General features: G+C 63.9%; 37 protein-coding genes and 1 pseudogene. 18 read left to right on the forward strand and 20 right to left on the reverse strand.

What is annotated here, in order from left to right:
* Window positions 1-279, forward strand: a 279-nt coding sequence (locus AC0L3P_RS33530; RefSeq protein WP_473308573.1) for an MFS transporter, incomplete at its 5' end; no start/stop codon positions are given.
* Window positions 280-476: 197 nt separating this feature from the next.
* Here AC0L3P_RS33530 and AC0L3P_RS33535 read toward each other — a convergent pair.
* Window positions 477-1,811 carry an MFS transporter gene (locus AC0L3P_RS33535; protein WP_354063830.1) on the reverse strand — a complete coding sequence of 445 codons (1,335 nt, stop codon included), beginning with the start codon at window positions 1,809-1,811 and terminating at the stop codon, window positions 477-479.
* Window positions 1,812-1,956: 145 nt separating this feature from the next.
* Between AC0L3P_RS33535 and AC0L3P_RS33540 the strand changes: the two genes are divergently transcribed.
* Genes AC0L3P_RS33540 through AC0L3P_RS33555 form a run of 4 tightly spaced genes read left to right on the forward strand, consistent with a single transcriptional unit; the run spans window position 1,957 to window position 6,555 of the window.
* Window positions 1,957-2,610, forward strand: a complete 654-nt coding sequence (locus AC0L3P_RS33540) for an ABC transporter ATP-binding protein (protein ID WP_354063828.1) — start codon at window positions 1,957-1,959, stop codon at window positions 2,608-2,610.
* Window positions 2,607-5,069 carry an FtsX-like permease family protein gene (locus AC0L3P_RS33545; RefSeq protein WP_473308574.1) on the forward strand — a complete coding sequence of 821 codons (2,463 nt, stop codon included), beginning with the start codon at window positions 2,607-2,609 and terminating at the stop codon, window positions 5,067-5,069. The genes AC0L3P_RS33540 and AC0L3P_RS33545 overlap by 4 nt, the downstream gene beginning before the upstream one ends.
* Window positions 5,059-6,141 carry a lipocalin-like domain-containing protein gene (locus AC0L3P_RS33550; protein ID WP_275168524.1) on the forward strand — a complete coding sequence of 361 codons (1,083 nt, stop codon included), beginning with the start codon at window positions 5,059-5,061 and terminating at the stop codon, window positions 6,139-6,141. The genes AC0L3P_RS33545 and AC0L3P_RS33550 overlap by 11 nt, the downstream gene beginning before the upstream one ends.
* A gap of 27 nt (window positions 6,142-6,168) precedes the next feature.
* Window positions 6,169-6,555, forward strand: a complete 387-nt coding sequence (locus AC0L3P_RS33555) for an MAPEG family protein (protein WP_473308575.1) — start codon at window positions 6,169-6,171, stop codon at window positions 6,553-6,555.
* Window positions 6,556-6,732: 177 nt separating this feature from the next.
* Here AC0L3P_RS33555 and AC0L3P_RS33560 read toward each other — a convergent pair whose 3' ends face one another.
* From AC0L3P_RS33560 to AC0L3P_RS33570, 3 genes are all read right to left on the reverse strand, one after another.
* Window positions 6,733-7,926: an ABC transporter substrate-binding protein gene (locus tag AC0L3P_RS33560; protein ID WP_275168526.1), complete on the reverse strand. Its 1,194-nt coding sequence runs from the start codon at window positions 7,924-7,926 to the stop codon at window positions 6,733-6,735.
* 304 nt (window positions 7,927-8,230) lie between these two features.
* Window positions 8,231-11,398, reverse strand: a complete 3,168-nt coding sequence (locus AC0L3P_RS33565) for an efflux RND transporter permease subunit (protein WP_275168527.1) — start codon at window positions 11,396-11,398, stop codon at window positions 8,231-8,233.
* Window positions 11,395-12,612 (reverse strand): efflux RND transporter periplasmic adaptor subunit, encoded by a 1,218-nt coding sequence (locus tag AC0L3P_RS33570; protein WP_275168528.1) that lies wholly within the window; start codon window positions 12,610-12,612, stop codon window positions 11,395-11,397. The genes AC0L3P_RS33565 and AC0L3P_RS33570 overlap by 4 nt, the downstream gene beginning before the upstream one ends.
* Window positions 12,613-12,894: 282 nt before the next feature.
* Here AC0L3P_RS33570 and AC0L3P_RS33575 point away from each other — a divergent pair, with 282 nt between their 5' ends.
* From AC0L3P_RS33575 to AC0L3P_RS33605, 7 genes are all read left to right on the forward strand, one after another.
* On the forward strand, window positions 12,895-14,049 hold the full coding sequence (locus tag AC0L3P_RS33575; protein WP_473308576.1) for an iron-containing alcohol dehydrogenase: 1,155 nt from the start codon (window positions 12,895-12,897) through the stop codon (window positions 14,047-14,049).
* An 18-nt stretch (window positions 14,050-14,067) separates the two neighbouring features.
* A complete protein-coding gene (locus AC0L3P_RS33580) occupies window positions 14,068-15,618 on the forward strand; it encodes an AMP-binding protein (RefSeq protein WP_473308577.1) in 1,551 nt (516 codons plus the stop codon).
* A 296-nt stretch (window positions 15,619-15,914) separates the two neighbouring features.
* Entirely contained in the window at window positions 15,915-17,513 is a 1,599-nt protein-coding gene (locus AC0L3P_RS33585; RefSeq protein WP_473308578.1) for an ABC transporter substrate-binding protein, read from the forward strand.
* A 35-nt stretch (window positions 17,514-17,548) separates the two neighbouring features.
* Window positions 17,549-18,496, forward strand: coding sequence for an ABC transporter permease (locus tag AC0L3P_RS33590; RefSeq protein ID WP_275168531.1), 948 nt, complete (start codon window positions 17,549-17,551; stop codon window positions 18,494-18,496).
* Window positions 18,497-18,505: 9 nt separating this feature from the next.
* On the forward strand, window positions 18,506-19,399 hold the full coding sequence (locus AC0L3P_RS33595; protein ID WP_018455966.1) for an ABC transporter permease: 894 nt from the start codon (window positions 18,506-18,508) through the stop codon (window positions 19,397-19,399).
* Complete coding sequence (locus AC0L3P_RS33600; protein ID WP_473308579.1) at window positions 19,399-20,406, forward strand: ABC transporter ATP-binding protein; 1,008 nt, start codon at window positions 19,399-19,401, stop codon at window positions 20,404-20,406. The genes AC0L3P_RS33595 and AC0L3P_RS33600 overlap by 1 nt, the downstream gene beginning before the upstream one ends.
* On the forward strand, window positions 20,403-21,398 hold the full coding sequence (locus AC0L3P_RS33605; RefSeq protein ID WP_473308580.1) for an ABC transporter ATP-binding protein: 996 nt from the start codon (window positions 20,403-20,405) through the stop codon (window positions 21,396-21,398). Before AC0L3P_RS33600 ends, AC0L3P_RS33605 begins: the two co-directional genes overlap by 4 nt.
* A 105-nt stretch (window positions 21,399-21,503) precedes the next feature.
* Here the strand turns inward: AC0L3P_RS33605 and AC0L3P_RS33610 are convergent, their stop codons facing one another.
* The 7 genes from AC0L3P_RS33610 to AC0L3P_RS33640 form a co-directional block, all read right to left on the reverse strand.
* The gene (locus tag AC0L3P_RS33610; protein ID WP_473308581.1) at window positions 21,504-23,480 is read right to left on the reverse strand and encodes an acetyl-CoA carboxylase biotin carboxylase subunit; all 1,977 of its coding nucleotides are present in this window, start codon (window positions 23,478-23,480) and stop codon (window positions 21,504-21,506) included.
* Window positions 23,477-25,093: an acyl-CoA carboxylase subunit beta gene (locus AC0L3P_RS33615; protein WP_473308582.1), complete on the reverse strand. Its 1,617-nt coding sequence runs from the start codon at window positions 25,091-25,093 to the stop codon at window positions 23,477-23,479. The genes AC0L3P_RS33610 and AC0L3P_RS33615 overlap by 4 nt, the downstream gene beginning before the upstream one ends.
* A 113-nt stretch (window positions 25,094-25,206) precedes the next feature.
* A complete protein-coding gene (locus AC0L3P_RS33620; protein ID WP_027514515.1) occupies window positions 25,207-26,073 on the reverse strand; it encodes a beta-keto acid cleavage family enzyme in 867 nt (288 codons plus the stop codon).
* Window positions 26,074-26,267: 194 nt separating this feature from the next.
* A complete protein-coding gene (locus AC0L3P_RS33625; protein ID WP_473308583.1) occupies window positions 26,268-27,068 on the reverse strand; it encodes a helix-turn-helix domain-containing protein in 801 nt (266 codons plus the stop codon).
* A 204-nt stretch (window positions 27,069-27,272) separates the two neighbouring features.
* Window positions 27,273-27,929: a glutathione S-transferase family protein gene (locus AC0L3P_RS33630; RefSeq protein WP_354063797.1), complete on the reverse strand. Its 657-nt coding sequence runs from the start codon at window positions 27,927-27,929 to the stop codon at window positions 27,273-27,275.
* On the reverse strand, window positions 27,929-29,092 hold the full coding sequence (locus tag AC0L3P_RS33635; protein WP_473308584.1) for an acyl-CoA dehydrogenase family protein: 1,164 nt from the start codon (window positions 29,090-29,092) through the stop codon (window positions 27,929-27,931). The genes AC0L3P_RS33630 and AC0L3P_RS33635 overlap by 1 nt, the downstream gene beginning before the upstream one ends.
* A 115-nt stretch (window positions 29,093-29,207) precedes the next feature.
* A complete protein-coding gene (locus AC0L3P_RS33640; RefSeq protein WP_354063793.1) occupies window positions 29,208-30,344 on the reverse strand; it encodes an acyl-CoA dehydrogenase family protein in 1,137 nt (378 codons plus the stop codon).
* Between the two features lie 264 nt (window positions 30,345-30,608).
* Here AC0L3P_RS33640 and AC0L3P_RS33645 point away from each other — a divergent pair, with 264 nt between their 5' ends.
* Window positions 30,609-32,159, forward strand: a complete 1,551-nt coding sequence (locus AC0L3P_RS33645; RefSeq protein WP_354063789.1) for an acyl-CoA synthetase — start codon at window positions 30,609-30,611, stop codon at window positions 32,157-32,159.
* Between the two features lie 85 nt (window positions 32,160-32,244).
* The gene (locus AC0L3P_RS33650) at window positions 32,245-33,465 is read left to right on the forward strand and encodes an ABC transporter substrate-binding protein (RefSeq protein WP_275168541.1); all 1,221 of its coding nucleotides are present in this window, start codon (window positions 32,245-32,247) and stop codon (window positions 33,463-33,465) included.
* Between the two features lie 63 nt (window positions 33,466-33,528).
* On the opposite strand, the gene AC0L3P_RS33655 is transcribed toward AC0L3P_RS33650, so the two are convergent.
* Window positions 33,529-34,299, reverse strand: coding sequence for a helix-turn-helix transcriptional regulator (locus AC0L3P_RS33655; protein WP_354063787.1), 771 nt, complete (start codon window positions 34,297-34,299; stop codon window positions 33,529-33,531).
* Window positions 34,300-34,482: 183 nt separating this feature from the next.
* Between AC0L3P_RS33655 and AC0L3P_RS33660 the strand changes: the two genes are divergently transcribed.
* From AC0L3P_RS33660 to AC0L3P_RS33675, 4 genes are all read left to right on the forward strand, one after another.
* Window positions 34,483-36,744 (forward strand): marine proteobacterial sortase target protein, encoded by a 2,262-nt coding sequence (locus AC0L3P_RS33660; protein WP_473308585.1) that lies wholly within the window; start codon window positions 34,483-34,485, stop codon window positions 36,742-36,744.
* A 169-nt stretch (window positions 36,745-36,913) separates the two neighbouring features.
* Window positions 36,914-37,483, forward strand: coding sequence for a class GN sortase (locus tag AC0L3P_RS33665; RefSeq protein ID WP_473308586.1), 570 nt, complete (start codon window positions 36,914-36,916; stop codon window positions 37,481-37,483).
* A gap of 220 nt (window positions 37,484-37,703) precedes the next feature.
* Window positions 37,704-39,923 carry an acetate--CoA ligase family protein gene (locus tag AC0L3P_RS33670; protein WP_473308587.1) on the forward strand — a complete coding sequence of 740 codons (2,220 nt, stop codon included), beginning with the start codon at window positions 37,704-37,706 and terminating at the stop codon, window positions 39,921-39,923.
* 157 nt (window positions 39,924-40,080) lie between these two features.
* Entirely contained in the window at window positions 40,081-40,911 is an 831-nt protein-coding gene (locus AC0L3P_RS33675; RefSeq protein ID WP_473308588.1) for an MlaD family protein, read from the forward strand.
* 4 nt (window positions 40,912-40,915) lie between these two features.
* On the opposite strand, the pseudogene AC0L3P_RS33680 reads toward AC0L3P_RS33675, so the two are convergent.
* The 8 genes and pseudogenes from AC0L3P_RS33680 to urtB all read right to left on the reverse strand — a co-directional run bounded on the left by AC0L3P_RS33680 (window position 40,916) and on the right by urtB (window position 50,813).
* Window positions 40,916-44,046 (reverse strand): annotated as a pseudogene (locus AC0L3P_RS33680) (autotransporter outer membrane beta-barrel domain-containing protein).
* A gap of 303 nt (window positions 44,047-44,349) precedes the next feature.
* On the reverse strand, window positions 44,350-45,390 hold the full coding sequence (locus tag AC0L3P_RS33685; protein WP_473308589.1) for an aliphatic amidase: 1,041 nt from the start codon (window positions 45,388-45,390) through the stop codon (window positions 44,350-44,352).
* A gap of 39 nt (window positions 45,391-45,429) precedes the next feature.
* Window positions 45,430-45,804 (reverse strand): FmdB family zinc ribbon protein, encoded by a 375-nt coding sequence (locus AC0L3P_RS33690; RefSeq protein ID WP_473308590.1) that lies wholly within the window; start codon window positions 45,802-45,804, stop codon window positions 45,430-45,432.
* A 93-nt stretch (window positions 45,805-45,897) separates the two neighbouring features.
* Window positions 45,898-47,127: a formamidase gene (gene fmdA / locus AC0L3P_RS33695; RefSeq protein ID WP_007598072.1), complete on the reverse strand. Its 1,230-nt coding sequence runs from the start codon at window positions 47,125-47,127 to the stop codon at window positions 45,898-45,900.
* A 27-nt stretch (window positions 47,128-47,154) separates the two neighbouring features.
* Window positions 47,155-47,844 (reverse strand): urea ABC transporter ATP-binding subunit UrtE, encoded by a 690-nt coding sequence (gene urtE, locus AC0L3P_RS33700; protein ID WP_007598073.1) that lies wholly within the window; start codon window positions 47,842-47,844, stop codon window positions 47,155-47,157.
* A gap of 11 nt (window positions 47,845-47,855) precedes the next feature.
* Window positions 47,856-48,611, reverse strand: a complete 756-nt coding sequence (gene urtD / locus AC0L3P_RS33705) for an urea ABC transporter ATP-binding protein UrtD (RefSeq protein ID WP_275168550.1) — start codon at window positions 48,609-48,611, stop codon at window positions 47,856-47,858.
* Window positions 48,612-48,729: 118 nt separating this feature from the next.
* Window positions 48,730-49,869, reverse strand: coding sequence for an urea ABC transporter permease subunit UrtC (urtC, locus tag AC0L3P_RS33710; protein WP_275168551.1), 1,140 nt, complete (start codon window positions 49,867-49,869; stop codon window positions 48,730-48,732).
* A 17-nt stretch (window positions 49,870-49,886) separates the two neighbouring features.
* Window positions 49,887-50,813, reverse strand: a complete 927-nt coding sequence (urtB, locus tag AC0L3P_RS33715) for an urea ABC transporter permease subunit UrtB (RefSeq protein WP_211395282.1) — start codon at window positions 50,811-50,813, stop codon at window positions 49,887-49,889.
* Window positions 50,814-50,917 lie beyond the last annotated feature (104 nt).

Here is a 50,917-nt window from a genome sequence, read left to right on the forward strand (position 1 = left end):
CGCACCCCATCTGGGCCCGGGGGTTCCCCCCCCCGGGGGGGCCCCCCCCCCCCGCCCCCCTGGGGGCCCCCCCCCCCCCCCCCGGGGGGCGGGGCCGGCCGCGCCTTCGGCATCGTCTCCACCGGCTTCAATCTCGGCGGCATCGTCAGCCCGCTGCTGTTCGGCTGGATCATGGACCAGAGCGCGCCCCACTGGGTGTTCGGGGCCTCCGTGATCTTCATGGTCGCGACGGTGGTGCTGTCGCCGTTCACGGAGCGGAAGGCGAAAGCCGGTTCTTAAGTCACCAGCGCCACTACAAACTTAACCGTCGTCCCGGCCTAGTGCGCAATTGCGCACGGGGGCCGGGACCCATAGCCACCGAAAGGTGTTGCGGCGCGGGCTGGTCAATACCAGTCTTCGTCCAACTAAAAATCGTGGTTATGGATCCCGGCCTTCGCCGGGATGACAGTTGTGATTGGGTTGGCTGAAGCCGCCCCTTACGTCGGCGACACCGCGCTCTTCAGCGGCGCTGCCTGCGGCGTAGCACCACCGGTCAGCCTGGCCTTTTCCGTGTTCGGCCAGAGCAGGAGCAGCCCGAGCAGGCCGGAGCCGACCATGATTGCGGCGTTGATGGTGAAGCCGGTCATGTAGCCGTCGAGCATGCTGCCGGCGCGCTGGATCACGCTGCCCATCACGAGCGGCGCGATGATGCCCGAAAGGGTATAGAGCGCTCCGTAGATCGCGAGAACCGCGCCGCGCTGCGACGTCGGCGTGAACTCGCCGAGCATGGGCGGGCAGACGACGTAGATCGCGCCGCACAGGCCGGAGCCGACCACGAGCAGGGCGATCTGAAGGCCGGCGCCTTGGACGTGCGGCATCATCGCGAGGATCAGGCCGCCGACGATCAGCGGCACCGAGCCGAGCACGCCGCGGGAGATCCGCGACGTGTAGCCGCGTGCCAGCATCACCTGCGAGATCCAGCCCGTGAGAATGACGATGGTCGCCCCGAACACCCAGGGCAAGATCGAGACGAAGCCCGCCTGAGACTGCGAGAAGCCGAGGCCCTTGACGATGAAGGGCGTGAACCAGGTGAGCCCGAGCGACAGCGCCCAATAGGCGCCGAAGGTCGCGGTCACACAGCCGATGAAGGTGCGCGATGTCAGGAGCTGGAGATAGGGTATTTTCGGTTCGATCACGGCCGATGCGTGGGTGTCCAGCGGGCCTTCCTTGCCGAGTGCGAGCCAGGCGGCGACCCAGATGAGGCCGACGATTCCGAGCGCGCCGAACGCATAGTGCCAGGAATGGTTGACGATGATCCAGTTCAGCGCCGGGACCGCCAGGATCACGCCAAAGGCCGAACCCTGCGACAGGATCGCGGTCGGCATCGTGCGCTTCTCGTCTGGGAACCATTTGTAGACCGCGTGCATCGCCACCGAGGCCGCCGGGCCTTCGCCGGCGCCGAGCACGATGCGGCAGATCAGGAGCGTGGTGAAAGAGACGGTGCCGACCATCGGAAACTGCGTCAGTGCCCAGATCACCGCGAGCGTCAGCAGCACCCAGCGGGTCGGCACTTTGTTCACGATGAAGCCGACCACGATGGCCGAGATCGAGAACAGGAAGAAGAATGAGGAGCCGAGCAGGCCGAACTGCTCGGGCTCAAGCTTCAGCTCCGTCATGATCGGAACGCCCGCAAGACCGACGACGATCTTGTCGGCGAAGTTCACCAGCATGAAAAGAAACAGGAGAAATGTAACGGTCCAGGCACCCTTCGGCGTTTCCTTGGACGTCCCTGTCATTTTGCCCGCCGCGGGCTGCGTTGCCTGAGCGCTCATCATTCTCCCCGTCGTCCCTGTTTGGCACTTTTTTGACTTGGTCCTCTTAGGAGCTAACAACGGCTTCAATACCAACGCAACCCGGCATTTCCGCAGCAAGTGTGCTACGCAGCAATTCCGCTAATTCCGTCCGGCGCCATTCATCGTGCTGAGCATCCGAAACCTCTCCAAGACGTTCTCTTCGGCCGGTGAGCCGGTCCATGTCCTGCGCGGCGTCGATCTCGACCTCAAGGCCGGCGAACGCGTCGCACTGACCGGCGAGTCCGGCAGCGGCAAGAGCACGCTGTTGCACCTGATCGCCGGGCTCGATGCCGCCGATGGCGGCACGATCCGACTGGAAGACACTGAGGTCACCAAACTGTCGGATGCGGGACGCGCCGGCCTGCGGCGCGACCGGATCGGCCTGGTGTTTCAACAGTACAATCTGATCCCGAGTCTGTCGGTCGGGGACAATCTGGCGTTTCAGGCGCGGATCGCCGGCCGGTACGACACAGCTTGGTACGAGGAGCTGATCGAGCGTCTCGGGCTCGGCGGCCTGCTCAAGCGGTATCCAGAACAATTATCAGGCGGACAGCAGCAACGGGTCGCGATCGGCCGGGCGCTGGCGACGAAGCCGTCGTTGCTGCTGGCGGACGAGCCGACCGGCAATCTCGACGAGGCCACCGCCGAGGACGTGCTTGCCCTGACGCGCGACCTCGTCACGCGCACCGGCTGCGGGTTTCTGATGGTGACGCACAGCCTGCATCTGGCCGCGACACTCGATCGCCACGTCAACCTGCATGCCGGGCGGATCGCATGAGGCGCGCGCTCTGGGTCCTCGCCGTCCTGCTCAGTCATTGGCGGCGCCACAAGATGCAATTCGCGACGCTTCTGATCGGGCTGATCGCGGCGACCGCGCTATGGAGCGGCGTGCAGGCGATCAACCAGCAGGCCCGCAACGCCTATGATCGCGCCGCGGCAACCTTCGGCGGCGCGCGCGCGCCGATGCTGGTCGCGCCCGATGCCGCCACCTTTCCGCAGGAGCTGTTCGTCAAGCTCCGCCGCGCCGGCTGGCCGGTCTCGCCGATGCTGGAAGGACGAGTCCAGGTCAACGGACGCTCGGTCCGGCTGCTCGGCATCGAGCCCGTGACGCTGCCGGTCGATGTCGGCAATGCACCGCGCCTCGGCGCTTCGGATCTCAGCAGCTTCGTCGCGCCGCCCGGCCAGACGCTGGTGGCACGGGAGACGCTGAACGATTTGCAGGAGCAGGAGGGCGCGGCACCCGCGATCAGCAGCGGCGCAAAACTGCCGCCGCTGCGCGTGCTGCCGCAGCTCGTGCCCGATGTGCTGGTGGTCGATATCGGCGTGGCACAGCCGCTGCTGAACAAGCCCGACCAGATCTCGCGACTGCTGATCGGCAAACCGAAGGGCAAGCCTGCGCCATTGGCGAACGTCGTCGGCCATCGCTTGCAGCGGGTCGAGCCGGATGCGGAGACCGAGCTGGAGCGTCTCACCGACAGCTTTCATCTGAACCTCACCGCGTTCGGCCTGCTGTCGTTCTTCGTCGGTCTTTTCATCGTCAATTCAGCCGTCGGCCTCGCCTTCGAGCAGCGGCTGCCGATGCTACGCACACTGCGGGCCTGCGGTGCCTCGGCGCGACTGGTCAACACCGTGCTGGTGGTCGAGCTCGTGGCGCTGTCGCTGGTCGCAGGCCTGATCGGGCTTGCCTGCGGCTATTTCATTGCGGCCGCGCTCTTGCCCGACGTCGCGGCGTCTCTGCGTGGACTCTATGGCGCGCAAATCCCGGGGCAGCTCAGCTTGCGACCTGAATGGTGGCTCGCCGGAATCGGCATCAGCATTGCGGGCGCGCTGGTGGCCGCGGCGACCAGCCTGATCAAGGCTGTCAGGATGCCGGTGCTGGCGACCGCGCAGCCGCGCGCCTGGCAACAGAGGCAGCGCCGCTGGCTGATCCTGCAAAGCGGAGCAGCCTGCGCCGTGTTCGCGGTCGCGCTATTGCTGCTCCAGTACGGGCAATCGCTGATCGCCGGCTTTGGCGTGCTGGCAGCGCTGATGTTCGGCGCCGCGTTGATCCTGCCCGCGTTCCTCGAACTCATCCTGCTGGCCGGGCAGCGTTTGGCGCGGAGGCCGCTCGCCCTGTGGTTCTGGGCGGACAGCCGGCAGCAGCTCTCGGGTTTGTCGCTGGCACTGATGGCGCTGCTGCTCGCGCTCGCCGTCAATGTCGGGGTGTCCACCATGGTGGAAACGTTCAGCCGCACTTTTGTTGGCTGGCTCAACGGACGGCTCGCAGCCGATGTCTACATCAGCGCCTCCGACAATGCCAAAGGCGTCGCGATCCGCGACTGGCTGAAGGAGCGCAGCGATGTCCAGGCGATCCTGTCGGGCGGACGTGCCGAGACGCAGGTACAGGGCCAGCCGGTGGAGCTGCTCGGCCTGCCCGATCATGCGCTCTATCGCGAGCGCTGGCCGCTGCTGGAAACCGCGCCCCGTGCCTGGACACAACTCATACCCGGCAATGCCGCGTTCATCAGCGAGCAGCTGAGCCGCCGCCTCAACGTCCGCGTCGGCGATGTCGTTGACGTCCCGGCGCCGGGCGGGACCTGGCAGCTCGACATCGTCGGCATCTATGCCGACTACGGCAACCCCAAGGGACAGCTTGCGGTGAATGTCGCGGCGCTGATCCGGCAATTTCCGCAGACGCCGCAGACGCGCATCGGCCTGATTGTCGCGAAGGAGAATATCCCCGGCCTGATCGCGGCGCTGCAGAAGCAGTTTGCGCTCGACGACCGCAGCGTCGCCGACCAGGCGACAGTGAAGGCGGAGTCGATCCGGATCTTCAACCGCACCTTCGCGGTGACTTCGGCGCTGAACGCGTTCACGCTCGGCGTCGCCGGGATCGCGCTTCTGACCAGCCTTCTCACGTTGGCGAATTCCCGCCTGCCGCAGCTTGCGCCACTCTGGGCGATCGGCATCACGCGGCCGCGCCTTGCCGCGATCGAACTGACCAAGACGCTGTCGGTCGCGCTGTTCACCTCGCTCCTGGCCGTGCCGCTCGGGCTGCTGGTGGCGTGGTGCCTGATCGCGATCGTCAACGTGAAGGCGTTCGGCTGGCGGCTGCCGTTCCATGTGTTTCCCTTGCAATTGGTCGAACTGGTCGCAGTCGCGCTGTTCGCCTCGTTGCTTGCCGCCCTGCTGCCGATGATCCGATTGGCCCGGATGCAACCGGCGAGCCTCGTCAAGGTGTTTGCCAATGAGCGCTGACAGGATCTCCCGGCGCGCCTTCGCCGGCGGCATCGCCGCGCTCGCGGCAGTCCGCCGCGCGGGCGCGCAAGGCTATGCCGGGCTCGGCGCGACGGCCGATGGCTTTGCGAAGGTCACACCGGGAAAGACGTTCGCCTTTCCGGGCGATCACGGGCCGCATCCGGAGTTTCGCATCGAGTGGTGGTATCTCACGGCGAATCTTGTCGATAGCAGCGGTGCGGCTTGCGGCCTGCAATGGACGCTGTTTCGCCAAGCGACCCAGCCGGGGCCGCAGGGCGAGGGCTGGGCCAACCAGCAGGTGTGGATGGCGCATGCGGCGGTGACGCGTGCCGACACCCACCGCTTCAGCGAGCTGTTTTCACGCGGCGGCGTTGGACAGGCTGGCGTCACCGCAAAGCCGTTCTCAGCCTGGATCGACGATTGGGAGATGAACGGATCCGAGCACACCGGCGATCGAACCCTGGCGCCGCTGACGTTAAAGGCCTCGGGCGCCGACTTCAGTTACGCGCTGACATTGGAGGCCGATCGTCCCGTGGTGTTGCAGGGCGACGGCGGCTACAGCCGCAAGTCGGAGCGCGGGCAGGCCTCCTACTATTACAGCCAGCCGTTCTATCGCGCCCGCGGCACGCTCACCATCGACGACAGGCCGGTCGATGTTTCCGGTCAGGCCTGGATGGACCGGGAATGGAGCAGCCAGCCGCTCGACGCCGACCAGACCGGCTGGGACTGGTTGTCGCTGCATCTGGCGTCCGGCGACAAGCTGATGCTGTACCGGCTGCGCCAGAAGGACGGACAAAATCATCCATTCGGCAACTGGATCTCCGCCGCCGGCGACACGCACATGATTGCGGGCGACGACGTCCAGATGAGTCCGAAGGCGACCGCCGAGGTCGCGGGACACAAGCTGCCGGTGGAATGGCAGATCGCGATCCCGTCGCGGTCGTTCTCGGTCCAGTGCAAGCCGCTCAATCCAAAGGCGTGGATGGGGACCGGCTTTTCCTATTGGGAAGGGCCGATCAGCTTTGCCGGCACGCATGACGGCGTTGGCTATCTCGAGCTGACCGGGTATTGAACCGGGACCTCGTCGAAGGGACTAGCGATGTATCACTTCACCGCCCTCGTCACGCTGCTGGCGATCCTGTTCTACTTCTTCATCACCATCAACGTGTCGCGCTCGCGCACCAAAACCGGCGTCAAAGTGCCGGCAATGTCGGGCCATCCGGATTTTGAGCGCGCGTTCCGAATCCAGATGAACACGCTGGAATGGATGCGGATCTTCCTGCCGTCGCTCTGGCTGTTTGCGATTTACATCAGCGATGCCGGCGCAGCGGCGATCGGTGCGATCTGGATCATCGGCCGCATCGTTTACTTCATCGGCTACTCGAAGGCCGCTGCAAAACGCGGCCCGGGATTCTTTATTCAGGGCATCGCGGCCATTGCATTGTGGGCGGGGTCGCTGGGAGCGTTGGTGCTGCGGCTGGTGTGAGGGGCGGGCAAACGCCACACACTCAGTGTCGTCCCGGCGAAGGCCGGGACCCATAACCACGGGATGTGGTTTGACGAAGATTCGGAGTTACCAGTTCGGGCCCACAACTTCTTCCTGGGATTATGGGTCCCGGCTTTCGCCGGGACGACATGGGAGTTATTGGCGCGGTCCTGACCTTCACTTCGTCAGCGGACAGCCGCTCTCCTTGGCGGTGAAGAACGCCTTCTCGCCGGGAACGACCGCGAGCTGCTTGTAATAGTCCCAGGGCTTCTTCGATTCCGAGGGCTTCTTGACCTCGAACAGATACATGTCGTGGACCATGCGGCCGTTCTCGAGCACCTTGCCGCCTTGCGCGAAGTCGTCGTCGACCGGCAGCTCCTTCAGCTTCTTGGCGACCGCATCCGGATCCTTGGTGCCGGCGGCCTTGACCGCCTTGAGATAGCTCAGCGTCGCCGAATAGGTGCCGGCCTGGATCATGTTCGGCATCCGGCCGGTGCGCTTGAGAAAGCGTTCACCGAGATGGCGCGTGCGGTCGTTGATATCCCAGTAATAGCCCTCGGTCAGCACCAGGCCTTGCGCAGCCTGCAAGCCAAGGCCGTTCACTTCGGCGAGCGTCATCAAGAGGCCCGCGAGCTTCTGGCCACCGGAGACGATGCCGAACTCGGACGCCTGCTTGATCGAGTTGGTGGTGTCGAGGCCGGCATTGGCGAGGCCGACGATCTTCGCCTTCGAGCTCTGCGCCTGGAGCAGGAAGGAGGAGAAGTCCGAGGAGTTGAGCGGCACGCGCACCGAACCGAGCACCTTGCCGCCATTGGCCGCGACGATCTCGCTGGTGTCCTTTTCCAGCGCGTAGCCGAAGGCGTAGTCCGCGGTGAGGAAGAACCAGCTGTCGCCGCCGGCCTTGGTCAGCGAGCCGCCGGTGCCGACACCGAGCGCGCGGGTGTCATAGGCCCAGTGGAAACCATAGGGCTGGCAGGCATCGCCGGTGAGGCGCGAGGTCGCAGCGCCGACGACGATGTCGATTTTCTTCTTTTCCTTGGACAGCTCGTGGATCGCGAGCGCGACCGACGAGGTCGTCAGCTCCGTGATCATGTCGACGTTCTCGACATCGTACCAGCGGCGCGCGATCGAGGTCGCGAGATCCGGCTTGTTCTGGTGGTCGGCGGTGACGAGTTCCACCTTCTGGCCCAGCACCTCGCCGCCGAAATCCTCGATCGCCATCCTGGCGGCCTCGACCGACCATTTGCCGCCGTAATCGGCGTAGACGCCGGACTGGTCGTTGAGGATGCCGATCTTGACGCCTTGCGCAGAGGCCGGCGCGGCCAGCAGCAGGGTGGAGGTTGCGACAGCGGCCAAAAGTGCTGATTTCATTCGTTAGCTCCCAGCAGTTTTCTGTTTTGAAATCGCGCGGATACTAGTGAAGAACCCCGCGCCTGCCCATCCATTGCATGTTGGTCGTTAGTATGAAGGGCGTGCCAAGCAAACGGCGTCATCCCGGACAAGCGCAGCGCAGATCCGGGACCCATAACCACAGGGCGTCGTTTTGCGAGGACTCGTGGTTGCGCGCTTCGCATCAAACTTCGCCCTGGGGTTATGGGTCCCGGCCCCCGTGCGCAATTGCGCACTAGGCCGGGACGACACCGGGTTGGTTGATATGCCAGTGATCATCCCCGCGCTAAGGAGCCACCACCCTCGGCTTCCCCTCGTTCTTCCCCTCGGCCAGGTTCCTCACCACCACGTAGAAGATCGGCGTGAACAACAGTCCGAACAGGGTGACGCCGATCATGCCGAAGAACACGGCGACGCCGACAGCTTGCCGCATCTCCGAGCCCGAGCCGGACGATATCACCAGCGGCAGCACGCCGAGAATAAAGGCGAAGGACGTCATCAGGATCGGCCGCAGGCGCAAGCGACAGGCGTCGATCACGGCCTCCAGCCGCGGCTTGCCTTCTTTCTCGATGTCGCGCGCGAACTCGACGATCAGGATCGCGTTCTTCGCCGCCAATCCCACCAGCACGACAAAGCCAATCTGGGTGAGGATGTTGACGTCCTGCCCCATGATGCGCACGCCGATCGTGGCGGCCAACAGGCACATCGGCACGATCAGGATCACCGCGAACGGCAAGGTCCAGCTGCCATATTGCGCGGCGAGCACGAGATAGACGAACAGCACGCAGATCGGGAACACGTAGAGACCCGCATTGCCGCCAGTGATCTGCTGGTAGGACAGGTCCGTCCATTCGAAAGTGAAGCCGCTCGGCAGGGTGTCGTCCGCGAGCTTCTTGATGGCGTTGAGCGCGGTGGTCGAGCTGGTGCCCGGCGCCGGCTCGCCCTGCAACTCGGACGCCGCATAGAGATTGTAGCGCGCGACACGGTCGGGGCCCGAGACGTCCTTGAACTCGACTACGCTGCCGAGCATCACCATGTCGCCGGAAGCATTGCGCGTGCGCAGGCGCGAGAGATCGCTGGGCTCCTTGCGGAACGGGAAATCCGCCTGCGCGGTGACGTGGTAGGTCCGGCCGAACAGGTTGAAGTCGTTGACATAGGTCGATCCGAAATAGGTCTGGATCGTGTCGTTGATGTTGGCGATGGGAACGCCGAGCTTCTGCGCCTTGGTGCGGTCGATGTCGACGAACAGCTGCGGCGTGTTGGCTGAGAACGGGGAGAACACTGAGGGAGCGAGCAGCGAGGGCGATTTGCGCGATGCTGCGACGAGCTCGTCGGTAGCCGCGGCGAGCATCTCAGGCCCACGGCCCTGGCGGTCCTGAATGCGAATGGTGAAGCCGCCGCCGGTGCCGATGCCGGGTACGGCCGGCGGCGGAATCACGATGATGAAAGCCCCCTGAATCGCGGCCAGGCGCTTGCGCAGCTCGACCGTGATGGCGTTCGCGGACAATCCCTTCTTCATCCGCGCCTCGGGCTCGTCGAACACCGGAAATAGCGCGGCCGCGTTGCCGGCCTGCGTGCGCGTGGCGCCGGAGAAGCCGGCGAAGGCGGCGACACGGATGATACCCGGCGTATCCAGCGCGATCCGCTCGATCTCGCGCACGACCTCGGTGGTGCGTGCCAGCGAGGCCGCGCCCGGCAATTGCACGGAGATGATGACGTAGCCGCGATCCTGCGCCGGAATGAAGCCCTGCGAGGTAGTCGCGATCAGCCAGCCGGCGCTGCCGATCAGCACGACGTAGATCAGGATCATCACCGCCGAATGCCGGATCACGAAATTGGCTAGGCCCGCATAGCCATGGGCGAGACGGTCGAACACTCGGTTGAAGACGCCGGTGAAAGCGTTCCAGCCGCGTGCGACAAGATTCCAGCGCGCCGGCGGCCGTTTCTCCTCGTGGGGGACGAGGAGAAGCGAGGCCAGCGCCGGCGACAGCGTCAACGAGCAGAAGCAGGAGATCGCGGTCGCGACCGCAATGGTGACGGCGAATTGCTGAAAGAACTGCCCCGAGATACCGCCCAGAAACGCAGTCGGGACGAACACCGCGCACAGCACCAGCGCGATCGATACCAGTGCGCCGCCGACCTCCTCCATGGTCTTCAGCGCGGCGTCGCGCCGGCTCATGCCGTGCTCGAGATGCCGCTCGACATTCTCGACCACGACGATGGCGTCGTCGACCACGATACCGACGGCAAGCACGAGCCCAAACAGCGTCAGATTGTTGATTGAGAACCCTAGCGCCGCCATCACCGCGAAGGTGCCGACCAGCGAAACCGGAATCGCGATGATCGGAATGATCGCGGGCCGCCACCCTTGCAGGAACACCAGAACCACGATGACCACGAGCAGCATGGCCTCGTAGATGGTCTTGATCAGCTCATGGACGGACTGCGCGATGAACTCGGTCGGGTTGTAGCCGATATTGAAGTCGAGGCCTTTCGGAAAGGTCTCCTTCAGCTTCGTCATCGTGTCCGAAATGTTCTTCGCGGTCGCGAGCGCGTTCGATCCCGGCCGCTGCGTCACCAGCATCGCGACCGCCGATTTGCGCAGCAGGAAGCTGTTGGTGGAGTACGCGAGAGCACCGAGCTCGATACGGGCGACGTCGCGCAGCCGCACCGTGCGGCCGTCGGAGCCGGCCTTGATCAGGATGTCCTCGAACTGCTTCTGGTCTTTCAAACGCCCGGTGAAGGTGAGGTTCGGCTGGAAGGCGCGGTCGGCGATCGGCGGCTCGGCGATCTGGCCGCCCGCGATCTGCACGTTTTGCGCGCGGATCGCGGCGAGCACTTCAGCAGAAGTCAGGCCGAGATTGGCGATCCGGTCGGGGTCGAGCCATAGCCGCATCGAATAATCGCGCGCGCCGAAGATCTGGATGTCGCCGACGCCGTCGATCCGCAGCAGCTGATCGCGGACCTGGAGCAGCGCATAGTTGGAGATGTAGAGCTGGTCGAAGGTGTCGTCGGGCGACAGCATGAACACGACCATCAGAATGTCGGGCGAGTTCTTGCGCGTGGTGACGCCGTTGCGCTGAACCTCTTCAGGCAGGCGCGGTTGCGCGATCGCGACGCGGTTCTGCACCAGCACCTGGGCCTTGTCGAGATCGGTGCCGAGCTTGAAAGTAACGGTGATGGTAAGCTGGCCGTTCGAGGTCGCCTGGCTGTAGAGATACAGCATGTCCTCGACGCCGTTGATCTCCTGCTCGATGGGAGCTGCAACCGTGTCGGACACGGTCTGCGCGGAAGCGCCGGGATATTGCGTAGTGACGACGACGGTCGGCGGCACCACTTGCGGATATTCGGAGACTGGCAGCGTGGTGTATGCGATCGCGCCGACGATCAGCAGCACGATCGACAGCACCATGGCGAGGATGGGCTGGTTGATGGAGAGGCGGCCGAGATTCATGACTTGTCACCGGGCTTGCCGCCAGCCGGCGCTGGTGCAGTCTGCGGCGCGACCTTGGCGCCGACGCGGGCGCGCTGGATGCCGTTGACAATGACGCGGTCCTCCGCCTTCAGCCCCTCGCGGATTACGCGCAAGCCGTCATCGAGCGGCCCCAGCGTCACCGGACGTGCCTCGACGGTGTCATCAGGCTTCACCACGAACACGATCTTGCGGGACTGGTCGGTCGCGACCGCGACGTCGGGAATCAGCAGCGCCTCATAGGGAGCGCTGCCGATCAGCCGGACGCGACCGAACTGACCCGGCAGGATCGACAGATCGGTGTTCTTGATCACGGCGCGGCTGCGCAGCGTGCCGGTGGAGACATCGAGGCGGTTGTCGAGGAAATTGATGCTGCCTTCACGGGATGGTTTCGTCTCGCCGGCGAGGGTCACCTGCACCGGGTTCGCCGTATCGCGCGAACTTGGGCGGCGGCCTTCGAACCACAGCTTGCTGTATTTGATGAAGGTCGCCTCATCCATGTCGAAATAGATATAGATCGGGTCGAGCGTCACGATCGAGGTGAGCAGCGTCGACGTTCCGGTATCGCTGCCCTGCACGAGATTGCCAGGGCTGACAAGATGGCGGCTGACGCGGCCGGTCAGCGGCGCCGTCACATGCGTGAATTCGATATTGAGCTTGGCGACTTTGAGCGCACCCTCGGCCTGTGTTTCGGCAGCGTGCGCGGCCTGCAAGGCCTGACGGCGCTGATCGACCACCTGCTCGGAGACGGCGCTGGTCTGCACCAGGCTCAAACCGCGATCGAGCTCCCGCTTTGCAAGCTCCACCTTGGCACGCGCATCGGAAAGCTGCCCCTCCGCCTGCGTGGCCACCGCCTCGAACGGACGAGGGTCGATGACATAGAGCAGATCACCCTGACGCACGATGGCGCCATCCTGGAATTCGACAGAGTTGACGAACCCGCCGACGCGCGGGCGGACCTGCACCTCCTCCATGGCCTCGAAGCGGCCGGTGAACTCGTCCCAATCGGTGACGGTGCGCTTGACCGGCTGGGCTACCGTCACCGGCGCCGGCGGCGGCGCGGCCGCTTGCGGGGTCGGCTGGCCACAGCCCGCAAGACCGAATGCCGCGGCGAAAAGCCCGGCGATCACGCGAGGTCGAGGCGAAACGAAATCGTGCCTTTTGACAAACTGCTCGCTTCCGTCCGGTCCAGTCATCCCAGGTCCTCGCATAAAAACCGCGGAAATAGCAGGGTACGCCTGTACCCGCGGGCGCCACAAGATGGGTTTCAATGATGAACTCTTCAAGACCACCGCACGCGCAATGCTCGGAAGAATGCCCTGGCCGGATGACGGGTTGACAGGGCTTGTTCGCCTCTCTCCGGCAAGACTGGGGAAAGGTGGACGAGAGAGCGACAGCGTCTTCACACATGACGGGCGGAGCCGGCTCGGCTAGATTACCCCTCATAAAACAAGACGAATTGTCCGGGGAGGCCAGGCGTGCACCAGGGACGTGTCGTTTACGGCGCGATCGAGGAGGTCGTGTTCGGCCACCCCGCGGCCGAAGCCGTGGTCGCCCAGATGGACCGGCTGGGGACGCGCCGCGCCTTCCTGATGGTCTCGGGCACGCTCAACCGGCAGACCGACGAAATCGCGAAGATCAAACAAGCCCTGGGCACACGCTGCGCGGGCGTCTTCGACGCGATGCCGGCCCACACACCGCGCGAGGCGGTGATCGCCGCCACCAATGCGGCGCGCGAAGCGGGCGCCGACCTGATCGTCACCGTGGGCGGCGGCTCGATCACCGACGGAGCCAAGGCGGTGCAGCTCTGCCTTGCCAACGGCATCGACGATGTCGACGGCATCGAACGTATCCGCGTGCACAAGGGCGTCGCGCCCGAGATGACGGCGCCGACCGTGCGTCAGATCAGCGTGCCCACCACGATCGCCGGCGGCGAGTTCAGCTCGGTCGCAGGCGTCACCGACCGCACCGCCCATGTGAAACAGATGCTGCGGCATCCGCTCAGCGTTCCGCGCGCGACCATCCTCGATCCCGCCATCACCGTGCACACGCCGGAATGGCTATTCCTCTCGACCGGCATCCGCGCCATCGATCATTGCGTCGAGGCGATCTGCTCGCGCGAGACGCACCCCTATGCCGACGCACAGTCGGTGAAGGGCCTCGCGATGCTTGCTGACGCGCTGCCGCGGGTGAAGGCAGACCCTGCTGACCTCGACGCGCGCATGGATGCGCAGATCGGCACATGGCTGTCGATGGGCGCGCTCGCTGCCGGCGTGCCGATGGGGGCAAGCCACGGCATCGGTTACGTGCTGGGCGCAGCCTTCAATGTGCCGCATGGCTACACCTCCTGCGTCATGCTGCCGGCTGTGATGCGCTGGAATGCGCCCGACAATGCCGAGCGCCAGATGATCGTCGCGGCCGCAATGGGCTTTCCCGGCCACAAGGCGGCCGACGTGCTCGATGCCTTCATCCGTTCGCTCGGCATGCCCCGCAGCCTCGCCGATGTACGCGTCTCGCCGGAACATTTCGACGCCATCGCGGAAGCCGCGATGCGCACGAACTGGATCCCACGCAACCCGCGCAAGATCGACGGTCCCGCGCAGTTGCGCGAAATCCTGCTTCTTGCCGCATGATCTAAAGCCGGAGGACCGATGTATCCAGGTCAACATGCCCGCCTGCGCCCGCTCCAGCCTGCCTTCATCATGGCGGCGACGGGCGAGGCCGTCACCTATCGCGAGCTCGATGCGCGCAGCAACCGGCTGGCGCATCTGTTTCGCAATTATGGCCTGAGGCGGCTCGACCATTATTCGATCTTCATGGAGAACAATTCCCGCTACCTCGAAGCCTGCGGCGCGGGTGAGCGCTCCGGTCTCTACTACACCTGCATCAACTCGTTCCTGACGCCGGGAGAGCTCGCTTATCTGCTGGTCAACAGCCAGTCGAGGATCCTGATCACATCGGTTGCGAAGCTCGATATCGCCCGCGAGGCAATCAAGGTCTGCCCCGACATCAAACTGTGCATCATCGTCGACGGCCCGGGCGAGAGTGAGCGCATCGTTGGTCTCACTGAGGTGACCGCCGAGCTGCCGAAGACGCCGATTCCCGATGAATGGCTCGGTACCGCCATGCTGTATTCATCGGGCACGACGGGACGGCCAAAAGGGATTCTGCGGCCGCTTCCGGAGGAGCCGCCAAAGCACAATCTGCCGTTGTTCGATTTCCTGACAAAGCTTTGGCAATACCGCGAGGGCATGATCTACCTCTCCCCGGCGCCGCTTTATCATTCGGCGCCGCAGGCCGCGGTCAACCTGACGATCCGGATCGGCGGCACCGCGATCATCATGGAAAATTTCGATCCCGAGCGGTACCTCCAGCTCGTCGAGCAATGGGGTATCACCCACACCCAGCTGGTGCCGACGATGTTCTCACGCATGCTCAAGCTGCCGGAGCAAGTGCGACAGCGCTACGACCTCTCCTCGCTTGAAATCGCGATCCATGCCGCCGCGCCCTGCCCGGCCCTGGTGAAGGACGACATGATCAAATGGTGGGGACCGATCATCCACGAATATTACGGCGCGACCGAAGGCCTTGGCTTCACCGCCTGCGACAGCGCTGAATGGCTCGCCCATCGCGGCACCGTCGGCAAGGTGCTGCTCGGCGACCTCCATATTCTCGGCGAAAACATGAAGCCATGCCCGACCGGCACGCCGGGTCAGGTCTGGTTCAAGACGGCCACGCCATTCGAATATTTCAACGACCCGGAGAAGACCAAGGAAGCGCGTTCGGCCGACGGCAGCATGAGCACGGTCGGCGACGTCGGCTATGTCGATGAGGACCGCTTCCTCTATCTAACCGACCGCGCGACCTTCATGATCATCTCCGGCGGCGTGAACATCTATCCGCAGGAGTGCGAGAATTTGTTGATCACCCATCCAAAGGTCGCTGACGCCGCGGTGTTCGGCGTGCCCAATCCCGATCTCGGCGAAGAGGTGAAGGCGGTGGTGCAGCCGATGCCGGGCGTCGTGCCGGACGAGGCGCTCGCCGAAGAGCTGATCGCGTTCTGCGGAGCATCGCTGTCGCGGCAGAAGGTGCCGCGCTCGGTGGATTTCGAAAAGGAGTTGCCGCGGCTGCCCACGGGGAAGCTGTACAAGCGGTTGTTGCGCGACCGGTATTGGGGGAACAAGGCGTCAAGGATTGTGTGAAAACCGCTGTCGTCCTGGCGAATGCCAGGACCCATACCGCGTGATCTCACGATCGTCGTAGGTAGCAATACCGAACGACTTTCTTCACCAAACACCTCCCTGGGGTAATGGGTCCTGGCGTTCGCCAGGACGACGCCGGAGGGACGTCTCGCAATTTGTGAGAGAGCCGCCCCTGCGGCCTTGCGTCATCCGAATTGCCGAGAGGCCGCCCGTCCTTGCCGGTTGCCTCACCGCGCTCGCGTCGCTATCGTCTGCTCAAACAGGCCGCAAAAGGCTGATGTCCAGGGAGGACGAGGATGCGGAGCGTACGGGCGCTCGCCGCGACGGCGGCGCTATCTTTGCTGGCGTTTTCGACCATTGCACTCGCCGGCGAGCCCAAGCAGGGCGGCATTTTGCGGATGTATCACCGCGACAGTCCCGGCAATGCCTCGATCCACGAAGGCGCGACCTACTCGCTCAACGTTCCCTTCATGCCGGTGTTCAACAACCTCGTCATCTACAAGCAGGACGTGGCGCAGAACAGCATGGACACCATCGTGCCCGAGCTCGCCGAGAGCTGGGCCTGGGTCAACGACAACAAGACGCTGACCTTCAAGCTGCGCCAGGGCGTGAAGTGGCACGACGGCAAGCCGTTCACCTCGGCTGACGTCAAATGCACTTTCGAGATGCTGATGGGCAAGTCGCAGCAGAAGTTCCGGCAGAACCCGCGCAAGAGCTGGTACGAACAGGTCAACGACGTCTCCACCAACGGCGATCTCGAGGTCTCCTTCAACCTGAAGCGGCCGCAGCCTTCGCTGCTGGCGCTGCTCGCCTCCGGCTACACGCCGGTCTATCCCTGCCACGTCTCGCCCGGCGACATGCGCACGCACCCGATCGGGACCGGGCCGTTCAAGTTCGTCGAGTTCAAGGCCAATGAATCGATCAAGCTGACCCGCAATCCCGACTATTGGCGCAAGAGCCGGCCCTATCTCGACGGCATAGAGTTCACCATCATCCCGAACCGCTCGACCGCCATCCTCGCCTTCGTCGCCGGCAAGTTCGACATGGCCTTCCCGACCGAAGTGAGCATCCCGCTTCTCAAGGACGTCAAATCGCAGGCGCCGAACGCAGTCTGCGTGGTCGAACCCAACAATGTCGCCACCAACATCATCGTCAATTCGTCCGCGCCACCGTTCGACAATATCGACATCCGCCGCGCCATGGCGCTGTCGCTCGACCGCAAGGCCTTCATCTCGATCATGTTCGAGGGTCAGGGCGACGTCGGCGGCACCCTGCTGCCGCCGCCGAACGGGCTGTGGGGCATGCCGAAGGAGATGCTCGAGACCATTCCGGGCTATGGACCCGACATCAACGCCAATCGCGAAGAAGCCAAGAAGCTGATGCAGAAGGCCGGATATGGGCCGGACAAGCACCTCGCCGTCAAGGTCTCGACCCGCAACATCCCGGTCTATCGCGATCCCGCCGTGATCCTGATCGACCAGCTCAAGAGCATCTATATCGACGGCGAGCTCGACGTGGTCGAGACCGCAAACTGGTTCCCGAAGGTTGCGCGCAAGGACTACATGCTCGGGCTCAATTTGACCGGCAATGCCGTCGACGATCCCGACCAATCCTTCTACGAGAACTATTCCTGCGGCTCCGAGCGCAACTACACCAATTACTGCAACAAGGAGATCGAGAAGCTGTTCGACGTGCAGTCCCAGGAGACCGACGTCAACAAGCGCAAGAAGCTGGTGTGGGACATCGACAAGAAGTTGCAGGAGGACGTCGCCCGCCCGATCATCTTCCACGCACGTACCGGCAGCTGCTGGCAACCTTACGTCAAGGGCGTGACGGTGATGTCCAACAGTTCCTATAACGGCTATCGGTACGAGGATGTCTGGATGGACAAGTAGCGCAGGCGGCTGACGGGTTCGACGGGAGGCGATGCATGTTTGCCTATCTGGTGCGGCGCCTGTTCCTGATGCTCGTGACCCTGTTCGGGATCTCGATCGTCATTTTCTTCCTGCTGCGCATCGTCCCCGGCAACATCGTCGACATCCTGTTCGCCGCGGCCGGCTATGTCGATCCCGCGGACAAAGCCAATCTGGAGAAAGAGCTCGGCATCGACCAGCCGCTGGTGGTGCAATATTGGCACTGGATTAGTGGCTTTCTGCGCGGCGATTTCGGCTACTCCTATGTCTCCGAGAAGCCGGCGCTTCAGGAGATCCTGCCACGGATTCCGATCACGGCGCGGCTTGCCGGCCTGGCGTTGTTGTTCTCGGCGTCGATCGGCATTCCCTTGGGCGTCATCAGCGCGGTGAAGCAGGGAACGAGGCTCGACTACGCGTTGCGTGTGGTGAGCCTCAGCGGATTGTCGCTGCCTTCGTTCTGGCTCGGCCTGCTCATCCTCACCGCCTCGGTGGCGATGTTCAACCAGATGCCGATCTTCAATCCCAATCCGCAGACCTGGCTGGAAGCGTTTGCGACCTATGCCGTGCCCGCCGCCGCCGTCGGCTTCCGCAGCGCGGCACTGACCATGCGCATCACCCGCTCCTCGATGCTGGAGGTGCTGCGGCAGGACTATATCCGCACCGCGCGTGCCAAGGGCGCATCGGACGCCGCCGTGAACTATCAGCATGCGCTCAAGAATGCGATTTTGCCCGTCATCACCGTGATCGGCATCGAGGCGGCGTTCCTGATCGGCGGCCTCATTGTCACCGAGACCGTGTTCAACATCCCCGGCGTCGCGCGCTTCCTGGTCGAGGCGATTCGCTGGCGCGATTATCCGATCGTGCAGAACCTGGTGATGCTAATTGCGATTGTGGTGGTGAGCGCGAATTTCATCGTCGACATGCTGTACGCCGTGTTCGACCCGCGTATCCGGTACACGGATTAGGAGAGCCCGTTGGCTGCGATCGACTACGACGTTGAACTGAGGCGCGCCGGGGCGCACGCAACCGTCGGCTGGCGGCGCGTGCTGTTTTTGGCGCAGCGGCATGTGCTGGGTGCGGCCGGGCTCGTCATCATGACCCTGTTTGTGTTCACCGCGATCTTCGCCGACTTCATCGCGCGTTACGATCCGCTGACGATCGACGCCGCCCGGGCACTGGCGCGCCCAAGCCTGGCACACTGGATGGGGACGGATTCCTTTGGCCGCGATGTCTTCAGCCGCATCATTCATGGCGCCCGGATCTCGCTCGCGGTCGGCATCGGCTCGACGGCGCTCGGTGGTTCGATCGGGGTGATCGTCGGCCTCACCTCCGGCTATCTCTCCGGCTGGGTCGATCTCGTGTTCCAGCGCGTGTCCGATGTTCTCCAGGCGCTGCCGCTGCTGGTGTTGGCCCTGATCATGACCGCGGCGCTTGGGCCGTCCTTGCCGAACGTTATCATTGCGATCGCCATTCCGCTGATCCCGACCGTCTCGCGCGTCATTCGCGCCAACACTCTGGCGCTGCGCGAGCTGCCATTCATCGAGGCCGCCAAGTCGATCGGCATGAGCGAGGTCCGCATCGCACTGCGTCACGTGCTGCCGAACACGCTGGCACCACTGATCGTGCTTGCGACGGCCCAGCTCGGCTCGACCATCCTCACCGAAGCCTCGCTCTCCTTTCTCGGCCTCGGCATTCCCGAGCCGTACCCGTCGTGGGGCCGCATGCTCTCTGAATCCGCCGCCGAATATGTCCGCACGGCGCCCTGGCTGGTGATCTTCCCGGGCATCGCCATCAGCCTCGCGGTGTTCGGCGCCAATCTGTTCGGTGACGCCTTGCGCGACATCCTCGATCCCCGGCAGCGCGGCTGATGGCTGACAAATCCGATCTCGTGCTCGAGGTGAAGAACCTGAAGACGGTGTTCTTCACCAACTCCGGTCTGTTCAAGGCCGTCGACGATGTTTCCTTCACGGTGAAGCGCGGCGAGACGCTGGCGATCGTTGGCGAATCCGGCTGCGGCAAGAGCGTCACCGCACTATCCCTGATGCGGCTGGTGCCGGATCCGCCCGGCCGCATCGTCGGTGGCTCCGTCACGCTCGAAGGAACCGATCTTCTGACGCTGGACGAAGCAGAGATGCGCGCCGTCAGGGGCAACCGCATCTCGATGATCTTCCAGGAGCCGATGACCTCGCTCAATCCGGTGATGCGGATCGGCGACCAGATCGTCGAGGCCGTGCGGCTGCACCGGAACATGTCAAGCAAGGAGGCCCGGGACATCGCGATCGAGATGCTGCGCCTGGTGCGCATCCCCGAACCGGCCCGGCGTGCGCGGGAATATCCGCATCAGCTCTCCGGCGGTATGCGCCAGCGCGCCATGATCGCGATGGCCTTGGCGTGTCGGCCGGCGCTGCTGATCGCGGACGAGCCGACGACCGCGCTCGACGTCACCATCCAGGCGCAGATCCTGGCGCTGATCCTGGACCTTCAAAAAGAGCTCGGCACCGGGCTCGTGCTGATCACGCATGATCTCGGTGTCGTCGCGCAGACCGCGCAGCGCGTCATCGTGATGTATGCGGGACGGAAGGTCGAGGAAGCCAGCGTCGAGGCACTGTTCGCCGCGCCAAAGCATCCCTACACGCGCGGGCTGATGGCCTCGATCCCGGCGGTGCCGGCGCCGGGCGTCGCCGCCCAGGCGCGGCTGAACGAAATTCCGGGCACGGTGCCGTCGCTGGTGCGACTGCCGACGGGTTGCGCGTTCGCGCCGCGCTGCAAGCTCGCGATCAAACGCTGTGAGGCCGAATATCCGCCACTCATCGATTGGGGCGGTGGCCATCTCGCTGCATGCTGGCGCGCGGCCGAGATTGCGGAGGTGGCATGACCAAGGCGCTGCTCGAAGTCACCGATCTCAGGAAGCACTATCCGGTGCGCGCCGGTGTGTTGCGCCGACAAATCGGCACAGTGCATGCGGTCGACGGCGTCTCGTTCTCGGTGGGTGTCGGCGAAACGCTGGGCCTTGTCGGCGAATCCGGCTGCGGCAAGTCGACGGTGGCGCGGAGCGTGCTGCGGCTGGTCGAGCCGACCTCGGGCCAGATCCGCCTCGAAGGCGAGGACATCACCCACCTCTCCAAGTCCGCGCTGCGGCCGCACCGCCGTTCGATGCAGATCGTGTTCCAGGATCCTTTCGCCTCGCTCAACCCGCGCATGACCGCGGGCGACATCGTCGGCGAGCCGCTGTTCGTGCACGGGCTCGCGACCGGCAAAGTGCTGGAGGCGCGTACCGCAAACCTGTTCGAACAAGTCGGCTTGCGGCCCGACCAGATGCGCAACTTCCCGCACCAGTTCTCCGGCGGCCAGCGCCAGCGCATCTGCATCGCCCGCGCGCTGGCGCTCGGGCCTCGGCTGATCGTCTGCGACGAGCCGGTCTCCGCGCTCGACGTCTCGATCCAGGCGCAGGTGATCAACCTCCTGATCGACCTGCAACGCGAGCACGGCTTCTCCTATCTCTTCATCGCACATGATCTCGCGGTGGTCGCCCATATCAGTCACCGCGTCGCCGTGATGTATCTCGGCCGCATCGTCGAGATCGCCGACAAGGACGAGCTGTTTGCAAATCCGCGCCATCCCTACACGCAGGCGCTGCTCGCCTCGGTGCCGGTCGCCAACCCGCTCGCCAAAAAGCTCGTGCCGCTGGTGGACGGCGACGTGCCAAGCCCGGTCGATCCGCCGCCGGGATGCGCGTTTCACACCCGCTGCCGGTTTGCGATGGAGCGATGCAAGAGGGAGCGGCCGGCGCTGGTGGATGCGGGCGACGGGCACCAGGTGGCGTGCCTGCTCAATGAGGGGACAGGGCGACCAAATGCGATGCCGTAGGGTGGGCAAAGCGAAGCGTGCCCACCATTCAATCGCAATTGCCGCACGATGGTGGGCACGGCGCTGCGCGCCTTTGCCCACCCTACGATAGTTACGCTTGCCGCCCTACCCAGCCCCGATCTCCGCCACGATCTTCCCCGTCGTGACCTGCTCGCCCTCGGCGACGTCGATCGCGGCGACCACGCCGTCGATGCCGGCCTTGTGGACGTGCTCCATCTTCATCGCTTCCAGCGTCATCACCGGCTGATCGGCGGTGACGCGGTCGCCGGGCTTGACCAGGACGGCAACGACGCGACCGTTCATGGCGGCGCGAACCTTGCCATCGCCGCCGTTGCTTGCGGCGGCCTTCGGCGCGGCGAGCGTGAGATCGGTCGCCGCGAGCGGAATGCCGCGGTGCTGGAGGTAGAGCCGGTCGCCATCGCGCAGGAATTTGGCGCTGTCCATCACGCCGTCATGGCGGAAGCGGATCGCGTCGAAATCGAGCTGATCGATCTCGAACTTGTCCTGCCGGCCGTCCATGGTAACAGTGTAGCTGCCATCGCGTTCGCGCCAGACTTCCAACTCATACGCCTGGCCTGCGATCTCGATCTTCGCCGGCAGCGGGAACGTTGCCGCGAGGCTCCGTCCGCGGCGCCACGACGGTGCCTGCGGGTTCGTGACGTAGAGCAGCAGGCCGGCCAAAGCCATATCGAATGCGACGTCCGCGCGCGGCGCCAGCAATTCGTCGTGATGCGCACCAATGAACGCCGTTGTCGCTTCGCCCTTGGTGAAGCCGGAATGACGCAGGCATGCCATCAGGAAGGCCTGATTGGTGGTCACACCGAATCCGGTCAGTTGCTCCAGGCCGACGATCAGCCGCCCCCTCGCCTCCTCACGGGTCGCGCCATGGCCGATCACCTTTGCGATCATGGAATCGTAGAACGGCGGAATCTCGGAGCCCGATTGCAGCGCATGCTCGACGCGGACGCCATCCGGCACATGCCAGCGCGCCATGCGCCCGGACTGCGGCATGAAATCATGCGCAGCATCCTCGGAGCACAGCCGCACCTCGATGGCGTGGCCCGTGAAGCGAATGTGCTGCTGCTCGACCGGCAGCGGCTCGCCGCGCGCGACGCGCAGCTGCAATTCCACGAGATCAAGCCCGGTGATCGCTTCGGTCACGGGATGCTCGACCTGGAGTCGCGTGTTCATTTCCATGAAGTAGAACGCGCCGCTCGCATCGAGCAGGAATTCCAGCGTGCCGGCGCCCTCGTAGCGTAGCGCCTTCACCGCGGCGACCGCGACCTCGCCCATCTTCGCGCGCAGTTCCGGCGTCACGGCGGGCGACGGCGCCTCCTCGATCAGTTTCTGGTGCCGGCGCTGCACTGAGCAGTCACGCTCGCCGAGATGGATGGCGTTGCCATGGCTATCGCCGAATACCTGAATCTCGACGTGCCGGGGATTTTGGATGGCGCGTTCGAGAATCACCGTCGGATCGCCAAACGCCGCCTTCGCCTCGGACCGCGCACTACGCAGTGCATCGGGAAACGCCGCGGCATCCGTCACGAGCCGCATGCCGCGTCCACCGCCGCCGGCGACCGCCTTGATCATCACGGGGAAGCCGATCCCTCTCGCCTCCGCGAGCATGACCTCATCGCCCTGATCGGCGCCCTGATAGCCGGGCACGACGGGCACGCCGGCCTTTTTCATGATCTCCTTGGCACCGGCCTTGTTGCCCATCGACTCGATCGCCTGCGGCGAGGGGCCGATGAAGACGAGCCCGGCATCCTTGCAGGCCTGTGCAAAATCCTCGTTCTCGGCGAGGAAGCCATAGCCGGGATGAACGGCATCCGCGCCGCTGGCCTTTGCGGCCGCGACGATCGCGGCGATGTTGAGATAGGATTGCGCCGGCAGCGCTTCGCCGATGCGTACGGCCTGGTCCGCCTGTTGCACATGAAGCGCATCGCGATCCGCATCCGAATAGACCGCGACGACGCCGAGCCCGAGCTTCCGCGCGCTGCGCATAACGCGTAGCGCGATCTCGCCGCGATTAGCGATCAGGACCTTGAAGAACGGCCGGTGCTGCACTGATCCGTTCCTCATGGGCGGGCCACCGAAAACTGCATGCGTTGGGGCGTACGCGCATCGCCCTCGCGACAGATCGCGAGCACCTCCGACAGCACCGCGCGGGTGTCGCGCGGATCGATCACGCCGTCGTCGAGCACGCGCGCGCTGGTCGAGAACACGTCCATCTGGCCGTCGAACACGCCGACGATCTGCGCCTTCATGGCATCGAGCTTTTCTTTTTCGACCGGCTTGCCGCGGCGAGCTGCGGCGGCTTCGGTGACGATCGCCATGGTCTCGGCGGCCTGCTCGCCGCCCATCACGGCAGTCTTGGCGTTGGGCCAGGAGAAGCAGAAGCGCGGATGGAACCCGCGCCCGCACATGCCGTAATTGCCGGCACCGAAGGAGGCGCCGCAATAGATGGTGATCTGCGGCACCGTCGCCGACGTCACCGCCTGGATCATCTTGGAGCCGTGCTTGATCATGCCGGCTTCTTCGTAAGCCCTTCCGACCATGTAGCCGGTGGTGTTGTTCAGATACAGCAATGGCGTGCGGGTCTGGCAGCACGCCTGGATGAAATGCGTCGCCTTGTTTGCACCCGCCGGATCGAGCGGGCCGTTGTTGGTGACGATGCCGATGGCGTGGCCCTCGATGCGGGCATGGCCGCAGACCGTGGCCGGTCCGTAGTTCGGCGCCATCTCGGTGAAATCGGAATCATCGACGATGCGCGCGATGACCTGCTTCATGTCCACGGAGCGCTTGTGGTCCATCGGCATGATGCCGAGCAGCTCGTCCTGGTCGTAGCGCGGCGGCTTGTATTGCGCAGCTCCCTGGTCCGGCCGCTCCCATTGCAGCGCCGCCATGATCTCGCGCGCGATGCGCAGGGCGTCGCGGTCGTCTTCGGCGAGATAGTCGCCGAGGCCGGAAACCTGCGTGTGCATCTCGGCGCCGCCAAGTTCCTCCTCGGTCGCGATCTCGCCGGTTGCGGCCTTCAGCAGCGGCGGCCCGGCAAGGAAGGCGCGGGTGCGGCCACGGACCATGACAATGTAGTCGGACAGGCCGGTCTGATAGGCGCCGCCCGCGGTCGACGAGCCATGCGTCACGGTGACGACGGGCAGCCCCGCCGCCGAGAGCCGCGCGAGATTGCGAAAGATGTTGCCGCCACGGACGAAGTCTTCGACGCGGTAACGCAGGAGATTGGCGCCGGCGCTTTCGACCAACTGGACGTAAGGCAGCTTGTTCTCAAGCGCGAGCTCCTGCACCCGCAGCGTCTTGTCGAGACCGTAGGGCTGAAGCGCACCGGCATCGATGCCGGAATCGTTGGCGCTGACCATGCAGCGGATGCCCGAGACGAAGCCGATGCCGGCGATGACGCCGCCGCCGGGCACGCTTTTCTCGGAATCTGAGACGTCGAACATGAAGCCGGCGAGCGTGGACAGCTCGATGAACGGCGCGCCGGGATCGAGCACCAGCGCGACGCGTTCGCGCGGCAACAGCTGGCCGCGCTTGTGGAATCGGTCTTTCGCCGCAGCCGACGCCTCGCGCGTACGCTCTTCCAGCGCGCGCATGCGGTCGATCAGGCCAAGCATGCCGTCGCGGTTGGCGCGGTAGGCGGCGCTGCCGGGGGAAATGGTGCTTTCGAGAATGGACACAGTTTTACTCCGTCATTCCGGGGCGATGCGAAGCATCGAACCCGGAATCTCGAGGTTCCCAGGTGCGCAATTGCGCACCATAGTTCGCGCTTTCGCACGCCCCGGAACGACGTTTAGCGATTCGTACCAAAAATCTTCCGCGCTTCCGCCGGGCTCGCGATCTCGCGGCCCGCACGGCGGGCGCAGGCGGCGATGGCCTCGATCAGCTGGCCGTTCGACGTCACCTTCTTGCCGTCGGCGAGATAGAAGGCATCTTCGAGGCCGGTGCGCAGATGACCGCCCAGTTCGGCGCAGCGTTGATGCAGCGGCCAGATCTCTTCGCGGCCGATGGCGGTGACCTGAAATTGCGCCTCGGGACGCTTGAGCTTGATCAGGATGGGCAGCAGATCGGGATCCGACGGCATGCCGGAGGCGACGCCCATCACGAAATTATATTCGAGCGGGCCCTTGTACATGCCAACCTGACGGTACATGCCGACGCAGCGGACGATGCCGACGTCAAAGCATTCGAATTCCGGGATGGTACCGACCGCGTTCATGACGTCGAGGTAGTCCTTCACCTTCTCGACCGCGTTGTCGAACATCATCGGCGGCCAGGCCCAGCTGTTGTCGGCCTTCACCTTCAGGTAATTCAACGAGCCGGCGTTGCAGGCCGCGATCTCCGGCCTGGTCTCGCGGATGCAATCCAAGGCACCGCTGTAGTTCGGCCCGGAGACACCGGAGGTGTGGTTGATGATCACGCCGGGGCAGGCTTCGCGGATCGCCTGCTGGATTTCCTTGCTGACGCTGACCTCCCAGGACGGCAGATGCCCCTTGTCCGGCGCCTGCTGGCGCAGATGGATGTGCATGATGGACGCGCCGGCATCGAACGCAGCCTTGGCCTCGCGCGCCATCTGCTCGGGCGTCACAGGCACGTTGTGCTGCTTCGGATCGGTGAGCACGCCGTTCAGCGCGCAGGTGATGACGGCCTTGTCGCTCATGCCTTGAATGTCTCGCACGTTGATAATTCAACGTTTGCGATCATGTGATGGGCGGCATGCGGCTTCTTGCGCGGAGAAGCTGGAAAGCGACGAGTCGTAGGGTGGGTTAGCCGAAGGCGTAGCCCACCTCTTGAGCTTCCTTGGAGACAGAGTTGGTGGATTACGCCTTCGGCTAATCCACCCTACGAAGGATATCAGCTCGCCTCCGCAAGCCTCACCGTCTCGCTGCTGCGATAAATCGCAAGATCCCGCGAGCCGACGAAGATCGCGCGGGGCTTCAGTCCATAGAACCGGCGGATCGAGTGGCTGAAATGGGTGCTGTCGGGATAGCCGATGTCCTGCGCGAGATGGGCGAGGTTGAGGTCCTGGTTGGCGAAGTGCAACAGGTGACGCGCCCGCTTCCAGGCGCGGAAGGAGCGGAACGAGATGCCGGTCTCTTCCTTGAACAGATGCAGGAAACGCGAAGCGGAAAGTCCGGCGTCCGCCGCACAAGTGTCCGCCGTCACGGGCTCGCCCGTGAAGCGACCGATGCGGGCGACCGCACGCGTCACGCGGGGGTCGAGCACGCGGCGGGGCAGCGCTTCGTCAAAACACATCTCGTCGAATTCGGCGGTGGTGATGTCGCCGTAGCGACGCTGGCGCAACAGCGTGTAGGCGGCGAGGATCTTGCGGGCATAGACGGCCCGGTCGGGTCCGGTGAGCCGCTCGGCCAGGACCTCGATCACGCCATCGGGCATGCTCTCCGGCTCCAGCGTTACGCTGATCGCGGTGCGGTAATCGCTGGCAATGGAATGCCGCTGGTTTGGCAGGGTGACGAACAGCTCGCCGGTGGCGAGAGCATCGTCGATCGTGAGATGCAGGCTGCCCTTCACCGCGACATAGACATGGCAGCAGCCGGGCGTCCGCTTGCGGGGGCGGCCGAGCAGGCCGGCATAGAATACCCGCTCCGGCGTGATCAGCATCAAATGGTCGGATTCGCGACCGTTATCTTCCATTGGGATCCTCCTCGCGCGGCTCTTTGGCCGCTGCGGACGGAGGTCACCTTAGCGGAAATCTGGGCGCTGTCACGGCGGGATAGCGCTATCATGAAGCGCAAAAGGTCGGCACTCCGGGACGGATGGCGGGAGGGCCCGGAACTCTTCAACTAACGCCGTCCCCGCCTAGTGCGCAATTGCGCACGGGGGCCGGGACGACCAGTCTTAAGCCCTCACCCTTGGCGCCACGTTCTGCTCGAGGCCGGCCTGTTGCTCCGCAGCAACCGCGCGCTTGAAACCATCGCGCTGCTGCAAGCGCGCCCAATAGGCTGCGACATTTGGCCCAAAATCCTTGGCAAGCCCGATATTGTCGGCGAGGCGGAGCGCGTAGCCGATCACGATGTCGGCGGCAGTGAAGCGGCCGGCGCACAAGGCCTCGGTATTTGCGGTCGCTGCCTCCACGGCGCGCAGCCGGCCCAAGAACCATTTGGCATAGTCGCCGGCGACCTGCGGATTGCGGCGCTCTTCCGGCTCGAGCTGGGTATATCGGAGCACTAGCGTCTGCGGGAAGGTTAACGTGGCGTCACTGAAATACATCCAGTTCAGAAACGCGCCATAGGCGGGATCTTCCGGCCCGACCATCAGTGGTGTCGGTCCATGCCTGACACCGAGATAGTGGCAGATGCCGGACGATTCCGTCATCCTGGTCTCGCCATCGACCATGAAAGGAATCGTGCCCAACGGATTGAGCGCGAGGTATTCCTTCGCAAAGACCCGCGGCGGGAACGGCAGCATCTTCAATTCGTAGGGAAGCCCCATCTCCTCCAGCATCCAGAGCGGACGGAAGGAACGCGCAGCATCGCAGTGATAGAGCGTGATCATCAGGAATTTCCTTTGCTGCCGGGCAGCGTGCCCATCATCTTGCACAGGACCATCAGCATGACCTCGTCGGCACCGCCGCCAATCGATGTCAGGCGGCTGTCGCGATAGGCGCGGCTAACCGGCGTCTCGTTGGTAAAGCCCATTCCGCCCCAATATTGCAAGCAGGCGTCGGTAAGCTCGCGGCCGAGTCTCCCGGCCTTCAGCTTGGCCATGGTCGCAAGTTTCGTGACATCCTCGCCCGCCACCAGCGCCTCGCCAGCACGGTAGATCAGTGCACGCAACAGCTCGACCTCGGTCTGCATCTCCGCGAGCTTGAAGTGAACGACCTGGTTGTCGAGGATCGACTTCCCGAAGGCCTTACGGTTTCGGGTGTATTCGATGGTCTCGTTGATGATGTATTCGTGCGCCTTCAGGCAGGCGGCCGCGCCCCAGAGCCGCTCCTCCTGGAATTGGATCATCTGGTAGGTGAAGCCCTTGCCCTCCTCGCCGATCCGGTTGCGTCTGGGCACGCGGACATTGTCGAAGAAGATCTGCGCGGTGTCGGAGGAGCGCATGCCCAACTTGTCGAGCTTGCGCGCGATGGTGACGCCCTTGGTCTTCATCGGCACGCAGATCAACGACTTGTTGCGGTGAACGAGCCCTTCGCCCGTATTGGCGAGCAGGCAGATCCAGTCGGCCTGAGTGCCGTTGGTGATCCACATCTTGCCGCCATCGATGACGTAGTCGTCGCCGTCGGAGCGCGCATTGGTCTTGATCGAGGCGACGTCAGAACCCGCGCCCGGCTCGGAGACGCCGATGCAGGCCACATAGTCGCCGGAGATCGAGGGCGCCAGGAATTCGCGCCGCACCTCGTCCGAGCCGAACCGCGCCAGCGCCGGCGTCGCCATGTCGGTCTGCACCCCGATCGCCATCGGCACGCCGCCGCAGGTAATGGCGCCCAGTTCCTCCGCCATCATCAGCGCATAGGAATAGTCGAGGCCGGAGCCGCCGAATTCGACCGGCTTGTTCAGCCCGAGAAAGCCGAGGCTGCCCATCTTCTTGAACAGCTGGTGCGCCGGGAAGATGTCGGCCTTCTCCCATTCATCGACATGAGGATTGATCTCGTTGGCGATAAATTTTTGTAGGGAACGGCGGATCTCGTCGTGGTCGGCGGTAAACAGCATTTCTTTCCCTTTGTCATTCCGGGGCGCGCGAAGCGAGAACCCGGAATCCAGAGATGAGTCCTACAATATCGAGATTCCGGGTTCGACGCTTCGCGTCGCCCCGGAACGACCGAGGTCACAACCCCATCTGCCGGCTGGCCAGATCTTTCATGATCTCCTCGGTGCCGCCGCCGATGGCGTTGACCTTGACCTCGCGGTAGATGCGCTCGGCCTTGATGCCGCGCATGAAGCCCGCGCCGCCAAAAATCTGCACGGCTTCAGAGGCGCAGAATGCCATCGTCTGGGTCGCCTGGTTCTTCATCATGCAGATCTCGGCGACCGGGCTTTCGCCCTGCTCCAGCCGCCAGGCCAGCATCTCCAGCATCGCTTGCGATGCGGCGACTTTCTGCGCCATGTCGACGATCTTGTGGCGGATCACCTGGTGCTGCGCGAGCGGCTTGCCAAAGGTCTTGCGCTCCTTGGCATAGGCAATCGCCTCGTCGAGGCAGACGCGCGCGAACGCGGTGCAGCCCGCCGCCATGCCCATGCGCTCGCTGTTGAAATTCTGCATGATGATCTTGAAGCCCTGGCCTTCCTCGCCAATCAGGTTTTCCGCCGGTACGCGGCACTCGTCGAAATGCAGGGTCGCGGTGTCAGAGGCCCACCAGCCCATCTTCTTCAGCTTTGTCCGCGACAGGCCGGGCGTATCCCCCTCGATCAGGAGCAGGCTGACGCCGCCGGCGCCCTCACCGCCGGTGCGCACCGCAACGGTCAGATAGTCGGCGCGCATGCCGGAGGTGATGAAGGTCTTCTCACCGCTCACGACGTAGTGATCGCCGTCGCGCCGCGCCTTAGTCCGGAGGCCCGCGACGTCAGAACCGCCGCCCGGCTCGGTGATCGCAAGCGCGGATATCTTTTCGCCGCTGAGCACCTGAGGCAACACGCGCGCCTTAACCTCGGCGCGCGCGGCCCGCGCGATCGGCGGCGAACCGATCGTATGGCTCATCAAGCTGGCGCTGACGCCGCCGGCGCCAGCCCGCGCCAGCTCCTGGCTGGCGACGATCTTCATGAACTGGTCGGCGGCGATCCCGCCATATTCCTCGGGGAATCCGAGCCCCAAGAGCCCGATCTCGGCCGCCTTGCGATAGAGCGCGCGCGGGAATTCGCCGGCCTCGTCCCACTCGTGGGCGAAGGGCGCAATCTCCTTGTCGACGAAGCGGCGCATCACCTCGCGAAAGGCGTCATGCTCGGCGGTATAGAACGGGCTCATCATCGCACTCTCGCCTTGCTGGCGGATTCGTCTCGTCCACCATGGCCGGAACCTTGGCGGCTCACTTGCGCGGAGTGGCTGGCCGGGGCTCCCCTCCGAGCAGGCCCGCTCTAGCAACTCAACGCAAGACGATTTTCACCGCGCGCGCGCCAACTCCGGATCAAAAAAAGACGTGGCGCACAAACTCCGGCTGGCCCCAGGGCCATGCCGGGCATGGTGCACGGCAATAGGGACGCGGGCGGCACAAGTCCGCCGAGGGAGGAATTCTTGGCCGTTCGTTACTATGACTGGATCGCCCACCATGGCCGCCGCACGCCGAACAAGATTGCGGTGATCGACCTCGCGAGCGAGCGCCGCTTCACCTATGCGCAGCTCGATTCGCGTATCTCGCGTCTCGCGTCATTCCTGCGCCACACGCTGAAAGTCTCACGCGGCGAGCGGGTCGCGGTGCTGGCACTGAACACGACCGATACGCTGGAGGTGCAATTCGCCTGCGGACGGCTAGGTGCGGTCTTCGTACCGCTGAACACCCGCCTCACCGTTCCCGAGCTCCAGTTCATCACCGGCGATTGCGCCCCGAAGGTGATGATCCACGACACCGATCTCGCCGAAACGGCGCTTGCCGTCGCAAAGCTCTGCGGCATTGCGACCAGCCTGCTGCTTGGTCCCGGCGGGACTTACGAGGCCGGTATCGCCGCCGCAAAGCTGCTTGAGACAATCGAGGAGGTTACCCTCGATGATGTCTCGACCATCATGTACACCTCCGGCACCACGGGCCATCCCAAGGGCGCCACCATCACCCATGGCATGACCTTCTGGAATTGCGTCAATCTCGGCGGCCCCGCCTGCATCGGGCCCTCGTCGGTGCTGCTCACCGTGCTGCCGCTGTTCCACACCGGCGGCCTGAATTGCTACACCAATCCGGTGCTGCATGCCGGCGGCACCGTGATGATCATGCGCGCCTTCGATCCCGGTACGGCGCTTGGTCTGATCAATGATCCCGCGCAGGGCATCAACGTGTTCTTCGGCGTGCCCGCGATCTACCAGTTCATGGCACAGCACCCGGCCTTCGCGACCACCGACCTCGGTCGCCTGATCGTCGGCGGTGTCGGCGGCGCACCGATGCCGGTGCCGCTGCTCAAGGTCTGGGAGGCGCGCGGCGTCGCACTCCAGCAGGGCTACGGCATGACCGAGACCTCGCCGGCCGTGCTGGTGCTCGACCGCGAGGATGCGGCACGGAAGGCCGGCTCCGCCGGCAAGCCGGTGCTGCACACGGAAGTGCGCATTGTTCGCCCTGATGGCAGCGACGCCGATGTCGGCGAGCTCGGCGAACTCTGGGTTAAGGGACCGAACATCACGCCCGGCTACTGGAACAGGCCGGAGGCGAACAAGACGTCGTTCACCGATGGCTGGCTGCACACGGGCGACGCGACACGCGTCGACGAGGAAGGTTTTTACTACATCGTCGACCGCTGGAAGGACATGTACATCTCCGGAGGCGAGAACGTCTATCCGGCCGAGGTCGAGAACGTCCTGCACCAGCTCAACGCCATCGCGGAAGCCGCCGTGATCGGCATTCCCGATGCGCAATGGGGCGAGGTCGGCCTCGCCATCGTCGCGATCAAGCCCGGCCAGCGGTTGACCGAGGCCGATGTCTTCGCGCACTGCGCGGCGAATCTCGCGCGCTTCAAATGTCCACGCCAGGTCTGCTTCGTCGATGCGTTACCCCGCAACGCGACCGGCAAGATCCACAAGCCGACCTTGCGTAAGGAATTCTCAGGCGCCTCGGAAGTCGACAAGATAGCTGCCAACGCCTGATCAAAGCGCCCTCTCGTGGGCGCTTTTCTTTTTCGACGTGCCTGCTCCGACCCAGAAGAAACCTCAAGGGATTTAAGGAATTTTCATGAACAAGAAACTCCCCCTGCTTGCCGCAGCAACGGCGTTGGCGCTGCTCACAACCCAAAGCGCCCATGCTCAAAAAGCGTACGACACGGGCGTCACCGACACGGAGATCAAGATCGGTAATGTCGAGGCCTATTCCGGCCCGGCTTCCGCCTACGGCGTCATCGGCAAGACCGAGGAAGCCTATTTCAAGATGATCAACGATCAGGGTGGCATCAACGGCCGCAAGATCAACTGGATCTCCTACGATGACGGCTATTCGCCGCCGAAGACCGTTGAGCAGATCCGCAAGCTGATCGAGAGCGACGAGGTCTTCCTGGTGTTCAACGCGCTGGGCACGCCGACCCAGACCGCTGTGCAGAAATATCAAAACGCCAAGAAGGTGCCGCAGCTGTTCCTTGCCACGGGCGCCAGCAAGTGGAACGATCCGAAGAACTTCCCCTGGACCATGGGCTTCCAGCCCAGCTACCGCGTCGAAGCCCAGATCTTCGCCAAATATATTCTGAAGGAGAAGCCGGACGGGAAGGTTGCCATCTTCTATGCCAACGACGATTTCGGCAAAGACTACCTCGCCGGGATCAAGGACGTGTTCGGTGAGAAGGCATCGAAAATGATCGTGGCCGAAGAGAGCTACGAGACGTCGGAACCCTCGATCGATGCTCATATCGTCAAGCTCAAGGGCACCGGCGCCGATGTCTTCGTGAACATCGCGACCCCGAAATTCGCGGCGCAGGCGATCAAGAAGATCGCGGAGCTTGAGTGGAAGCCGATGCATCTCATGACTGATGTCTCGGTGTCGATCGGCGCGGTGATGAAGCCGGCCGGCCTCGAGGCATCCGAAGGGGTGCTGTCGGCGGGCTATCTGAAGGATGCCTCGGATCCGCAGTGGAAGGATGATGAGGGCATGAAGAAGTTCATGGTCTTCATCGACAAGTACATGCCCGGTGCAAATATTTCCGACGCCAATCTGGTTTACGCCTATGCCGCGGCTCAGACGATGGTACAGGTGCTGAAGCAGGCGGGCGACAATCTGACCCGCGAGAATGTGATGAAGCAGGCAGCGAGCCTCAAGGACTTCGTCCCCGACACCCTGATCCCGGGCATCAAGATCAACACCTCCGCAACGGACTTCGCGCCGATCGAGCAGCTCAAGATGTGGCGGTTCAAGAAAGGCCAGTGGGAGCTGTTCGGCGACATCATCAGCGCCGAAACGGGCGGCTAGCTCGCGACGATCGCACGGACCTCGACGAAAATAGCGGCCGAAAGGCCGCTATTCTTTTGTGTGCTAACCCGGCAGGAACAGTGCGAAGGACTCCTCGACCGTGCGGCGCAGGTGCTTTCGATACGACGCGTGGTTTTCATCGTCGGGCCCGATCCGTCCCAGCGACGGCTTCTGAACATTCCTGAGCGGCACATAGGCGATCGGCGCGGCGATCGGCGTCAGCTGCGAGCCGGGGCCGGCGCGGAGCGTCGAGATGATCCCGTACATCTCGCCGGCGACCGTCGGCCGCGACACCGTGATCACGCGATGCTGACCATGCTTGATGATGACGAGATAGATGAAGCCGGACTGATGCGGCACCGCGACCTCGCCGGTGTGTTCATAGGCGGCATCGGTCCGCTCCCCCTCGCGGAACACCAGTGAAGAGACCTTCGGCTCCCAGACGATCTCGGTGCGGTAGGCGAAGATCGCGTCCTTGTCGCCGAACGACGGTCGCAGCGTGATGTAGACGTCCTCAAGCCAGGTCACCGCGCGATGGGCATAGGAGCCGAGGCTGTCGGGCGCGACATCGCTTGCGGCCGGGGGCGCCACCATGGCGGAGCTTCTGCGCAGGGAGACGCCCAGCGCCTGCTCCAGCCGCACCGTGGTCGCCAGCGTGAACGGCCGTCGGCCGCCGAGCACCTTCTCCAGCGTGGACAGGCTGAGCTTGGCCTGCTCGGCCAGCGCCTGCCGGGAGATCCGGCGCCTGGCGAGCTCCTCGCGAATGGTCTCCGCGATCTCGCGACTCTGCTCGTCCGAAAGCTGCTTGTCGGCGAATTTGTCCTGCGTCTGCATCGTGGCCCTGCTCCAGGACGACATCCTAGCAGGGCGGACAAACCAGCACAAAACCGCACTTGGCCACCCGGCGGCAGGCCGCGCGGGCCGGCCGCGGCGGATCATTGCCGATCATTCTGCTCGCGAGATCGGGCCGTCCCGGCGGATGCTCAGAGCCAGCAAACATCCTCGGGAGCAGGCCAAATGGATACCTACGACACGACGGACAGCAACGAACACCCTTGGCTGGGCAGACTCATCGTGGTCGGACTGTTCCTTCTGGCGCAGGGCATCGCGGTGATGCTGGTCGCCTTCGTGGCGCTGCTGGTGAGCTTCCAGCCGGGCTGGTCGGCAACGACGGAGCAGGCCAGCCTGCTTCAGCCCGGCGACGCCAAGTCCGGCACCCTGCTTCTGAAGGAGGACGGGGCCTACACGGAAGCGATCCGCCTCGGCATCGACGTCGACATCACGGTCTCGGGCCCGACACTGCGAGCACGAGTCACCCAAATCTTCCGCAACCCGACCAAGGACTGGGTCGAGGCGACCTATGTCTATCCGCTCCCCGCCGGCGGTGGCGTCGATTCGCTGAAGATGGTGGCCGGCGACCGCGTCATCGTCGGCGACATCAAGGAGCGGCAGCAGGCGCGCGTGATCTACGAAGAGGCGCGCCGCGCCGGCCAGAAGGCCGCGCTCACGGAACAGGAGCGGCCGAACATCTTCACCAACTCGGTCGCCAATATCGGCCCCGGCGAAACCGTGCTGGTGCAGATCGAATATCAGGAGCCGGTGCATCAATCCGGCAACGAATATTCGCTGCGCCTGCCGCTGGTGGTCGGGCCTCGCTACAATCCGGCGCCGATCGTCCAGAGCGTCGATTTCCGCAACGATGGCTCCGGCTGGGACGCGACGAACTCGGACCCGGTGCCGGACCGCGATCGTATCTCGCCGCCCGTGCTGGATCCCGCCAGGGATGCGCCGGTCAATCCGACCAGCATCACGGTACGCCTGAACGCCGGCTTTGCGCTCGGCGAGATCAAGAGCCCTCACCATAACGTCAAGGTCGAGAGCCCGGACAAAACGACGCGAATCGTCTCGCTTGCCGACGGTGCCGTGCCTGCCGACCGCGATTTCGAACTGTCCTGGAAGCCGGCCGCCGTGATGGCGCCGTCGGTCGGCTTATTCCGCGAGCGCGTCGGCGACGCCGATTATTTGCTCGCCTTCGTCACCCCGCCCGCCGCCGAGCAGGCGACGCAGAAGCCACGGCCGCGCGAGGTGGTGTTCGTGATCGACAATTCCGGCTCGATGGGCGGCACGTCGATCGTTCAGGCCAAGGCGAGTCTCACCTACGCGCTCTCCCGTCTCCAGCCCACCGACCGTTTCAACGTCATCCGCTTCGACGACACCATGGACGTGCTGTTTCCGGCCTCCGTGGCCGCGGATGCCGAGCGTGTCGGTGAAGCCACCTCGTTCGTCAGCGCGCTGCAGGCGCGTGGCGGCACCGAGATGGTGCCGGCGATGCGGGCCGCGCTGACCGACAAGCTTGGCGACGCCGGCATGGTTCGTCAGGTCGTGTTCCTGACCGATGGTGCAATCGGCAACGAGCAGCAATTGTTCGAAACGATCACGGCGATGCGCGGCCGCTCGCGCGTGTTCATGGTCGGCATCGGGTCGGCGCCCAACACCTACCTGATGACCCGCGCCGCCGAGCTCGGCCGCGGTGCCTTCACCCATATCGGCTCCGTCGAGCAGGTCGAGGAGCGCATGCGCGGCCTGTTTGCCAAGCTCGAGAACCCGGCCGTGACGGGCCTGAGCGCAAAGTTCTCCGAAGCCAAGGCCGACGTCACACCGACGATCATTCCCGACGTCTATCGCGACGAGCCGCTGGTGCTGGCGGCAAAGCTCGACACGCTCGCGGGCTCGGTCGAGATCAAAGGCCGCGTCGGCGACCGCCCATGGTCGGTGACGCTGCCGCTGCAAAATGCGGCCGAAGGCAAAGGCCTGTCGAAGCTTTGGGCCAAGCGCAAGATCGACGATGCGGAAGTGGCGCGCACCCTGCGCGAGATGACGTCCGAAGACTCCGACAAGGCGATCCTGGCACTGGCGCTCGACCATCAGATCGTTACGCGGCTCACCAGCCTCGTCGCGGTCGACAAGACGCCGAGCCGTCCCGAAGGCGAGCCGCTCAAGCTCGGCGAATTGCCGATCAACCTGCCGGCCGGTTGGGATTTCGCGAAGGTCTTTGGCGAACGACAGCAGGCTCCGGCGCAGCTCCGCGAGCGTCACGCCGATGCGCGCAACCAGCCGGCCACGAGGCGGCCGACGCCTGCTGCACCGGATGCGATCCGCCTGCCCAAGACCGCGACCTCGGCCGAGCTGAAAATGACCGCAGGCCTGATCCTGGTCGTGCTCGCCCTAATCCTGTTCGTGTTCAACCGGCGTCAGTCCTTGCTCGCTGACGCCGCTTGAGAGAGGAGCCCCCCGAACTCCTCTGTTAGCGCGCGCGGCTGCCCGTCCCACACCAACGGCCGCGCGCGCCTTTTTGATGTCATTGCGAGCGCAGCGAAGCAATCCAGGCTGCCTCCGCGGAAAGATTCTGGATTGCTTCGCTTCGCTCGCAATGACGAGTGTGGAAACAATGCCCCGCTTCATCTCTCCCCTGGTTCTCGCCCTGATCGGCATCATCCTGTTCGGCGACGGCGCCTACATCCATGCCAAAGCGTGGCTCGCGCAGGTGCTGCTGGAGCGCGCGTTCGACCGGAGCGTTGCGACCGGCGAGGTCGTCAGGCCATGGTCATGGGCCGACACCTGGCCGGTCGCGCGGATCGAGGTCAGGCGGATCGGCGCCAGCGCGATCGTGCTGGAAGGCACGAGCGGCCAGGCGCTCGCTTTTGGGCCCGGCCATCTCCGCCAAACGGCTGACGCGGGCGAGCGGGGTGTTGCCGTATATGCAGCGCATCGCGACACTCATTTCCGCTTCCTGCGGAATGTCGCCATTGGTGACGTAATCGATGTCACACGCAGTGACGGCAAGCACTTTCGTTTTCGCGCGGATTCCTCCGCTGTCGTTCGTTTCGATGCATCAGGTCTCGGTCACGCAACTCAGGGCTTTGAGCTCGTGCTCGCGACCTGCTGGCCATTCGATGCCATCGCGTCCGGCCCCGAGCGCTACATCCTTCATGCCACCCTGATCGGAGCCGATGAATAGCGGTTAGCACTCGATCCGTCCCCTCTTGAATCCGTCCCCGACCTGTCCGCGTATCGACGTCGTCTACGGCCATCGCGTCTTCATCGATCGCCGATCACCAGAGCTTGATGCGCGCTCATTCCATCGCACGGCATACCCGCCCAACTGGTTGCCAGTCCGAAGAACTCGCCATAGAACAGAGTGACGCACCGCCAACAAGAACAACAGGTGAGGTCACACCATGGAAGCTCGCGTATCTGCCGCCTCCGGTTCATCGCGCCCATGGTCTCCGCCGCCCGATGCCAGCGACATCGTCAAGGGCATCCACGCCATGCTGCATCCGCGCAACATCGTGCTGGTGGGCGCGACCGACAAGCCCGGCAACTATGCCGAGCGCATCTGGAACAATTTGGTCAAATACGGCTACGAGGGCGGGCTCTATCCGGTCAACGCCAAGCGCGACGCCATCTGGGGTGTCCCCTGCTACAAGGACTTTGCAAGCCTGCCGGAAAAGCCGGACCACGTACTGGTGCTGGTGCCGGCGCGCTTTGCCGTGCAGGTGATCCGCGATGCCGCCGCGGCCGGCGCGCGCTCGGCCACCATCGTCACCTCGGGCTTCAGCGAGTTGCAGGACGAGGAGAGCCAGAAGCTCGCCGCCGAACTGCAAGCGGCCGTGCGCGAGACGGGATTGGCGGTCACCGGCCCGAACTGCCTCGGCAATTTGAGCGCCGGCGAAAAGCTCTTCACCAATATCGACGACCGTATCGTCACCATGGAACAGGGCGCGGTGGCGATTGCCGGGCAGTCCGGCGCCATCGTCATGGCGATCCGCCAGGCACTGGAAGATCGCGGCGTCGGGGTCGGCTACATGGTGACGACCGGCAACGAGGCCGGGCTCGAGACGCCGGACCTGATGCGCTATTTCGCCGAGGATCCGAGCATTAAGGTGATCGTGGTCTACCTCGAAGGCGTCCGCAACACCAAGGCATTCCGGGACGCCTGCAAGGCGGCGCGCGCCGCGAGCAAGCCGGTGATCGCGCTCAAGCTCGGGGCATCCGAGGGCGGCCGCGCGGCGGCGATGGCACACACCGGCGCGCTTGCGGGCTCGATCGAGACATTCGACGCCATTGCAACACGCGAAGGGGTCATCAGGGTCGGTGGGCTCGACGAACTGATCGAGACCACCGAATGCTTCGTCCACGCCGCTGTGCCCAGGGGCGACCGGCTCGCTGCGGTGACGCTATCCGGCGGCAAGCGCGGCATGCTGATCGACGCCTTCGATGCAGAAGGCCTGAATTTTGCACCACTCAGCTCGCATGTCGGCTCGGAGCTGGCAAAGATGCTCGGGCCGGGCTCGATCGTCGGCAATCCGCTCGACGCTGGCTTTGCCGCTGTGGTCGATCCCTCCGTCTACATGAAATCGATCGGGCTGATGATCGACGACCCCGATATCGATATCGTCATCATCGATGCCGAGCTGCCGAAGGCGCCGCACGAGCTGCGCGAGCGCAATCTGCGCATCGTCGACGAGATGGCGAGCCGGGCCGGCAAGCCGGTGATCTATATCAGCGCGATGTCGATCGGCTTTACTGAATTCACCAAGACCTTGCGCAAATCGCTGCCGCATCTCGCCGTCTTGCAAGGCATGGATCGCGCGGTAAATGCGATCAAGTCGCTGCTCGACTACGCCAAGCTGCGCAAGGAAGTGCCTGATATCGTCTCGAGCTCGAAGCCTGCCGCCCGCGCGGTGCTGGAGAAGGCGCTGAAATCGGCAACCGGCGCCGCGCTCGATGAGGTCGCCTCGAAGAAGCTCCTGAAGGCCTATGGCATCCCGATCTCGAAGGAGGCAATCGCACAGACAGCAGCCGAGGCCGTGAAGATCGCCAAGCAGATCGGCTTCCCGGTCGTGGCAAAAGTCGTCAGCGCCGAGATCCTGCACAAATCAGACATCGGCGGCGTGGTGCTAAATCTCAACAACCCAGCCGAGGTGAAGAAGGCATTCGTCGACATCACCGCGCGGGTGAACAAGCTGAAGGGCAAGCCGAAGCTCGACGGCATCCTGATCGCGCAACAGGTCAAGGCCGATCTGGAACTCGTGGTCGGCGCCTCTCTCGATGCCGAGATGGGTCCGGTCGTGCTGTTCGGCACCGGCGGCATCGACATCGAGCTGATGAAGGACGTCGCGCTCGCCGGTGCGCCGCTGGACGAGGCTGAGGCCCGGCTTCTGATCGGCCGGACCAAGGCCGGTATCAAGATGCGCGGCTATCGCGGCAAGCCGGCCTTGCACGAGGCCTCCGCGGTGAAGGCGCTGGTCGGCCTGTCCAACCTGATCGCGGACGCCGGCGACCGGATCGCCTCGATTGACGTCAATCCGTTCCTGATCAATGCCAAAACAGGCGTCGCCGTCGATGCCCTGATCGTGCTGAACAATGCTGCGGCCAAACGCGCCGCCGGGCATTGATGTCGCGTAGGGCGGATTAGCGCAGTGTAATCCGCTAATCCTTGCGACAAACGCGAGAGGAAGTGGCGGGTTACGCTTCCCTAACCCGCCCATCCTATTATTGCGGCCACAGCATCATCCTTCCAACTTCCCCGCTTTGGCCGTAAAATCATCCCGCATGGCACGCGCGAGCAATCTGGTGATCGGAACGGCGACGCTGGCGGTGATCGCCGTGGCGTTCGGCGGCGTGCTCGGCGTGCAGAAATGGCGCACCCTCCAGAGCCGCAGCCCGTTGCGCGTTGTATTCGAGGGCGGCTCCGCCAGCGGATTGCGCCGCGGCGGACCGGTCAATTTCGACGGCGTCCCCGCGGGCCAGATCCTGTCGATCAAGCTGGACAATCCCCGCAAGGTCGTGGCCCTGGTGATGCTGGACAATACCGCGCCGATCCGCAAGGACACCGTGGCGGGCATCGAGTTCCAGGGTCTCACCGGCGTCGCCGCGGTGTCACTGATCGGCGGCGCGCCCTCCGCGCCGCCGGTGCCGCTGGACTCGGACGGCGTCCCCGTGCTGACCGCCGATCTCAGCGACGCCGAATCGATCGTCGACACCCTGCATAGTGTCGATCGCACCATCGTCACCAACGCCCCGGCGATCAAGGAGGGCCTGCGCACGTTCGAGAACTACACCGCCGATCTCCGGAGCAAGGGCGGCGAAATCGATTCCGTCATGGCCAAGGTCGACAGCGCCTTCGCCGGCTTCGACAAGGCGGTCACAAAGATCGAAGGCGTCGTGCCCGGCTTTGCCGACGGCAAAGCGGATGAGCTGTTCGAAAAGATCCAGGGATTGCACGAGCTCGCCGACACCATGAGGAAGAAATCGGCAAACTTCCTCGAGGACATCCGTCGCTCGCTGCTCGACGTCAGCGAGGCCGCCAACAAGATGAGCAGGACACCCACACCGGTCGCCGCTCCGCGCCCGCCGCGCAAGCCGGCGCAGCAGAAGCGGTAGACCGTCACCACGCGTAGCGGACGACGCCCTTGCCGGCGTAAGAGCGGGTGACGTTCGAGAACTCCCCCTCGAAAGTCGCCGACGCAGACCAGCCGTTCATCCAGCTCATCTGCACCGCCGCCGTGGTCAGTGCGGAATCGTGCGCCTGGGCGGCGCCGTTCACCACGAACGCCGATCCCGGCAACGTCTGGAAGACCGCACCGACGGCGCGATCCGGATTGTAGTCATGTGCCCAGGCGACGCGGCCGCGCAGGGTCATCAGGCCGCCGGCTGCGGCAAATGACTTGTCCGCGCGCAGGCCGAGCTCGGTGCGGGTGCTGGTCACGTCCTTGGCGGCATAATTCAGCGCGAAGATGTTGCTGCCGACCACAGCGAACTCCGAATAGCTCGGAAGGCTGAACACGGTGGCCTGGAGCGCCGCATAGGGCGTGAGGCCGATCCACTGCGAGGCATAGCGATAGCCGCCCTCGATTCGGCCCGAGAGCGCGTTGGCGTTGAACTGCGCACGCAACTGATCGACGCCGGCGGCGGTGACGATGCGGTTGGTCGTGACGTCCTGCCAACCATAGGCCAGCGCGGCCGTTATGTAGGCCGGTCCCGCCGTATGACGCACGAAGGCGCCGGCCTGGAACAGGTCGGAGCGGCCCCAACCGAGTCCGTTGACGTTGAAGCCGGTTGCCCCGCCCGCAAGCGCAAAGCCGGCGATCGTGGACGGCGAGAAGCGGTAGTCGAGGCCGACGGCGGTGCCGTAGACGCTGCTGCTGGTGTTGTTTGAGCCGAGGCCGGCATTGCCGTCGGTGGTCTGCGAGCCACCATAGCCGGCCGCCCACACGTCCCAGCGTTGTTCGAAACTCGCTGGCGGCGTCTTGCGATGGATCGAGGCAAGAGCGTCGCGTGCGTTCCTGTCGCGTGCGCCCTTGCTGATCGCGGCATATGCGTTCGCGCTCGTCTCGTCGGCGAAGGGCGTCGCACCCGGCGTCCCGCCACGCTCCGAGCCAAATACATCGATGAGCAGGCCGAGGAACAGGTTCATCGCGTTGAAAGTCGTCTGCTGCGTACCGGTCGCCGACTCGCCCGAGGCCTGTGTCAGCCCCGCCGGCGAGAGATTCGCGAGAGCCACGGGAAGGCTGCCGGTCCGGTTGAAGACGCTCGTCAGGGCGTTGGCGACGTTCTGCTGATTGACGTTGAGACCTGGACCGTAGCCTAGCGAGAGATCCAGAAAGACGTTGTTGGGATCGTAGCTCAGGCTGGCCTTCAGGTTCGAAGACAGACCCGCGACGGCCGGATTGAATTTGTCGGGAAGCGTCGCCGAAGTCAGGATCGTGTAGTGTTTCGCGATCGAGCCGGTCGGGACGACTGTAACCGTGGCCCCATTGAGCGTGGAGGTCCCGGTGACCACAGCGATGCCGTTGCTCGTACCTGAGACCTGCACCATGTACGCCGACGCCGTCGTGAAGGTGAGATCGCCGTTCACGTTGAGCGTTCCGGTCGGGTTGCCCGGCGACAGCATGCCACCATTGACGTTGATCGTGTTGACACTGCCGACGCCGCCGAATGTGCCACCGGTCGCGATGCTTACATTGCCGTTGATGGTGCCGACCAGCGTGAGCGTGCCGCCCAGCACATTCCAGTCCTGATTACCCGTGCCGGTCACGGTCCAGTTCGAATTGTCGACCTTGTTGAAGGTCGAGAAGCCGTCATACTGAAGAAGGGGACCGATCAGGTCGAGGTTGAACGTATCTTTGCCGGTGCCGCCGAGCTGGAAGGTGTCGGCGCCGGTCCCTAGCACCAGGCCGTTGATGATGCTGCCGGGTCCGAGCGTCAGTGTGTTGGGGCCGCAGACACAAAACTCGATTGCAGCAATTCCGGCCGCAGCGTTGATGGTCCCCGAGTTGAAGACGTTGGCCCCGCCGTTCGCGCTGATGCCGACACCGCCAGCACCGACGGTAATGGTTCCGGTATTGACGATCTGGTTTGTCGTTGTGAACGAGCTCACGTCGATGCCTAAGCCGGAATCGCCGACGGTGATCGTACCGCTGTTGATGATGGTGTTGGAATCACCGAGAGCTACGATGCCCTCGGCGAAATCGGCCCCTGTGATCCGTCCATTGTTGCTGATCGTGGAGGACAGGCCCGTAAACGCGATGCCCGCACCGCCCAGACCGACGCTGACCGTCCCGTTTTGGTTGATCGCGGTCCGATTGCCTTGCACCGCAATGCCGGCGGATGCGCCGTCGCCCGACTTGATCGAACCACTATTGGTCACCTTGGCGTCATCACCGAACAAGGCGATGCCAACGCCAAAGTCGCTGGCCGTGATGGCGCCGAAATTGCTGACGGTCTGAAAATTACCCTGCATAAAGATGCCGGCGGCACTCTGCCCGACGGAAATCGTGCCGGTGGCAGCGTTGGTGACCGTGTTGTTATCCATAATCGCAACGATGCCGCCGGAGAAGCCCGAGGAATCGCCGACCTTGATCGCGCCTGCATTGGTCACGGTCGTGCCACCGAACGAAGCGTAAATCCCGATTGAATCATCGAGGCCGGTGATCGTGCCCGTGTGGCGTTGGTGATCGTGTTGCTCTGGACCGCGAAGATGGCCGCGCCCGATGTGCCGATGGACAGCGCACCGCTGTTGCTAATGCTATTGTTGTTTCCTACCGAGATCGCGCTGCCGTGGTCGCCTGTGGTGACGGTCCCGGCATTGATAATGATGTTGTGATCGAGCGCGGAGATACCGAGGCCGTTATCAAGCACCGTGATGGCGCCGTTGTTGGTCACGGTGTTCGAATTGCCGCCATTTATGCCGGTGAGGCCCGAGCCCGCCGACACCGTGCCGTTGTTGGTGATGACGTTGATGTCATTGACGTTGATCGCCGCCGTGCCGTTATCGTTGACGCTAGCACCAGTCAGCACATTGACGGTTAGATTGGTGACGCCGCCGCCTGCCGCAAAGCCGTCGGCATCGGTGCCGCTACAGGTGACGGTCTGCCCGCTTGCCGCCGGGTCGGGCGCGCAGTCCGCCTGCGCAGGTATCGCCGATAGGCCGAGGCTGAGAACGACCGCCACGACAGACGAAGCGACCGCGGCAAGGCGCAGCCCAATTCGACCAGCCGTCGGCGGCCCAAATTCCACTTTGATGCCCTCAGTCCAGCGCTCCCCAGCGGCGCCGCCGGCAAACTAGGCCGCCGGGCCACTCCGTGGAACTACGGAATCGGCGGAATCGCTGGGGGGCAGCAAAACCGGACTGATTCCGCTGACCATGTTGCACCAGAGGCACGCTTTTCCGGCGCAGCCTGGTCGATCCACGACGTGTGCGTGTGCGGCTCGGTCGCAGTATTGACCGTCGTTCACATCAATGATTGATCATCTGGGGCGGCGCCGCGTCCCAACGGGAGCGAGCGGCACGCCTTCACACACACTGGTTTGGGCCACGGCTCAGTAATTGGTGGGCGCCGCTTCATTCGGGATGCCGTCGATCGGGCATTCGGCGGTCCCAGGCGTCGCGCGCGTCATCGCCTCGACCATGTCCCGCGTGCCTTCGGGATCGGCAATCCAGTTCTTGTAGAAATCATAGGGGCAGGCGGCGACGCCGCGCGGGCTCTCGCCGGAATTGATCATACCCGTGTAACCGCGATGGACCAGCTTGTAGAGATGGTTCTGTGACTGACCGTTGCGGCGTGCATCGCGGATCAGATGCTTCGACAGCTGGGCATATTGGATGCCGTAGTCCTCCTCGCCACATTCACCGAGGGTGCGGCCGTCGAAGCCGATGATCGCGGAGTGACCGAAATAGGAGTAGACGCCGTCGAAGCCGGCGGCGTTGGCGACCGCGACATAGACGTTGTTGGCCCACGCCATCGCCTTGGAGATCATGACCTGCTGCTCCTTGGCCGGATACATGTAGCCCTGGCAGCGCACGATCAGTTCGGCCCCCTTCATGGCGCAGTCTCGCCAGATCTCCGGGAAGTTGCCGTCGTCGCAGATGATCAGGCTGACCTTCATTCCCTTCGGGCCGTCGGAGACATAGGTGCAGTTGCCGGGATACCAACCCTCGATCGGCACCCACGGCATGATCTTGCGGTACTTCTGCACGATCTCACCCTTGTCGTTCATCAGGATCAGGGTGTTGTAGGGCGCCTTGTTCGGATGCTCCTCGTGGCGCTCGCCGGTCAGCGAGAACACGCCCCACACCTTGGCCTTGCGGCAGGCCTCCGCAAAAAACGCGGTCTCTTCACCGGGCACCGCGCAAGCGGTCTCATACATCTCCTTGGAATCGTACATGATGCCCTGGGTGGAGTATTCCGGAAAAATCACCAGATCCATGCCGGGAAGGCCAGTCTTCATGCCCACCACCATGTCGGCGATCTTGCGGGCGTTATCGAGCACTTCGGCCTTGGTGTGCAGGCGGGGCATCTTGTAGTTGACCACTGCGACGCCGACGGTGTCGTTGCTGCTGGAGATGTCACCGTGAAGCATTGAATTGCTCCTTTACTCTGTTTGAGATTGCCGCGTGAATCAGTGACTGATCATCCAGGGCCGCGCGGTGGGGAAGCCCTTGGCGCCGCTCCTGGTCTTGGTCACCAGCCGCGCCGGCTTCTTCTTGTCCGACGCGTTCTTCGATGACTTCTTGCCCGTGGAGCAGCAGCCGCAACCGGGACCGTGCGCGGCTTTGTATTGCGCCAGTGTCTGCGGCGCATGCGTGCTGCGCTCGTTGACCGCGTGAGCTTTGCGCGTCTCCGACGGCATGCAGAAGAAATTCGGCGCGGTCAGAATGACCCGCGGGGCCATGATTTCGCAACTTGGACAGACCTGCGGATCGTCGCATTCGGCCATCGGGCGCATATCCTTGAACGGACCGCAATCGTCACAGAGATATTCATAGACCGGCATCGCATCATCCCTACGCTGTTGCCTGTAAGAGAAACCATTCCGCGGCGGATACGGGGCGGCAGATACGCCGTCCCGCATCCCGTCGCGCAGGGATTACTTGTCCGGCGAGATTGGCATCTGGATATCGCCCTTGATGTGCTTGATCGGACCTGCCGAGGACGGCATCACGTCGAAGTCGAAGATCTCCGTCGGCAGCCATAGCGTGGCGCAGGCGTTGGGCACGTCGACGACGCCTGAGATGTGACCCTGAACCGGTGCGGTGCCAAGGATCGAATAGGCCTGGGCGCCGGAGTAGCCGAACTTCTTCAGATATTCGATCGCATTCAGGCAAGCCTGGCGATAGGCAATGGTGACGTCGAGATAGTGCTGCTTGCCGGCTTCGTCGACCGAGATGCCTTCGAAGATCAGATAGTCCTTGTAGTTCGGCGTGATCGGCGACGGCTTGAAGATCGGATTCTTGACACCGTACTTCGCCATGCCGTCCTTGATAACTTCGACCTTCAGATGCAGCCAGCCGGCCATCTCGATCGCGCCGCAGAAGGTGATCTCGCCATCGCCCTGGCTGAAGTGGAGATCGCCCATCGAGAGACCGGCACCGGGCACGTAGACCGGGAAGTAGATCTTCGAGCCGCGAGAAAGATCCTTGATGTCGCAATTGCCGCCATGCTCCCGCGGCGGCACCGTGCGCGCGCCCTCAGCACCGATCTTGTCCTTGACCTCGCCCTTGGCGCGGCCGCCATGAGCGGTCGGCGCGAACGGCGGATTGGCAAGGCCGGGCACCCGGGTCGGATTGGTCGCGATCAGCTCGGCCTCGCGCTTGTTCCAGGTGTCCAGCATCTTCGGATCGGGCAGACAGCCGATCAGGCCGGGATGGATCAGGCCGGCGAAGTTGACGCCCGGAATATGCCGCGACGAGGTGTAGAGGCCCTTGATGTCCCAGATCGACTTCTGCGCCAGCGGGAAATGATCGGTGAGGAAGCCGCCGCCGTTCTGCTTGGAGAAGAAGCCGTTGAAGCCCCACATGCTCTCCTTCATCGGACCGACGTCGAGCAGGTCGACGACGAGGAGGTCGCCGGGCTCGGCGCCCTTGACCCCGATCGGGCCGGAGAGGAAGTGCACGATCGACAGATCGATGTCGCGGACGTCGTCGGCGGAATCGTTGTTCTTGATGAAACCGCCGGTCCAGTCATAAGTCTCGATGATGAAATCGTCGCCAGGATTGACCCAGGCCACGATCGGAATGTCGGGGTGCCAGCGGTTATGCACCATGTCATTTTCATAGGCCGACTTGGTGAGATCGACCTTGATCAGTGTCTCTGGCATCGAGATGCTCCCCTTTTACACGGTTGGTTAGACGGACAGATATTTCGAGACCTGCGCGGCGTCGACGGCGTCGCGCGGATCGTCGCGGACGATCTCGCCGTTCTCGATCACCAGCACACGGTCGGCGATATCGAGCGCGAAGCTCAGGACCTGCTCGGACACGACGATCGAAAGCCCCTTCTCGTCGCGGATGCGCTTGAGCGTGCGCGCCATCTCCTTGATGATCGACGGCTGGATGCCTTCGGTCGGCTCGTCCAGCAGCAGCACTTTTGGTTTTGTTGCCAGCGCGCGAGCGATCGCGAGTTGTTGCTGCTGACCGCCGGAGAGATTGCCGCCGCGGCGGTCCTTCATCTCCAGCAGCACCGGAAACAGTTCGTAGATGTCACCGGGCACCTCGGTTCCGCCGGAGACCACGAGGCCGGTCTCGATGTTCTCCTTCACCGTCATGGTGGAGAAGATCATGCGGCCTTGCGGCACATAGGCGAGGCCCTTGGCAACGCGCGCGTAGCTCGGCAAGGCACCGAGCTCGGCGCCGTCCATGGTCACCGAGCCGCTCTTGGCCGGCAGGATGCCCATCAGCGATTTCATCAGCGTGGTCTTGCCCATGCCGTTGCGGCCCATGATCGCCACGATCTCGTTGGGCGCGACCTTGACGTTGAGCCCATGCAGCACCTCGCTCTGGCCATAGGCGACGTGAAGATCGGAAATTGCCAGCATCAGCGTGCTCCTCAATGACCCAAGTAAACTTCAATGACCTTGGGGTCGTTCTTCACCTTCTCCATGGTCCCTTCCGAGAGGATCTGGCCCTGGTGAAGCACGGTCACCTTGTGCGCGATGTCCTCGACGAACTTCATGTCGTGCTCGATCACCAGCACCGAGCGGTTCTTGATGATGCGGTTGAGCAGCTCGGCCGTCTTGGCACGCTCGGAGACGCTCATGCCGGCGACGGGCTCGTCGAGCATCAAGAGGTCGGGGTCCTGGATCAGCAGCATGCCGATCTCGAGCCATTGCTTCTGGCCGTGGCTGAGCTCGGAGGCATAAGTGTTGAGCTTGTCCTTGAGGAAGATCATCTCGGCGACCTCCTCGACGCGTGACTTCACCGGCTGGTCACGCTGGAAAGTGAGTGAGCCGAATACGGTGCGGCCGCGCGGAAACGAGATCTCGAGATTCTCGAACACGGTGAGGTCTTCGAACACCGACGGCGTCTGGAACTTGCGGCCGACGCCGGCCTTGACGATCTCGTTCTCCTTCAGCTTCGTCAGCTCGGTACCGCGAAACTGGATCGAGCCTTCGGTCGCCTTGGTCTTGCCGCAGATCAGGTCGAGCACCGTGGTCTTGCCGGCCCCATTGGGGCCGATGATGACGCGGATCTCGTTCTCCTCGATGTAAAACGAGAGATCGTTGACTGCCTTGAAGCCGTCGAAGGAAACCGTCAGCCCGGAGACCGCGAGCAGGAATTCCTTGGGCTGATGACCGACGAGCATGATCTATCTCCTCACTGCCAGCGTGGCATCGGCATCGTGATGACCGACGAGCATGATCTATCTCCTCACTGCCAGCGTGGCATCGGCATCGTGATGACCGACGAGCATGATGGTCTCCTCACTCTGCGGGTGCGCCGTCGGCAACCGAATTGTCGCTCCAGCCCGGCTTCTTGCGCGAGGCGAACAGGCGATCGATGCGCGGCTGCACATAGTCGGCCCAGAGCCCCGACAGGCCGTTCGGGAAAGCAAGCACGACCGCGATGAACAGCGCGCCGAGACCGAACAGCCAGAGTTGCGGGAAGGACTCCGAAAGGCTGGTCTTGGCGAAGTTCACCAGAATGGCCCCCCATATCGCGCCAAAGATCGACATCCGTCCGCCGACCGCGGTGTAGATCACCATCTCGATCGACGGCACGATGCCGACAAAGGACGGCGACATGAAACCGACATTGAGCGCGAACATGGCCCCGCCGATCGCGGCGAAAACCGCGGCCATACAGAACGCAAAGATCTTGAAATTGGCGACGCTGTAGCCGGAGAAGCGGACGCGATCCTCCTGTTCGCGCATCGCCACCAGGATGCGGCCGAGCTTGGTCAGGCGAATGAACTGCGCGATACCGATGCAGGCGAACAGCAGCACCACCTCGACGAAGTACAGGATGACCTTGGCGTGGTCGGGCCGGATGTCCCAACCCTTGAGGGTGCGCAGGTCGGTCATGCCGTTGATGCCACCGGTGTAGCCCTGCTGACCGACGATCAGGATGGTCAGGATGGCCGCGACGGCCTGGGTGATGATCGCGAAATAGGTGCCGCCGACGCGGCGCTTGAACATCGCGGTGCCGATGATCAGCGCGAAGATGCCGGGAACCAGGATGATGGCGAGGATGGTGAAGGTGAGACTATGAAACGGCTGCCAGAACAGCGGCAGTGACGTGATCTGATTCCAGTCCATGAAATCCGGGATGCCCGGCGTCGACTGGATTTTCGTGTTCTCGACGCTGGAGGCTTCCAGCTTGAGGAACATCGCCATGCAATAGCCGCCGAGGCCGAAAAACACGCCCTGCCCCAGACTGAGAATGCCGCCGTAGCCCCAGCACAGCACCAGACCGAGCGCGACGAAGGCGTAGGTCAGATACTTCGCGACCAAGTTTAGACGGAACACATCCAGTGAGAGCGGCAGGATCACGAACAGCACGGCGGCCAGCACGAGGAAGCCCATGAGCTCGGATCGATTGAAGAAGCGTGAGTTGATGACCATGACTTGCCTGCTTCTTGTTATTTGCGGACCTTGAGGGCGAAGAGACCCTGCGGCCGCAGCATCAGGATTCCGACAACGGCAAGCAGCGTCAGCACCTTGGCCATCGAGCCCGACAGGAAAAACTCGAGAGTGGATTGGGTCTGCGAGATCGAGAAGGCCGATGCGATGGTGCCGAGCAGGCTTGCCGCGCCGCCGAACACGACCACCAGGAACGTATCGACGATGTAGAGCTGTCCGGAGGTCGGCCCGGTCGAGCCGATCATGGTGAAGGCGCTGCCGGCGACACCGGCAATGCCGCAGCCGAGGCCGAACGTGTAGCGATCCACCTTTTCGGTGTTGATACCGACGGCACCGGCCATGATGCGGTTCTGCACGACGGCGCGCACCTGGCGACCCCAGCGCGATTTGTACATCACGTAGGCGACGCCGACGGTGATCAAGACGGTGAGGCACATCACGAAGACGCCGTTGATCGGCACTTCGATGCTGTCGGTCACGTGCAGCGAGCCAAGCATCCATTGCGGCAGCTCGACGCCGACCTCGCGCGCGCCGAACACGGAGCGATAGGCCTGTTGCAGCATCAGGCTGAGGCCCCAGGTCGCAAGCAGCGTGTCGAGCGGGCGCTTGTAGAGATGCCGTATCAGCACCCATTCCACCAGCATCCCCAGCGCACCGGACGCGACAAAGGCCAGGATCATCGCGAGGAAGAAGTAGCCGCTGAACAAGCTCGGCAAATAGGATTGGAAGAAATTCGAGGTCATCCAGGTGACGTAGGCCCCAAGGATCATGAACTCGCCATGCGCCATGTTGATAACGCCCATCTGGCCAAAGATGATCGCAAGACCGAGCGCCATCAGGACGTAGACGGAGAACAGGATCAGTCCTGCAAAGCCCTGCATGACGAAGATGGAGCCAAGGTCACCAAGCGAGTAGTCGCCGAACATCGATGTCCTCCATCGGGGGATAGGGTCCCGGGGGGGGGGGGGGGGGGGGGGGGGGGGGGGGGGGGGGGGGGGGGGGGGGGGGGGGGGGGGGGGGGGGGGGGGGG

The sequence above is a fragment of the Bradyrhizobium sp. WSM4874 genome (assembly GCF_055811835.1).

Bases quoted from the DNA above. Each gene is read 5' to 3' on its own strand.
- AC0L3P_RS33545 (WP_473308574.1), top strand. From the start codon at position 2,607: ATGAGGCGCGCGCTCTGGGTCCTCGCCGTCCTGCTCAGTCATTGGCGG.
- AC0L3P_RS33685 (WP_473308589.1), bottom strand. From the start codon at position 45,390: ATGCTTCACGGTGACATCTCCAGCAGCAACGACACCGTCGGCGTCGCA.
- urtD (WP_275168550.1), bottom strand. From the start codon at position 48,611: ATGCTCGTCGGTCATCAGCCCAAGGAATTCCTGCTCGCGGTCTCCGGG.
- AC0L3P_RS33655 (WP_354063787.1), bottom strand. From the start codon at position 34,299: ATGCAGACGCAGGACAAATTCGCCGACAAGCAGCTTTCGGACGAGCAG.
- AC0L3P_RS33555 (WP_473308575.1), top strand. From the start codon at position 6,169: ATGTATCACTTCACCGCCCTCGTCACGCTGCTGGCGATCCTGTTCTAC.
- AC0L3P_RS33605 (WP_473308580.1), top strand. From the start codon at position 20,403: ATGACCAAGGCGCTGCTCGAAGTCACCGATCTCAGGAAGCACTATCCG.
- AC0L3P_RS33670 (WP_473308587.1), top strand. From the start codon at position 37,704: ATGGAAGCTCGCGTATCTGCCGCCTCCGGTTCATCGCGCCCATGGTCT.
- AC0L3P_RS33560 (WP_275168526.1), bottom strand. From the start codon at position 7,926: ATGAAATCAGCACTTTTGGCCGCTGTCGCAACCTCCACCCTGCTGCTG.
- AC0L3P_RS33640 (WP_354063793.1), bottom strand. From the start codon at position 30,344: ATGATGAGCCCGTTCTATACCGCCGAGCATGACGCCTTTCGCGAGGTG.
- AC0L3P_RS33580 (WP_473308577.1), top strand. From the start codon at position 14,068: ATGTATCCAGGTCAACATGCCCGCCTGCGCCCGCTCCAGCCTGCCTTC.
- AC0L3P_RS33600 (WP_473308579.1), top strand. From the start codon at position 19,399: ATGGCTGACAAATCCGATCTCGTGCTCGAGGTGAAGAACCTGAAGACG.
- AC0L3P_RS33650 (WP_275168541.1), top strand. From the start codon at position 32,245: ATGAACAAGAAACTCCCCCTGCTTGCCGCAGCAACGGCGTTGGCGCTG.
- AC0L3P_RS33620 (WP_027514515.1), bottom strand. From the start codon at position 26,073: ATGAGCGACAAGGCCGTCATCACCTGCGCGCTGAACGGCGTGCTCACC.
- AC0L3P_RS33625 (WP_473308583.1), bottom strand. From the start codon at position 27,068: ATGGAAGATAACGGTCGCGAATCCGACCATTTGATGCTGATCACGCCG.
- AC0L3P_RS33635 (WP_473308584.1), bottom strand. From the start codon at position 29,092: ATGCTGTTTACCGCCGACCACGACGAGATCCGCCGTTCCCTACAAAAA.
- AC0L3P_RS33630 (WP_354063797.1), bottom strand. From the start codon at position 27,929: ATGATCACGCTCTATCACTGCGATGCTGCGCGTTCCTTCCGTCCGCTC.
- AC0L3P_RS33690 (WP_473308590.1), bottom strand. From the start codon at position 45,804: ATGCCGGTCTATGAATATCTCTGTGACGATTGCGGTCCGTTCAAGGAT.
- fmdA (WP_007598072.1), bottom strand. From the start codon at position 47,127: ATGCCAGAGACACTGATCAAGGTCGATCTCACCAAGTCGGCCTATGAA.
- urtE (WP_007598073.1), bottom strand. From the start codon at position 47,844: ATGCTGGCAATTTCCGATCTTCACGTCGCCTATGGCCAGAGCGAGGTG.
- urtB (WP_211395282.1), bottom strand. From the start codon at position 50,813: ATGTTCGGCGACTACTCGCTTGGTGACCTTGGCTCCATCTTCGTCATG.
- AC0L3P_RS33535 (WP_354063830.1), bottom strand. From the start codon at position 1,811: ATGAGCGCTCAGGCAACGCAGCCCGCGGCGGGCAAAATGACAGGGACG.
- AC0L3P_RS33585 (WP_473308578.1), top strand. From the start codon at position 15,915: ATGCGGAGCGTACGGGCGCTCGCCGCGACGGCGGCGCTATCTTTGCTG.
- AC0L3P_RS33610 (WP_473308581.1), bottom strand. From the start codon at position 23,480: ATGAGGAACGGATCAGTGCAGCACCGGCCGTTCTTCAAGGTCCTGATC.
- AC0L3P_RS33675 (WP_473308588.1), top strand. From the start codon at position 40,081: ATGGCACGCGCGAGCAATCTGGTGATCGGAACGGCGACGCTGGCGGTG.
- AC0L3P_RS33590 (WP_275168531.1), top strand. From the start codon at position 17,549: ATGTTTGCCTATCTGGTGCGGCGCCTGTTCCTGATGCTCGTGACCCTG.
- AC0L3P_RS33660 (WP_473308585.1), top strand. From the start codon at position 34,483: ATGGATACCTACGACACGACGGACAGCAACGAACACCCTTGGCTGGGC.
- AC0L3P_RS33565 (WP_275168527.1), bottom strand. From the start codon at position 11,398: ATGAATCTCGGCCGCCTCTCCATCAACCAGCCCATCCTCGCCATGGTG.
- AC0L3P_RS33570 (WP_275168528.1), bottom strand. From the start codon at position 12,612: ATGACTGGACCGGACGGAAGCGAGCAGTTTGTCAAAAGGCACGATTTC.
- AC0L3P_RS33550 (WP_275168524.1), top strand. From the start codon at position 5,059: ATGAGCGCTGACAGGATCTCCCGGCGCGCCTTCGCCGGCGGCATCGCC.
- AC0L3P_RS33665 (WP_473308586.1), top strand. From the start codon at position 36,914: ATGCCCCGCTTCATCTCTCCCCTGGTTCTCGCCCTGATCGGCATCATC.
- urtC (WP_275168551.1), bottom strand. From the start codon at position 49,869: ATGGTCATCAACTCACGCTTCTTCAATCGATCCGAGCTCATGGGCTTC.